Source organism: Burkholderia sp. LS-044 (assembly GCF_004803625.1).
GTDB lineage: Bacteria > Pseudomonadota > Gammaproteobacteria > Burkholderiales > Burkholderiaceae > Burkholderia > Burkholderia cepacia.
The window spans coordinates 1-53,886 of record NZ_SSWO01000030.1; the positions used below are offsets into that span (position 1 = coordinate 1).

General features: G+C 61.4%; 62 protein-coding genes and 4 pseudogenes. 55 read left to right on the top strand and 11 right to left on the bottom strand.

Annotated features, from left to right (window positions below):
* The first annotated feature begins 398 nt into the window (after positions 1–398).
* The 31 genes from E9536_RS39460 (at position 399) to E9536_RS39610 (ending at position 28,561) form a co-directional block, all read left to right on the top strand.
* Complete coding sequence (locus E9536_RS39460; RefSeq protein ID WP_136473000.1) at positions 399–2,078, top strand: PRTRC system ParB family protein; 1,680 nt, start codon at positions 399–401, stop codon at positions 2,076–2,078.
* A gap of 77 nt (positions 2,079–2,155) precedes the next feature.
* Positions 2,156–2,608 (top strand): PRTRC system protein E, encoded by a 453-nt coding sequence (locus E9536_RS39465; RefSeq protein ID WP_136473086.1) that lies wholly within the window; start codon positions 2,156–2,158, stop codon positions 2,606–2,608.
* 8 nt (positions 2,609–2,616) lie between these two features.
* Complete coding sequence (locus tag E9536_RS39470) at positions 2,617–2,835, top strand: PRTRC system protein C (protein ID WP_136473002.1); 219 nt, start codon at positions 2,617–2,619, stop codon at positions 2,833–2,835.
* Between the two features lie 99 nt (positions 2,836–2,934).
* Positions 2,935–4,080, top strand: coding sequence for a PRTRC system protein F (locus tag E9536_RS39475; protein WP_136473004.1), 1,146 nt, complete (start codon positions 2,935–2,937; stop codon positions 4,078–4,080).
* Between the two features lie 11 nt (positions 4,081–4,091).
* On the top strand, positions 4,092–4,820 hold the full coding sequence (locus tag E9536_RS39480; RefSeq protein WP_124680445.1) for a PRTRC system protein B: 729 nt from the start codon (positions 4,092–4,094) through the stop codon (positions 4,818–4,820).
* Positions 4,817–5,455: a PRTRC system protein A gene (locus E9536_RS39485; RefSeq protein ID WP_136473006.1), complete on the top strand. Its 639-nt coding sequence runs from the start codon at positions 4,817–4,819 to the stop codon at positions 5,453–5,455. Before E9536_RS39480 ends, E9536_RS39485 begins: the two co-directional genes overlap by 4 nt.
* A complete protein-coding gene (locus tag E9536_RS39490) occupies positions 5,452–6,270 on the top strand; it encodes a PRTRC system ThiF family protein (protein ID WP_136473088.1) in 819 nt (272 codons plus the stop codon). The genes E9536_RS39485 and E9536_RS39490 overlap by 4 nt, the downstream gene beginning before the upstream one ends.
* 268 nt (positions 6,271–6,538) lie before the next feature.
* Entirely contained in the window at positions 6,539–7,000 is a 462-nt protein-coding gene (locus tag E9536_RS39495) for a hypothetical protein (protein ID WP_136473008.1), read from the top strand.
* An 85-nt stretch (positions 7,001–7,085) separates the two neighbouring features.
* Positions 7,086–7,478: a hypothetical protein gene (locus E9536_RS39500; protein WP_136473010.1), complete on the top strand. Its 393-nt coding sequence runs from the start codon at positions 7,086–7,088 to the stop codon at positions 7,476–7,478.
* Positions 7,479–7,486: 8 nt separating this feature from the next.
* The gene (locus E9536_RS39505; RefSeq protein WP_027791995.1) at positions 7,487–7,960 is read left to right on the top strand and encodes a hypothetical protein; all 474 of its coding nucleotides are present in this window, start codon (positions 7,487–7,489) and stop codon (positions 7,958–7,960) included.
* Between the two features lie 214 nt (positions 7,961–8,174).
* The gene (locus E9536_RS39510) at positions 8,175–8,585 is read left to right on the top strand and encodes a hypothetical protein (protein WP_136473012.1); all 411 of its coding nucleotides are present in this window, start codon (positions 8,175–8,177) and stop codon (positions 8,583–8,585) included.
* A gap of 79 nt (positions 8,586–8,664) precedes the next feature.
* Complete coding sequence (locus E9536_RS39515; RefSeq protein WP_136473014.1) at positions 8,665–10,185, top strand: hypothetical protein; 1,521 nt, start codon at positions 8,665–8,667, stop codon at positions 10,183–10,185.
* A gap of 14 nt (positions 10,186–10,199) precedes the next feature.
* Positions 10,200–10,664, top strand: coding sequence for a hypothetical protein (locus E9536_RS39520; RefSeq protein WP_136473016.1), 465 nt, complete (start codon positions 10,200–10,202; stop codon positions 10,662–10,664).
* 256 nt (positions 10,665–10,920) lie between these two features.
* Positions 10,921–11,172: a DUF3717 domain-containing protein gene (locus E9536_RS39525; RefSeq protein WP_136473018.1), complete on the top strand. Its 252-nt coding sequence runs from the start codon at positions 10,921–10,923 to the stop codon at positions 11,170–11,172.
* 118 nt (positions 11,173–11,290) lie between these two features.
* The gene (locus E9536_RS39530; RefSeq protein ID WP_136473020.1) at positions 11,291–12,316 is read left to right on the top strand and encodes an ATP-binding protein; all 1,026 of its coding nucleotides are present in this window, start codon (positions 11,291–11,293) and stop codon (positions 12,314–12,316) included.
* A 99-nt stretch (positions 12,317–12,415) separates the two neighbouring features.
* The gene (locus E9536_RS39535) at positions 12,416–13,345 is read left to right on the top strand and encodes a hypothetical protein (protein ID WP_136473022.1); all 930 of its coding nucleotides are present in this window, start codon (positions 12,416–12,418) and stop codon (positions 13,343–13,345) included.
* A gap of 7 nt (positions 13,346–13,352) precedes the next feature.
* A complete protein-coding gene (locus E9536_RS39540; protein WP_136473024.1) occupies positions 13,353–14,591 on the top strand; it encodes a VWA-like domain-containing protein in 1,239 nt (412 codons plus the stop codon).
* A gap of 275 nt (positions 14,592–14,866) precedes the next feature.
* On the top strand, positions 14,867–15,913 hold the full coding sequence (locus tag E9536_RS39545; RefSeq protein ID WP_136473026.1) for an ATPase, T2SS/T4P/T4SS family: 1,047 nt from the start codon (positions 14,867–14,869) through the stop codon (positions 15,911–15,913).
* Positions 15,914–15,930: 17 nt separating this feature from the next.
* The gene (locus E9536_RS39550) at positions 15,931–16,311 is read left to right on the top strand and encodes a TrbC/VirB2 family protein (protein WP_060321674.1); all 381 of its coding nucleotides are present in this window, start codon (positions 15,931–15,933) and stop codon (positions 16,309–16,311) included.
* The gene (locus tag E9536_RS39555; RefSeq protein ID WP_081078227.1) at positions 16,304–16,615 is read left to right on the top strand and encodes a VirB3 family type IV secretion system protein; all 312 of its coding nucleotides are present in this window, start codon (positions 16,304–16,306) and stop codon (positions 16,613–16,615) included. Before E9536_RS39550 ends, E9536_RS39555 begins: the two co-directional genes overlap by 8 nt.
* Positions 16,612–19,089 carry a VirB4 family type IV secretion system protein gene (locus tag E9536_RS39560; protein ID WP_060321670.1) on the top strand — a complete coding sequence of 826 codons (2,478 nt, stop codon included), beginning with the start codon at positions 16,612–16,614 and terminating at the stop codon, positions 19,087–19,089. The genes E9536_RS39555 and E9536_RS39560 overlap by 4 nt, the downstream gene beginning before the upstream one ends.
* A 10-nt stretch (positions 19,090–19,099) precedes the next feature.
* Entirely contained in the window at positions 19,100–19,312 is a 213-nt protein-coding gene (locus E9536_RS39565) for a hypothetical protein (RefSeq protein WP_136473028.1), read from the top strand.
* Positions 19,313–19,323: 11 nt separating this feature from the next.
* Positions 19,324–20,064, top strand: coding sequence for a type VI secretion protein (locus E9536_RS39570; protein ID WP_136473030.1), 741 nt, complete (start codon positions 19,324–19,326; stop codon positions 20,062–20,064).
* A gap of 26 nt (positions 20,065–20,090) precedes the next feature.
* Entirely contained in the window at positions 20,091–21,071 is a 981-nt protein-coding gene (locus E9536_RS39575) for a type IV secretion system protein (protein ID WP_247873588.1), read from the top strand.
* The gene (locus E9536_RS39580; protein ID WP_136473034.1) at positions 21,071–22,390 is read left to right on the top strand and encodes a TraI domain-containing protein; all 1,320 of its coding nucleotides are present in this window, start codon (positions 21,071–21,073) and stop codon (positions 22,388–22,390) included. The genes E9536_RS39575 and E9536_RS39580 overlap by 1 nt, the downstream gene beginning before the upstream one ends.
* Positions 22,387–24,255, top strand: coding sequence for a conjugative transfer system coupling protein TraD (gene traD, locus E9536_RS39585; RefSeq protein WP_136473036.1), 1,869 nt, complete (start codon positions 22,387–22,389; stop codon positions 24,253–24,255). The genes E9536_RS39580 and traD overlap by 4 nt, the downstream gene beginning before the upstream one ends.
* Positions 24,256–24,265: 10 nt before the next feature.
* Positions 24,266–24,784: a hypothetical protein gene (locus E9536_RS39590; protein WP_060221180.1), complete on the top strand. Its 519-nt coding sequence runs from the start codon at positions 24,266–24,268 to the stop codon at positions 24,782–24,784.
* Positions 24,738–25,001 (top strand): hypothetical protein, encoded by a 264-nt coding sequence (locus tag E9536_RS39595; protein ID WP_089476876.1) that lies wholly within the window; start codon positions 24,738–24,740, stop codon positions 24,999–25,001. Before E9536_RS39590 ends, E9536_RS39595 begins: the two co-directional genes overlap by 47 nt.
* A complete protein-coding gene (locus E9536_RS39600) occupies positions 24,991–25,596 on the top strand; it encodes a DUF4400 domain-containing protein (RefSeq protein WP_136473038.1) in 606 nt (201 codons plus the stop codon). Before E9536_RS39595 ends, E9536_RS39600 begins: the two co-directional genes overlap by 11 nt.
* 347 nt (positions 25,597–25,943) lie before the next feature.
* Positions 25,944–26,837 (top strand): hypothetical protein, encoded by an 894-nt coding sequence (locus E9536_RS39605; RefSeq protein ID WP_060221174.1) that lies wholly within the window; start codon positions 25,944–25,946, stop codon positions 26,835–26,837.
* A 17-nt stretch (positions 26,838–26,854) separates the two neighbouring features.
* Positions 26,855–28,561: an ATP-dependent helicase gene (locus E9536_RS39610; RefSeq protein ID WP_136473040.1), complete on the top strand. Its 1,707-nt coding sequence runs from the start codon at positions 26,855–26,857 to the stop codon at positions 28,559–28,561.
* Positions 28,562–28,599: 38 nt separating this feature from the next.
* Here the strand turns inward: E9536_RS39610 and E9536_RS39615 are convergent, their stop codons facing one another.
* The 4 genes from E9536_RS39615 to E9536_RS39630 all read right to left on the bottom strand — a co-directional run bounded on the left by E9536_RS39615 (position 28,600) and on the right by E9536_RS39630 (position 31,260).
* Entirely contained in the window at positions 28,600–29,097 is a 498-nt protein-coding gene (locus E9536_RS39615; RefSeq protein WP_089476872.1) for a hypothetical protein, read from the bottom strand.
* A gap of 196 nt (positions 29,098–29,293) precedes the next feature.
* Positions 29,294–29,701, bottom strand: coding sequence for a polymer-forming cytoskeletal protein (locus E9536_RS39620; RefSeq protein ID WP_089476871.1), 408 nt, complete (start codon positions 29,699–29,701; stop codon positions 29,294–29,296).
* A 12-nt stretch (positions 29,702–29,713) separates the two neighbouring features.
* A complete protein-coding gene (locus tag E9536_RS41745) occupies positions 29,714–30,529 on the bottom strand; it encodes a hypothetical protein (RefSeq protein WP_168799632.1) in 816 nt (271 codons plus the stop codon).
* A gap of 122 nt (positions 30,530–30,651) precedes the next feature.
* Positions 30,652–31,260: a DUF1845 domain-containing protein gene (locus E9536_RS39630; protein WP_136473042.1), complete on the bottom strand. Its 609-nt coding sequence runs from the start codon at positions 31,258–31,260 to the stop codon at positions 30,652–30,654.
* Between the two features lie 529 nt (positions 31,261–31,789).
* Here E9536_RS39630 and E9536_RS39635 point away from each other — a divergent pair.
* The 10 genes from E9536_RS39635 (at position 31,790) to E9536_RS39680 (ending at position 41,969) form a co-directional block, all read left to right on the top strand.
* The gene (locus E9536_RS39635) at positions 31,790–32,143 is read left to right on the top strand and encodes a hypothetical protein (protein ID WP_247873590.1); all 354 of its coding nucleotides are present in this window, start codon (positions 31,790–31,792) and stop codon (positions 32,141–32,143) included.
* A complete protein-coding gene (locus tag E9536_RS39640; RefSeq protein WP_136473044.1) occupies positions 32,140–33,390 on the top strand; it encodes a hypothetical protein in 1,251 nt (416 codons plus the stop codon). Before E9536_RS39635 ends, E9536_RS39640 begins: the two co-directional genes overlap by 4 nt.
* A gap of 167 nt (positions 33,391–33,557) precedes the next feature.
* A complete protein-coding gene (locus E9536_RS39645; protein ID WP_089476867.1) occupies positions 33,558–34,043 on the top strand; it encodes an NADAR family protein in 486 nt (161 codons plus the stop codon).
* Positions 34,044–34,123: 80 nt separating this feature from the next.
* Entirely contained in the window at positions 34,124–35,479 is a 1,356-nt protein-coding gene (locus E9536_RS39650) for a metallophosphatase family protein (RefSeq protein ID WP_136473046.1), read from the top strand.
* A gap of 198 nt (positions 35,480–35,677) precedes the next feature.
* Entirely contained in the window at positions 35,678–36,202 is a 525-nt protein-coding gene (locus E9536_RS39655) for a hypothetical protein (RefSeq protein ID WP_136473048.1), read from the top strand.
* On the top strand, positions 36,190–38,511 hold the full coding sequence (locus tag E9536_RS39660) for an SMC family ATPase (RefSeq protein WP_136473050.1): 2,322 nt from the start codon (positions 36,190–36,192) through the stop codon (positions 38,509–38,511). The genes E9536_RS39655 and E9536_RS39660 overlap by 13 nt, the downstream gene beginning before the upstream one ends.
* A gap of 73 nt (positions 38,512–38,584) precedes the next feature.
* Positions 38,585–38,761, top strand: a complete 177-nt coding sequence (locus tag E9536_RS41750; RefSeq protein WP_168799633.1) for a hypothetical protein — start codon at positions 38,585–38,587, stop codon at positions 38,759–38,761.
* Positions 38,762–39,037: 276 nt separating this feature from the next.
* Positions 39,038–39,445 carry a hypothetical protein gene (locus E9536_RS39670; protein ID WP_136473054.1) on the top strand — a complete coding sequence of 136 codons (408 nt, stop codon included), beginning with the start codon at positions 39,038–39,040 and terminating at the stop codon, positions 39,443–39,445.
* Between the two features lie 86 nt (positions 39,446–39,531).
* Positions 39,532–40,095 (top strand): phospholipase D family protein, encoded by a 564-nt coding sequence (locus tag E9536_RS39675; protein WP_136473056.1) that lies wholly within the window; start codon positions 39,532–39,534, stop codon positions 40,093–40,095.
* A 71-nt stretch (positions 40,096–40,166) separates the two neighbouring features.
* Positions 40,167–41,969: a phosphoadenosine phosphosulfate reductase family protein gene (locus tag E9536_RS39680; RefSeq protein WP_136473058.1), complete on the top strand. Its 1,803-nt coding sequence runs from the start codon at positions 40,167–40,169 to the stop codon at positions 41,967–41,969.
* Positions 41,970–42,072: 103 nt separating this feature from the next.
* Here the strand turns inward: E9536_RS39680 and E9536_RS39685 are convergent, their stop codons facing one another.
* The 5 genes and pseudogenes from E9536_RS39685 to E9536_RS39705 form a co-directional block, all read right to left on the bottom strand.
* Positions 42,073–42,552, bottom strand: a complete 480-nt coding sequence (locus E9536_RS39685; protein ID WP_136473060.1) for a hypothetical protein — start codon at positions 42,550–42,552, stop codon at positions 42,073–42,075.
* A 70-nt stretch (positions 42,553–42,622) separates the two neighbouring features.
* Positions 42,623–43,552 carry a tyrosine-type recombinase/integrase gene (locus E9536_RS39690; protein WP_136473062.1) on the bottom strand — a complete coding sequence of 310 codons (930 nt, stop codon included), beginning with the start codon at positions 43,550–43,552 and terminating at the stop codon, positions 42,623–42,625.
* Positions 43,553–43,701: 149 nt separating this feature from the next.
* On the bottom strand, positions 43,702–44,247 hold the full coding sequence (locus tag E9536_RS39695; protein WP_247873591.1) for a DUF2471 family protein: 546 nt from the start codon (positions 44,245–44,247) through the stop codon (positions 43,702–43,704).
* Positions 44,195–44,471 (bottom strand): annotated as a pseudogene (locus tag E9536_RS39700) (H-NS histone family protein). The gene E9536_RS39695 and the pseudogene E9536_RS39700 overlap by 53 nt, the downstream one beginning before the upstream one ends.
* Before the next feature lie 125 nt (positions 44,472–44,596).
* Positions 44,597–46,374 (bottom strand): annotated as a pseudogene (locus E9536_RS39705) (OB-fold nucleic acid binding domain-containing protein); the annotation flags it as partial.
* Between the two features lie 51 nt (positions 46,375–46,425).
* Here E9536_RS39705 and E9536_RS39710 point away from each other — a divergent pair.
* The 10 genes from E9536_RS39710 to E9536_RS39755 all read left to right on the top strand — a co-directional run bounded on the left by E9536_RS39710 (position 46,426) and on the right by E9536_RS39755 (position 50,955).
* A protein-coding gene (locus E9536_RS39710; RefSeq protein ID WP_168799634.1) for an IS5 family transposase occupies positions 46,426–47,230 on the top strand; the annotation gives its coding sequence in 2 pieces (ribosomal slippage) (positions 46,426–46,766 and positions 46,765–47,230; 807 coding nt in all).
* 236 nt (positions 47,231–47,466) lie between these two features.
* The gene (locus tag E9536_RS42445) at positions 47,467–47,715 is read left to right on the top strand and encodes a tyrosine-type recombinase/integrase (RefSeq protein WP_247873592.1); all 249 of its coding nucleotides are present in this window, start codon (positions 47,467–47,469) and stop codon (positions 47,713–47,715) included.
* A gap of 90 nt (positions 47,716–47,805) precedes the next feature.
* Positions 47,806–48,081 (top strand): hypothetical protein, encoded by a 276-nt coding sequence (locus E9536_RS39720; RefSeq protein WP_136473066.1) that lies wholly within the window; start codon positions 47,806–47,808, stop codon positions 48,079–48,081.
* Positions 48,081–48,278: a hypothetical protein gene (locus tag E9536_RS39725; RefSeq protein WP_136473068.1), complete on the top strand. Its 198-nt coding sequence runs from the start codon at positions 48,081–48,083 to the stop codon at positions 48,276–48,278. Before E9536_RS39720 ends, E9536_RS39725 begins: the two co-directional genes overlap by 1 nt.
* A 318-nt stretch (positions 48,279–48,596) precedes the next feature.
* Positions 48,597–48,833, top strand: coding sequence for a hypothetical protein (locus tag E9536_RS39730; protein ID WP_136473070.1), 237 nt, complete (start codon positions 48,597–48,599; stop codon positions 48,831–48,833).
* 11 nt (positions 48,834–48,844) lie between these two features.
* The gene (locus E9536_RS39735) at positions 48,845–49,075 is read left to right on the top strand and encodes a hypothetical protein (protein ID WP_136473072.1); all 231 of its coding nucleotides are present in this window, start codon (positions 48,845–48,847) and stop codon (positions 49,073–49,075) included.
* Positions 49,076–49,714: 639 nt separating this feature from the next.
* Positions 49,715–50,218 carry a hypothetical protein gene (locus E9536_RS42450; RefSeq protein ID WP_247873593.1) on the top strand — a complete coding sequence of 168 codons (504 nt, stop codon included), beginning with the start codon at positions 49,715–49,717 and terminating at the stop codon, positions 50,216–50,218.
* 73 nt (positions 50,219–50,291) lie between these two features.
* Complete coding sequence (locus E9536_RS39750; protein ID WP_136473074.1) at positions 50,292–50,477, top strand: hypothetical protein; 186 nt, start codon at positions 50,292–50,294, stop codon at positions 50,475–50,477.
* A 24-nt stretch (positions 50,478–50,501) separates the two neighbouring features.
* Positions 50,502–50,678: a hypothetical protein gene (locus tag E9536_RS41755; protein ID WP_168799635.1), complete on the top strand. Its 177-nt coding sequence runs from the start codon at positions 50,502–50,504 to the stop codon at positions 50,676–50,678.
* Positions 50,679–50,697: 19 nt separating this feature from the next.
* On the top strand, positions 50,698–50,955 hold the full coding sequence (locus E9536_RS39755; protein ID WP_136473076.1) for a hypothetical protein: 258 nt from the start codon (positions 50,698–50,700) through the stop codon (positions 50,953–50,955).
* Here E9536_RS39755 and E9536_RS39760 read toward each other — a convergent pair.
* Positions 50,930–51,205 carry a hypothetical protein gene (locus E9536_RS39760; RefSeq protein ID WP_136473078.1) on the bottom strand — a complete coding sequence of 92 codons (276 nt, stop codon included), beginning with the start codon at positions 51,203–51,205 and terminating at the stop codon, positions 50,930–50,932. The two genes, E9536_RS39755 and E9536_RS39760, sit on opposite strands and share 26 nt — an antisense overlap.
* A 409-nt stretch (positions 51,206–51,614) precedes the next feature.
* On the opposite strand from E9536_RS39760, the gene E9536_RS39765 reads away from it, so the two are divergent.
* From E9536_RS39765 to E9536_RS39775, 3 genes are all read left to right on the top strand, one after another.
* Positions 51,615–51,917, top strand: coding sequence for an H-NS histone family protein (locus E9536_RS39765; protein WP_136473080.1), 303 nt, complete (start codon positions 51,615–51,617; stop codon positions 51,915–51,917).
* A 202-nt stretch (positions 51,918–52,119) separates the two neighbouring features.
* Entirely contained in the window at positions 52,120–52,494 is a 375-nt protein-coding gene (locus E9536_RS39770) for a hypothetical protein (RefSeq protein WP_136473082.1), read from the top strand.
* Between the two features lie 192 nt (positions 52,495–52,686).
* Positions 52,687–52,935, top strand: a complete 249-nt coding sequence (locus E9536_RS39775) for a hypothetical protein (protein WP_136473084.1) — start codon at positions 52,687–52,689, stop codon at positions 52,933–52,935.
* A 25-nt stretch (positions 52,936–52,960) separates the two neighbouring features.
* On the opposite strand, the pseudogene E9536_RS39780 reads toward E9536_RS39775, so the two are convergent.
* Positions 52,961–53,477 (bottom strand): annotated as a pseudogene (locus tag E9536_RS39780) (transposase); the annotation flags it as partial.
* A 103-nt stretch (positions 53,478–53,580) separates the two neighbouring features.
* On the opposite strand from E9536_RS39780, the pseudogene E9536_RS39785 reads away from it, so the two are divergent.
* A pseudogene (locus E9536_RS39785) lies at positions 53,581–53,796 on the top strand (leucine zipper domain-containing protein); the annotation flags it as partial.
* Between the last annotated feature and the right edge of the window lie 90 nt (positions 53,797–53,886).

Sequence of the window (53,886 nt, forward strand, 5' to 3'; positions counted from 1 at the left end):
GGCAGTTCAGGCAGCGGCCCGCGGGCCGCTGCCTGACGCGCTACAGTTTGCCTTTTCTTCTTCATTGGCATATCCATGACTTTTACACCTCATGATATGCCCCGCCCACGAAATCACGGATAGGTCCCGCGGTAGCGCGACATCCTCTTACACCAGGGCCCGATCGTTTGATCGGGCCTTTTTTTATTCAATCACTGCGGGTGCCGCGATCGGCAACCGGTGAAAGCTAGCTCGTTCTTTCGGGCTTTCCGCTGAGCCCCCGAAAATTCACGCGGTATCTTTTCCTCATCTACCGCGTCTTCGACGCATCGACTCAGCCGGCAGCGCCGGCATTCCTTTCCAAACCCATCGGGAACCACTCCCGATCGGGGGCAGGTTCCCTCTCCGGAGAACCTGACATGCAAGAAGCACCCCTTCAGCAACCTACGATCAAGCTCGGCCGTATCAAGCTGGGCCGGAACCCTCGCACTTACTTCGATGACGCCAAGATGGCCGAAATGAAGGCGTCGATCTCGGCTCGTGGTGTTGATACGCCGGTTATCGTCCGTCCGCTCGACGACGGATTCTTTGAACTCATCGCCGGCGGCCGTCGGTACAAGGCCGCGCTCGAAACGCGCGGCGATGACTACGACATGCCGGTGAACGTCAAAGACGTTGACGCGGTCGAGGCGGAAGAAATCGCCTTTACCGAGAATATCCAGCGTGACGACATGTCCCCCGGTGACGAGGCAGTCGAGGCGGCGCGCCTTCTCGGCCGCTGTCAGGGGGATCGCGAAGAGGCTGCCAGGCGGATCGGCTGGAGCCTTCCCACGCTCAACAGCCGTCTCGCTCTGCTGAACTGCAGTAACGACGTCCTCATCGCCTTGAACACGCGCCAGATTCTTCTCGGTCATGCAGAGCTGCTTGCCGCGCTGTCCAAAGAAAATCAGGATCGCGTACTTCCGGTGATCATCACCGAGAAGAAGTCCGTCACCGAAGTGCGAAAACTCGTCGAGAGCGCGGCATGCTCTCTATCCGCCGCTATCTTCGACAAAACCGATTGCGCGGCGTGCCCACACAACTCGGCGATGCAATCTGAGATGTTCGGCGAGTCGATCGCGACCGGGAATTGCACGAATCGGCAGTGCTACAACGGGAAGACGGACAAGCAGCTCGAGGTCACGGCCGCGGGTTTGCGTGACGAGTTCCCGACCGTGCGCATCGTGCGTGCTGGCGACAATCACACACGGGTTCAACTTGCAGTCGACGGGGCGAACGGCGTTGGCGCCGAGCAGGCGAAGGCGTGCCACGGCTGCCAGAACTACGGCGTCGCGGTCAGCGGGTTGCCGGATTCTCTCGGCAAGACCTTCCGCGGCCAGTGCTTCGACACTGTGTGCAATATGCGCAAGGTTGCGGACCGGATCACGGCTGAGAAGGCAGCGGCGAAAGCTGCGACCTCTGACGCCAAGGGTTCGGCGGTTTCGGCCAAAGCAGCTGGCAAGAGCGGATCGGGTTCCGATACGTCTGCTCCGGCGGCGGTATCCGTCGTCGCGGAATCTGACCGGGTGAAGCAATACCGTGAGGCGCTGTGGCGGAAGGCTCTGCGTCGCGACGTCGGCAAGAACGCGGCGCTCGCTCGACAGTACCTGATCGCAATCGTCCTCGCGGGCTATGCGCGTCAGATCAAGGACGACGTTTTCCGATCCGTCTACGAAAAGGTGACGGACGAGAAGGCTCCTGCGGCCGATCTCCCGAAGGCTCTGCTTCTCGCCTGCGCGACGTCGGATGAGCAAGCTGCGATGCTGGTCACCGGCATGTTTGTCGCGGCGATCGAAGGTCTCGACGTCACGTATCTCAAGCAACTCTGCAAGCACCACAACCTCGACCTGACGCAGTACTGGAAGCTCGATAAAGAGTTTCTGGATCTCGTCACCAAGGCCGAGATGATGGTGGTCGCAGACGAGCTCGGGCTGCGCGCGGCCATGGGCGACAACTTCAAGAAAGTGTTCTCGAAGTCGAAGGCGGATGTCATCACGGCGTTGCTCGCCGTCGAAGGCTTCACCTACGAGGGCAAGCTCCTGAAGGTTCTCAAGTTCTAAAGAGCGGGCGGCCCATGGCCGAGCCGCATCGACATTCTGCGCCGCCTCGAGCGGCGCATATTTTTTTGGAGATTCAAATGTTTCAAGCACTCGAACCGCTACTTCGTTCCGCGGAAAAACTCGTCTTGTCGCTGACGATGGACGGCAACAACGTCGTCGTGTTCTTGACGCCGGCAGGCGGGAAGGACGCGGTGCTGCGACAGCCGTTGATCTTGAAAGCGACGGCGGCAGAGCTCGACGAAGGCTTCGCGGCGGCGATCGGCAGCTTTACCGCTGCGCACCAGTCGCTCGGCGAACAGGTGCAGGCGACCAACGCCATTCTCGAAGCGCAGCAGCAGACGCAGGTGAAGAAGGCGCAGAAGGCACTGTCGAAATCGTCGACGCCGGCGGCCGCGCAATCGGCCGCGGCGGACGACGCCGACGATGGAGATGGCGAGGGTGCAGCCGCAACATCGGCCGCGTCGACGTCGTCGCCCGCAGCTGCCGAGCAAAAGCCGGCTGGCACGGATCTGTCTTCGTTGCTTCTGTGAGGTGAATCATGTCTATCAGCATTGCCGCAATCGTTCGTGAGTTCACCTACAACGGTATGGCGCTCTTGGACCCTGGCCCGGCATTTTCGCCGGATCAGGTTCGCGATCTGTACACCGCCCAGTACCCCGAGCTCACGACCGCCGCTGTCGACGGCCCGGAAGTGAAGGGGGATGTGATGGCCTATAAATTCGTCCGCGCAGCCGGTGCCAAGGGCGCCCATGCGTAAGGACACGTTGCTCAGGGCACTGTCCGACCCGGACAGCGCCTTCATCCAACAGGAACCACCCGAAAGGGTGGTTTTTTTACATGACGAGGAATCAAAGAAATGTTCTTCGATCCTGGAGTGCCTGATTCAAACGTCGCTGGAGGCGCCAGCGCGTCCTGGAAACAGACACGCATTGCCGCTGCCCGACGTCGACCTGCCACTGATCTTTTGACGCTTCCGCAGTTTGACCCGGCGATTCCGTCGCAGGTCAAGCTGCAGTGGCGCTCTAGTTCGGCAGAAACCGAGCTCGTGAGGAAGCATTTTCAGTATGGGCCGCTCCGGGCCGCTGATGTGCACAACCCGACGAACGCGGTGGACGCCTTTCGGCAGGCGTTATTTGCGTGGTTCCGCCGGCAGACTAAGCCATTCGGGCGACTGCAATTCGAGCCTCGCCTATTCGATCGCAATGAGGTTCGGGATGTCTTGAAAGAGATTGACGTCGAGTGGGACGACGACGATACGACGCCCCTGTTTATGACGATCGAACTGCCAAATGAGTGGGTTTATTCCCTTGAGGGTAAAGCTCAGGCTCTGCGTGAAGCCCATCCAGGGTTGCTGGCGGCGGTGACATCGGCAATCGATTGGGCGGGGGCACGCACGCTGTGGGTGCGCTGCCCAGACTGGTTCATGTACGAGTTTGCGTGCGCGTGGTGGGATGGTGACGAATCCATCTCGGATGAGGACGCAGACGAGTTTTTGCGTGACGCGTTCGACGACGACGCTGATGCTCGGCACCACTACCTTCCCTCTACGGTTCGGCCATTGATCTGTCCGGAGGACGTGCGCCCCTCGTTCTATCGCGGCGGACGATGGCACCACAACCATCTGCCATTGAAGCAGCTTGCGGCATTACGTAACCGCTCCCGCGGTTACGTTCGGCGCGCGTGCACTGAGGTGCTCAAACTTCACGCGCTGCTGAACCAGCGCCGGCGCAAGCACGACCTCTTCGACGTAGCGTATTCGGCCAACCCGGCGTATGCGGCGTGTTCGGTCGTCTGGGACCCGGACGAGTTCGTGGGTGAACTGTTGGACCGCCACTACGACTGCTGCGCAAACAGCGGCGACTCGACCGTCTACAGCGGATTTTCACGTCTCGCGGGTAACGCACAAGCAATCCGACAGCAGTATTCGGACCTCTCGCTAGCTTTTCAAATTCTTCGACACCTCGATCGCCTTCTCACGCTTGTGACGGAGATCGCCAATTAACGGAGTTGTTCATGCCTTCTATTTCATCGGGCGATTCACGCTCAAATGTAGTTTTGTCCCACGCGCTTCTGCTCTACACGAACGACCATGGGGCCACTTTTGCTACCGCCCATCCGGTCGTGATGGCCGGCCGAGATGCCAAGCCGGTGTTGGGCGCTGGTCGTCCCCTCGATCGAGCAGTGCTGATCGAGAAGTTGCGCCAACTTGCGGTGAATAGTGCACCGCGAGCGGAGTTTCTGCCCGCGACGGTGTTGAGCGTGTCGGCTGACTCGCTCACGTGGTGGTGCCCGCCGGGCCTCCGGCGCGTCTTCTTCAAATGCAGGGAGATTGGTGCTCGTTCCGCGGTTGTTCCGCATCCTGGTCTGGTGTTCCGCGCGACGAGCGATGGCTTTGCCGTCTTCGCCGTTCAATGCTCGGGGCGGCCGGCTGCCGATACGCCGATCTTCGAACCCCCGTATTTCAACACTTGGGATCGAGGAAGGATCTGCATCGGCTCTGCCGAGGTGCCAAGACGTGTCGATGTGGCGTCGATCGATGGGTGGGAAGCTGGATTCTTCGAATCTGCCTTTACTCACCCCAATGCGGGCGGTAAGCGTGTTGACTATAAGGATGGAATCTATGCGTTCTGGCGGGATATGCTCGACGGAAAGTTCGGCGAGGCATTCCCACTCAAAGCGTTGGTTCCGACGGGATGGTCCGTTGGCGAAGTTGCATGCGGTATCCGTCGGGAGGGAGCATGAATCCCATCGATACCGTGCTGCAGCAGTCATTCCCGACCGTGATGGTGCCATCGCGTGAGCAGGTCGAATCGATGATCCGGTCAGGCGAACGCCTGTTGGTCGGTTCGAACGGGGTGTTCCTCGAGGTCGTGCGACCGTGGATTCGCGTGGTTCGGCGGATCGCTATGTACCACGCGCTCACTGCGGTTCCGTACGGGGCGGTTGAGGAGGTGACGGAACTGCGTTGCGGCCCGGTTCCGCCGGCGTTGATCACAGAGTTTCATGCGACGGCGCGCGCGGCATTCCCGAACGAAGTCGGTGCGTGGATTGTTTGGAACGAGAAATCGTGCGAGTTCAGGCTGATACAGGTGCATTCACTTTCGCATGGGCCTTCGCATCTCGACTACGAGCGACCCCAACTTGTCGAGGGAGAGTCGCTGGTAGTTGACTGTCATTCTCACGGCCAGTGGAAGGCGTACTTCTCGAGCACCGATAACAAGGACGATCGGTATGACGTGAAGTTTGCGTTCGTGCTGGGCAACTGCGATCGCGATCCATCGCGTGTGCTTCGGCTGTGCGTGAAGGGGATTTTCGAGGACTTCTCTGACGTGCCTCAAGCTTGGGCCGCAGCGCTTGCAAAGGAGGTTTCATGCTGAGCGAGCCGCTTCAACATCGCATACCGGCGGAGCTGCTGCGTCGCCCGTGGAGTGTCGTCGTCGTGGGTGCGGGCGGGACGGGCAGTGCATTTCTACCCAGTCTCGCGCGCCTGCATCACGCGATGATCGAACTCGGCCATCCGGGCGGGATTGAGTGCACGGTGTATGACGACGACACGGTGAGCGAGTCGAACGTCGGGCGGCAGGGGTTCTATCCGAACGATGTCGGGCTATACAAGGCGCTCCTGATGGTCAACCGGCTCAACAACCTGATGGGGACGAACTGGGAGGCCGAGCCGCGTCGTGTGGATTCGAAGGGGTGCCTGGACGCGGACATCGTGGTCGGTTGTGTCGATTCACGGCGCGCGCGGCAGGCCATCGTTCAGGCCTCAAAGCGAGGTCGGGTTCACTACTACCTCGATTGCGGCAACGAAACGGACCGCGGCCAAGTCATTCTTGGCGAATTCGGCAGGGATCGGCGCGACAGGTTGCCCCACGTGGGCGATCTGTTTCCGGACCTGCTGGTCGCAAAGAACGACAAGGGAGACGATACGCCATCCTGTTCGATGGCCGACGCGCTGCGCAAGCAGTCGTTGGTCATCAACCAGGCGATTTCGGTGCAGGCGTTCAACCTGCTCTGGACGTTGTTCCGCACTGGGTCGCTGTCCTATTCGGGCGTGTTCGTCAATCTCGCAACGGGAAGAACGAATCCGATTCCGATCGATCCGGCCGCGTGGGCGCGATTCGGCTACGAGCCGGCGGCCACGAGCACCGCCAAGGCGGGAAAGCCCAAGAAGTCGGAGATTCCTTGGTAGCTTTCCGCAATTTCTTGAACCAGCGCCTCCCGAGCAATCGGGCAGGCGCTTTTTTTCGTCCAGAGGAAAGCGGGGCGGTTTTCCCGACGATTCCGGCCGCTGCTGGTGGCGCGCGAGCCTACACTGATCCTGTTTCTCGCGCGTCTGCGCATCGACCCCTTCGCATCGGCTCTGCCCGTGCGTATTTCTCTCGCCGACCATCTGTTGGCTTCCCTGTCAGGGCAATTTCCCTGACGGGCGATTGCCCTCTTTTTTTGAGGCAATCGTCATGTTCAAGCTTCTCATCTCCGTTCTGCTCCTCGCTTCGTTGACCGGGTGCGCTTCGTACGACTTCGGTTCCCCCGACGTCTACCAGCGCTACGACGTTCAGCGCGCGGGAGAAATCGAGGCGGCCACGGTCGTCAGCGTGCGCGGTGTCACGATCAGCAGCGAGTCCGACCGTTCCGGGCTTGCATCGTTGTTGAGCGCGGGCGTTAGCGCATTTCTCGGTTCGCGCACGATCGGCGGTGGCAACGGCCGATATATCGCTGGCGCGCTCGCCGGCGCCGGCGCTGCCTACGTGTCGCAGAGGCTGTCGGAATCGCTCGCGCGTCACGCCGGATTTGAGGTTGTCGTGCGCACGGTGTCCGGACGCACGTTGGTAGTCGTTCAGTCCGACGAGCAGCGCTTCGCCCCTGGCGATCGCGTGATGCTCGTCAGCAGTTCTTCCGGCATGCGCATCACGCGCTGAGCCGTTCAATCGCCGGCCTGGCCGGATTCTTCCTGGATAGCGAGGTTCCCGTTAGGGGCCTCGCTTTTTTCTTTTCGAGGGCAAGATGTTCAAGGTACCGAAAGTTCTGTACGCGGATCGACGCGCAGCGGGCGGCGCGTCCGATGCTGCGCTGACCCACTATGCGACGCGAATGCTGCGTCATGTTGCGCGCGATCTGCGGTTGCGCGCGGGTGAGCACGAGGTGGTGGCCGAACCGGCGAAGGCAGGCCGCGGCTGCCGTGTGACGCTGCGCACCTGCCGGATGATGCTCGAAGTTGCGGATTCGGCGTCGCGTCAGCATGTCGCAGTGTCGTTCCGCACGCGACGGGGGCACCGCGACCTGTCGGGCGGCGGCGACAACATCGTGCCGCTCGCCCAACTCGACACGGACGAGGGCTACCAGGCGTTGCTTGGCGGCCTGCGGCTCGTGGACGGTCTCGATAGCGACCGGCGATAGGAGGCGCGATGGAATTCGTTGATGTCCGTGTCGAATTTCCTTCGGGCTTATCGGTGGTTGATCGCGGATCCTACGATCCGGATGAACAGATCGTTTTCATCTCAGTCCCTATGCGTGAGTTGCTGGTCGCGGTCAAGGAAATGGAGCCTCCTCCGGCGATCACGGCTAGCTGGGATGGGTTTGAGGCGATGCTAGTTCAGGCGACGTCCGATAGCTTCGATGTGGTGTCGGTGACCGAGCTTGTGCCAAAGCCGCGCTCGAGACTGGGCGCGCGGCTGGTTCGTGCATCCTGGTCGAAGGACCAGCGGCAGCAGTTCGGACGGTTCTGCCATACGCTGACGGTCTCGTCGATCGTCGGTGTTGTCGGCTACGTGCATGCTATCTCGGAGTTCTCGATCTGGGCGGCGATGAACGTCGCTGCGCTGGTCGTGATCGGTGTGGTAACTTATGTCGTTGGCATGGATTCCATGAACGGAGAATGAATATGTACTTCGGTCCTGTTGCACTGCTTCTGACGCTGGTGTTCTGCGGCTACGGCATCGTCGCATGTGAACGCGGTCGTAAGGCGGAGCGCGACCAACGTCGTTCTCTGCGTCACCACACGCATTAAATCGAACTGACGGTCGCCCATCTGGGCGGCCGCCTTCCTATCTAGGGCTACACCTTTCGGTGTGGCCCTTTTTATTTGAGGTTTCCATGTCTGAAGTGCTGGAGCGACCGGCATCGCGGTCGCAGGATGCGTTCCAACTCGAAGGTAAGACGGTCGAAGAGGTCGCTCGATACATCGAGGACTCACTTCGTGCTACCGAGCTCGAGCCGGAATGGGTGACCGTTGCCAATCGCGCGATGTATGCGAACGAGGCTGTTTTTGGCAGGAAGCCATTTTCCAAATGGCCGGTCGCTGATGAGCATAAGCGGCGTTGTTCCGTGTCGATCGAGCGTGGTCAGTCGGAAGGGTGGATCGTGCGTCTCGACACTGTCTGGCGCGATGCAGATTTGGGCTTCGGCCACTGGCGAACGCAACCGCTCATTCGCATCAAGACGCTGACGCGTTCCCATTCCTGGGCCGTCGCAGCGGTCGTGTCGAACCTGCTCGATATCGACTGACGCATCACCCTCTCTTTCTCCCAATTCGGGGCAACTGCCCGGATGGGGTGGTTGCCCCTTTTTGCAAGGACAACCACTGATGTACACGATCCATACGCCCGACGCATCAATCCACGTCGATACGCTTGCACACGTATTCCACGTGTTTTTTCACGACGCAACGCTGTCCGCCTACGAAACGACCGAGATTTCGCTCACGCGCGGTGGCGTCGAAATGCCGATCCTCCGCTACAACGGGATCTTGACCGTACGACAACCTGGCACGGCTGAAGCGATCTTCACCTCGCTTTTCGAAGAAATCCGCGACCGCTGGTTTAGCCGGGACGGGCGGCAACTGCAGCCTTGGCAAGTCACGCGCAGGCGCTGGGAGATCTTCCAGTTCGTCTTCGAGCTGGCGACGAAGCCGGCGTGGATGCTGTCCGGCGCGCAGCTCGAGGCTGAAGTCGAGGCCGTGCGTGGCGCCGGTCGGCGCTTCCACCTGCCGGATGTCTGTGAGCGCGTCGCAAACGCGCTGTTCGGCTTCACCTCGCAAGGGCCGCGTCTCTCGCTCTCGGGCGGGGTAAACGGCCGGCACGAGGTTCATGTCGCCTATGCGCTGTTTCTGGATCACCCGATTCCTGATTCGGTGCTGGCGGACTATCGTGGCGACGCTAAGCGCTTCGAGTACGACCTGCAGTGGTTCCCCGTTCTCCTGGACGTGCCAGTTCTGCGCAACACGCTCCCGTACGACGTCATGCAGTCCGCGGTGGTGATCTACAGTCACGAGAAAAGGCGGATCGACGCCGAGCTCGGTGCCGGTATCGTCGCCGCCCTGCAGTCCGCGCCGGCCGGTATCTCCTACGTGGAGGTTGACGACCGGCTGTTCGCCGCTGGCCTCGTCGGCAAGCCGGATCTTCCCGAGCGGTACCAGCGTCCGGTGGACGTCGGCTCCGCGATGTCGCCCGTAGCCGAGCGCCTGCGTGATCTGATCGGGGACGCCGTCCTGAAAAAGTCGCTGGACAGGCTTGGAGCCGACCGACAGAAAGGCCGGATCTCGCTGCGGCAGTACAACCTGCAGGTCGAGATGGCGAAGCTGGAGCGAGGCCGCATGACGTTCGAAGGGGCCAACCGATTTGCCGCCGATGTTGAGGCGCGTAACGTTGGCGCTTTGCTGTCAGTTTTGGACCACGCGGCCGGCTGGAACGACCAGAGCAAGCGTGTATTGCGCGAGCAATTCGGTGTTTCATTGCGCGGCCTGAACTCGACGCGCCGGCGGCGTGCGATCTTCGCGTTCTGCGGCTATGACGAGGCGGCACAAGCCGAGTGGGAGGCAAAGCAGGACGCCGCTCGCGCGCACCGTCGCGCCGAAGAGACCGCCAATGACGCGAAGAAACAGGCAGGCTTCGCCCGGTACCGCACGCACGGCAACGTGCTGATCACGGGCGTCGAGCACGTTGATCAGGCGATCGCCGACGGCTACTCGGAGATCCGAAGCTTTCGCCATGGTGCGGCGACGCGATACGCGTTGGCGAAGCCGGGTTCGACCGACGAGCGCACGCTCCACGCGAAGAACGGCACGCTGGACTATGCGCGGTCGCGGCTCACGCGGCTCGCAGCCTGATCGAGAGGTGAAACATGCGCTTTGATCGAAAGGTGCGTTACGAAGACTACGTGTGGACGCGTCGTAAGGAACTGGCATTCCTCAACCGGCACAAGCGTGTTGCCAAGAAGCTGGAGCGAGACTGTCCCCTGTTCGCAGATCAACTCGCGCCGGCTCCAGAAACGGACGTCGATGCCGAGAAAGCCCGGCGGGTGAAGCAGGCTCGCGAAGACGAGCAAGTGATGCGCGATCTGGATGCGCGACATTGGCGTGCTGGTCGGGCGTCATATTTTGCGTGTGATCCCGAAACCCGCGCTCGCATCATGGCCGAGTGGAGGGGATGGCGTGGTCCGGCAAAGCCTACCTACTTCATCTACGTCGTTGAGAAGCACAACGGTATGGGTGAAGAGCGCCGCCGCCGGAATCGGGAGGAGAATGCCGCGCTTCGTGCAAGGCTTGCCCCGTTGTTGAATTCCCAAGGCGATCTGCTTGGGACATGAAGGCTGGGCATTCAGTCGATTTAGAACAACCGGCGCCACGTGCGCCGGTTTTTTTTCGTCCATTCGGAACGGGATGGTCTCTAAGCCCCGTGAATTTGTCGATCTTTCCGGCCTGCACGCAGGATGGCGGCTCCTACACTGGTTTTACTCACCGCGTCACCGACGCATCGAATCCGCCGCAATGCGGCCACTTCCAGCCCCAGGGAATCACGTCCCGCCGGGCGTCTTTCACGGGGCGACACTTCTGAGGTCACCCGTGAACCAATCTGAAACTTCCAATCCATTGCCTCCTGATGCCGTGTCGATCGTCGAGATCGAGGTGGCAATCAACGTGTGGCGCAACCGCTCGCCGGCGCCGACCGGGTCCGACGAGTTGATCGTTCTCTGTGCCGAGGCCCGGGTTCTCGCCGACGTCTACGGTGTCATGATCGTGAACCGCGCGACGTGCATCCCGCGATCATCGCTGACGTCGACGCAGGCCGCAGCGCTCATCGGCGCTCATTCGTAGGCATCAACTCGCGTCTCAGGACGCATGGAATCGCCGCGTCGCGGCATCTTCAATCGCCCTGCAGGGTCACGTCCCTGCCGGGCGCGATTCCCGTGGGGCTCTTTCATTCAAGGCCCCCATGAAACTCTCTCCCGCACGCCTCACCCAGCTGCTCGCCACCTACATCCCGAAGCGCCTTCCGGTGCTGATTACTGGTCGGCCTGGGATTGGCAAATCCGACATCGTCGAAGCTGCCACCGCGGAGGCGGAGCACGACCTTCTCATCAGCCACCCGGTTGTCGAAGATCCGACCGACTCGAAGGGTTTGCCGTTTCCGTCGGCCGACGGCAGGCATGCTCGATTCTTGCCTTTCGGCGACCTCGAACGCGCGCTTTCGGCGACGCGGCCGCTGGTCTGGTTTCTCGACGACCTCGGGCAGGCGTCGCCGGCGGTGCAGGCGGCCAAGATGCAACTGCTGCTCGCACGCCGCATCGGTGAGCACCAGTTGCCCGACTGCGTCACGTTCGTCGCGGCGACGAATCGGCGCAGCGACAACGCGGGTGTCACCGGGATCCTCGATCCGCTGATCTCGCGCTTCGCGGCGGTCGTCGAGCTCGAAGCCAAGGTCGACGACTGGACGGCCTGGGCGGTACGGCAGAACGTTCCGCCCGAGCTGATCGCGTTCCTGCGCTTCCGACCGGACCTGCTCTGGGAGGCCCGCAGCAGCCGCGATATCGTCGCGTCGGCAAGTCCCCGGAAATGGGGCTTTCTCGCGAAGACGATGCCAGCCGTTCCGGCCGATTTGCTGAACGACGCAATCAAGGCGACGGTCGGCGAAGGTGCCGGCGCTGAGCTGATCAGCTTTCTTTCAATCTACCGCGAGCTACCGTCGGTCGACGCAATCCTGTTGGACCCGAGCCGGGGAGTCATCCCGGACGAGCCCAGCATCCTGTACGCGGTCACTGCGGCGCTCGCGCACAAGGCGAGCGATGGCAACTTCGAGCGCGTTCTGCAGTACGCGGAACGCCTCGTTGACGCCGAGCGTCGTGAGTTCACGGCGGTGCTGGTGCGTGACTCGATCGCGCGTAAGCCCGATCTGCAAAGCCACCACGCGTTCATTCGCGCACAAGGTGGGGAGATCGGCAAGATCATTCTCGGCGCGTAACCACCTTCAAACCAAGTAGTGCCTTTTCCTATTGCCACGGCCGATTCCGGTCCGTGGCTTTTTTTTGTCTCGAAATCTTGTGTCTATCTGGAGCCATTCATGAACATCACCGATCTGCAGTCCAAGGTCATGCTGTCGTCCGTCGCGATTTCCACGTGGGTCGCCCGTCGCTATGACGGGAAGGTCACCGAAGAGGTCGAGAAAAGCCATCACACGCGCGGCATCGGGCGCTTCAACAAGCGCTTGCTGCCGGAGTACGCGCCGAGCTACGCCGAAGTGGTGTCGATCGGCAATCGGATCCGCTCGCACTACTACAGTCGGACGCTGAAGTACGACCAGCTGGGCGTGCGGCTGCTGCCGACCATGGTCTATATGGAGCTGGCCGAGCGGCTGCGCGCGATGAAAGACGAGTTCGATCTCGCGGTGTCGATCTTCCTGACGAACTACCTCGACCTGAAGGAACAGGCGAGGGCCGAGATGAACACCCTATACAACGAGGCGGACTACCCGACTCTGGCCGAGCTGAAGGGCAAGTTCGGCGTCAAGCTGTCCGTACTGCCGTTTCCGGACGCCAGCCAGTTCGGTGTCGATTTGCCGAGCGATGTCCTGACCACGTTGCGCACGGAGATCGACGAGCACGCGATGGCATCGATCCAGACCGCGAACAACGACCTGGTTGGCCGATTGTACGAGGCGGTGTCGACGATGGCATCTCGCCTGTACGCGACTGGCAATGTCCGTCTTGACGTCGCGAATCATGTGCGCGAGTTGTGCGACCTGCTGCCGAAGCTGAATTTCAGCGACGACCCGAAGCTCGCGCACATCCTCGCGGAGGCGAAGCAGCATCTCGCCGCGCACAACGGGGCGGATCTGAAGGAGTCGCGGGTGCTCCGGTCGCAGGTTGCCAGCAAGGCAAGCGAGATCGAAGGGCTGATGGCGGCTTTCATGGGCGGCGCGCCGGCGGCGCCGTTGACTGACCAGATTCCGGATCAGTCGGCGACGACCCTGTCGTTGTTGGTTGCTGCGTGAGGCCGCTATGGACGCACGTATAGCAAAACAGCGGACCGCTCTCGTCCTCGATCACCCGTTCGTCGGCGCGTTGTCCCTACGCCTCGAGGTGCGAGAAGATCCGTCCTGCGATGCGTTCTGGACGGACGGTGAGACGTTGGGCTACAACCCGGCCTATGCATCAGGGCTTTCCGACCTGGAGGTGCGTGGCGTACTTGCCAAGGGGGTGTGGCACGTCGCGAACGGACATTGTTGGCGACGGGGGTATCGTGATCCAGCAGGATGGGACGAGGCGTGCACTTTTGCGGTTGCGTCGATTGTTCTTGGCGCAGGGTTGCGTTTGCCACCCAGTGTCGTAGTTGATCCGCGTTTCGTCGGGCGCTCGGCTGAAGAGATCTACGGCATGCGGTTGCATGAGCGGCAGCAGGAGCGTCGCAAAAGTCGTAGTTCGTCCAATACTGGGGAATCTCGTAGCGCCGACAGCGGGCAGCCACCGGCTGTAGCGGCCGGTGACGGTCTACCGCAGTCGTCAGGCGCCTCGGAGATGCAATCAAGCGCCGATGACCACCCGTCCAATACACCGCAAACGTGCTGCGAGGTTCGGCAGCACACCGGGCCCGACAAGGCGGCGAAGGAAGCTGAGTGGAAGGTGGCCGTGCTGCAGGCGGCCAAGGCAGCGCAGGCTTGCGGCAAATTCGGCGGGTCGCTGCAAGCCGCCGTCGCGCAGGCCGTCGCTGCGGTCGTCGACTGGCGTTCGCTCCTGCATCGCTTTGCGCAGGACGCGGCGCCGACCGACTATACGTGGGCGCAGCCGAATCGTCGTTACCTCCACCTCGGGATGTATCTGCCGTCGCTGAACGAGCCGGCGGTGGGCGACGCGGTGTTTGTACGCGATGCCAGCGGCTCAGTCTGGGATGAAACGCAGGCGCAATTTGCGGCCGAAATTCTGGCCGTCGCCGATGCGGTCCGCCCGCGGCGCCTGATCGTGATGGATTGCGACGTGCGCGTGACCCAGGTTCAGGTATTCGAGCGCGGCGAGCCGGTCGAGCTGGCGCCGCTGAAGGGCGGTGGCGGCACCTCGTTCATCGATCCGTTTCGACGGATCAAGGGCGAGGAGATCGAACCGGCGTTTCTCGTGTACCTGACCGACATGGAAGGTACGTTCCCGTCCGAGGAGCCGGCTTACCCGGTTCTATGGGCGTCGACGACACCGCTGATGCGTGCCCGGCGCGCGCCGTTCGGCGAGACGATCGAAGTCGTCTGCTGAGCGGCTGCAATGGCGCGCTATTTCCTGAAACACACCCGGTCCTCGTGACCGGGTTTTTTTTCGTCCTTCGCAAATGCATGCCATCGGCGCGGACGTTAGAAAGGGGAGAAAGCTATACGTTTTTCTGGAGCATTTCGGGTTTGCCCCCTCAACCAGTTGCGCCAGAGTCCGCGCTTTGAGAGCGTTACGACGCGGTCCGCCCGGAGCGCGAAAGCTGCTCAATTTAGCCATTCTTTCGGGTGATTGGCGGATGTGCCAGCTTGAACAATAGCTGCATGTCTGAAATTGCCGAAAGTCCCTTCCTGAAGGTCGCACGACTCGAAGAGAACGCCGTGAGGCTGTTCTTCGAGTCGTTGAAGCTGATCGAAGAACCGCTAACTAGCCAGAATGTCGCCGAAGTGTTGATCAACAACGCGGGCAACATCTGGGTCGAAGAGCGGGGCGTGATGCATCGCCTGGACGCCCAGTTCAATCCGATGACATTGACCGGCGCTATCCATTCGCTCGCGGCCTCCGTCGAGAAGTCGGCGCTGAGGGGAACCGCGCAGGGGATCATCAACGCAGGGCACGACAACCTCCGGATCGCCGCAGTAATGAAGCCGACGGCCATCGACGGAGATGCGCTCGCGATACGTCGGCATCGTGAAACGAATCTGGTGTTGGGCGACTACACCCGGCTGGGAGCGTTCTCCCGTGTGCACGCGCGACGCGAGTCAGAGCGGGCAATTTTCCCCGCGGGCGCTGAGAACGAGGTGCTGGAAGAAGCATTCGTCCAAATGGTGAGGAGCCGCGCCAACGTCTTGGTAGCGGGCGGAACCTCTACCGGCAAAACGACGTTCCTCAACGCACTCAACGGCGCGATTCCGACTGACGAGCGTGTCATCACGATCGAAGACACGAAGGAACTGAAGTTAACGGTTCCGAACCTCGTTCGCTTGCTCTCGAACCTTGATAAGGGAGTGACCGCGCAGGTGCTCGTCGCGCTTTGCCTGCGGTTCCGGCCCGACCGAATCATCGTCGGCGAAGTGCGCGGCGGGGAAGCGTACGACTTCATCCAGGCGCTGAGCACTGGCCACGACGGCGGCATGGGTTCGATTCACTCGAACGATGCGCGCGGCGGGCTGACTCGTCTCGAGAGCCTCGCAATGTTGGGAGTCCCGCCCGGAAGCCGGTGGGAGCTCTCCGACATGCGCAAGGCGATCGCCGATTGCTTCCACTACGTCATCCACCTTCGTCGCACGGGCGAGCTGCGCCACGTCTCCGAAGTACTGGCGATAAAAGGTTTCAAAGACGGGGACTACGTCCTCGAACGCGTTTTCTAACCACACGGGGTTTTCCGATGAAGAAGCACATTCAAACGTTGTGTTCGCTGGTCCGTAAGAAAGTGACGGAGACCAGTCACTATCTGTTCGGTCGTGGCAACCGGCTCTCGACTTTGATCGCACTACTGCTCACGTTTGCTGCGCCGGCCGCGAGGGCGGTCGATCTCGGGGACCTTGGTAACGCGGCCAACTTCATCTGCCTGATTCAGGCCTACGTCAGTGGGCCGTGGCTGTTCGGAATCGGCATTGTGATGATCATCGTCGGCGCGGTCATGATCTCGAACTCCGAAAGCAACTTCGGGAAGTTCCTCTCGACCATTGTCGTGGGTTTGGGCGTTGCGTCGTGTGCGCTCCCTATCGTAAAGAACCAGCTGAAGATCAACTACACCTGTGCGTGAACGGAAGAAAGTCAGCCGGTCGCTGTCGTTGCCGCGCCAGATGGGCGGCGCCGATCGCGGCCTCGCGATCGCCAACGGCACGCTGACGACGCTGCTTTGCTACAGCAGCATGTCACCGACCTATCTTGTCGTCGGGATCGTAGTGCATTGGGTCCTGCGCTGGCTGTCTTCAAGCGATCCGTGGTGGAAGGAGGTGCTGGTCGTCTACAACCGGTATCCGGACGTGCACGAGCCACTGCATACCTCCGATGTTGCCGCCCGATTTCGGCGGCCGTATGGATTTGATCAGGAGCTTCCGCTGTGAGCGCGAAACCGAAGCGTCGAGCGATTCAGGAAATCGCTCCGTGGGCGACGATGGTTACCCCGGAAACCGTTCTCGACAAAGATGGGTCGTTGTTAGCGCTTTACACGTTCGAAGGCGTGGACGCGGACAGCCCGAACACTGACGAGATTTCGGCCGCCCGCGACAACCTCGACCACGCTTGCAAGAACTTCGATCATCGAATCACCGCATGGTGGCGTATGTCGCATCGCCGCGTTCGGGGCGAGATCGGTGGACGCTTCGAGTCGGCGATGGATCAGCACGTTGACGCAATCAACCAGAAGAGCGTGGGGAGCGGAAGGTACTTCCGAAACACCCACTCGCTCGCGCTCGCCTACACGCCCGAGACGGGGATCAACAAGCTTTTCGAGAAGATCGCTTATCACATCACGGTGGGGGGCAAGTCGGTACCGGTTGCCTTGCTCGAGACCATCAAGGATATGGTGTTCGCGCGCAGTGCGTTCGTGTTCGACATGGAGCGAATCACGTCGGATATCAAGCGCTTCGAAGGCATACTGGACGCGTTCAAAGGGGGCGTGGCACGCCTTAAGATGAAGCGGCTTCAACTGCAGAACGCGCTGGGCTTTCTGCACCAGACGGCCAACCCGTCAGTTCCGCCGCGACGCGTACGTTACCCCGTGACGATGCTCGATACGCACTTGACGGAAAGCTTCGTGACGTACGGTGCGGAACACATCATGTTCGAGTCCGCTTACGGCACACGGTACGGCAAGATCATCGCAGTGAAAGAGTGGATGGGCTTTCAAGAGGCCGCGCTCGATGTTCTCGCGGACGTCGATTCAGAGTTCGATGTGTGCGTGATGTTTCGATTCCTGTCGACCAGCAAGGCGCAGGTGTACATCGAGAAGATGCGCAAGTTCTACAAGGTGGCCGCGTTCAGTCCGGTCAAGGTGCTGAAGAGCTTCTTCTCGAAAGATGAGAAGAAGGAAAGCATGGAGAACGAGAAGGGGCGCGAGATCCTCGCCGAGGAGGCGGAGAACGCACTGGCGCGCCTGATCGCTGACGGCCAGCAGTACGGCTTCGTCAATATCTCAGTAGTCGTCTACGGAGATACGATCGACGAGTGCGATGACAACGCGCGCGAGATCGTCGGTCGCATTGGCAACGCTGGCTTCGGCGTGCTGGTCGAGAAGCGGAACCTCCCCGCAGCATGGGCATCGACGCTTCCCGGGAGGTGGGACCAGCAGAAGCGGCTGCAATTCGTTGAGACGCCGGTGGTCTCGGACATTGCGCCCGTGCGTGGCGTTGCGGAAGGGAGCGACGTCAACCAATGGCTCACGCAGCAGCTCGGACAGAGGGTCGGCCCGCTGACGCTTCTACCGACGCGCCATCGGACCTTGCAGCGCGTCACGTTGCACGATCCAAGCGGAAAGTCTCACACGCTGATCGTTGGCCCGATCGGCGCCGGCAAGACCATCTTCCTCAATTTTCTCGTCTCGCAAACCGGGCGGTTCCAACCGCGCCGCATCAAGTTCGACAAGAACCGGTCGACGCGCATCCCGACCGTGTTTGCTGGCGGCAAGTTCGTCGATGCGACCGGCAAGTTTGCGGCGGCGACACAGGTCAATCCGCTATCCCTGCTGGCCGATCCTCGGCACTACACGTACGTGTCGGACTGGGTCCAGATGGCAATCGAAGGTGACGGCGAGGACTTTATCTGCACTCCGCAACAGCAGCGCACGATTTATGAGCGGGTCGTCACGCTGGCGCAAGGGTATGGCCGGGAGTTCTGGACGCTGACGTTTCTGACCACGCTGTTGCCCGTCGAGTTGCGCGAGCGCCTGCAAATCTGGACGAACGGGGAGAAGAACGGTCGATTCTTCGATCACGTCGAAGACGCGTTCTCTCTTTCGGACGATCTGGCGATCGAGATGGGCGAACTGTTCGAAAGCTACCCGGTCGCGGCGGCGCTGTTCATGGACTATGCCTTCTACCGCATCTCGCAATGGCTGGATGGAAAGCGCGTCACGATCATTGAGGTTGAGGAGTGCGGCTTCTTTTTCCGGTACCCGCGCTTCTATGCACGTCTGGAAATGTGGGCTGTGACGATCCGCGGGCTGAACGGCACGCTCGTCATGGCGACTCAATCGCTGAGCCAGCTTGAACGCGTCCCGAACTTCGAAATCTTGAAGGAGAACATCCAGAACTTCTTCTTCCTGCCGAACCGGGACGCCCGGAACAACAAGCGCCTCTACCGCGATGTGTTTGGGCTGACCGACGACCAGATCGACATGATCAGCGAGGGGGTTCCCAACCGCGATTACCTATGGGTCACCCCGGATCACTCGCGGATGCTGCAGGCCAAATTCCCGAAGGAAGCACTCGCGATCTTGCGCGCGGACGGCGCGGCCCAGCGCACTCTGGACAAGCACCTGGCCACGGGCTCCCCGAACTGGGCCGAAGACTATCTGCAGGAAATGGCAACCGTCGACTGACAGGAACCGAATGAAGCTCAATCCGACTCTCAACGTGCAGTCGTTGTACCGCGATCTCTTCGCGCTCACTGCAGACGAAATCAACCAGGTCGCCATCGGGACGCCTGTACACGTGCGTCTGGTGGCGCCGCCGGGCGGCCGGCTTCGATCGTCCCGGCAACAGCCGCAAGACGCATCTACGACGCTGTGCGACGCTCGTACGGCACTTCGATCCCTCGACTGAAAGGTCCCACGATGAAACTCTTGCCGACCCTTCGCGCCGCGGCGTTCGCGGTTTCCCTCTTCGTCGCCCAGCACGCGTCGGCGCTCGAGGTGTTCGACCCGATCAACTACGTGCAGAACGTGATCTCGGCGGCCAAGGCCGTCAAGGGCGAGATCTACCAGAACACCAACATCCTGTACCAGTACCAGATGATGGTGAACGATCTGCTCCAGGCAAAGAACCTGAACCCGACCGCGTGGAAGGCTGCGTATGACCAGATCACGGGCGATATCAACAAGGTGAAGGGGCTGGTCGGCACGCTGCAAGGGCTCTACGGCGACCTGAAGAAGGGCGGTGAATGGGTCACTCAGGTGCAGGGGTTAGTCACGCGGTCAGGCAAGTCGAACGCGCAGTGGTTTGCGGACATGAACACGTTGGTTCAACAGAATGACAAGGTCGCGCGGACCCTGTTCCAGATGGGCTCGAACATCATGCAGCACACCGACGAGATGGCAAAGCGTCGTCAGGAACTGCAATCTGAGCTGTCGATGTCGCCGACCCAACAGGCGACGGCCGAGATCACGACGCACTACCTCGATATCGTGACGAGCCAGAACGCGGACATCCTGCAGCTGAATGCGGCGAAGGCTCAGAAGGACGCCCAGAAGGACGCGCAACAGGCCGAGGACGACAAGGAAAAGGCTGCGGACGCGGAGAAGTTCATTTCCAAGCAACAGGCCGAGCGAGCCGGGTACGGGGTCACCGAGCAATGAGTGCCCGCGCAATTCGCATATGGCTCATGCGTGGCTTGATCCTTCTAGCGCTCGCACTGCCCACCGTGGCGAACGCGGGGGCCTGGGACAAGATCAAGGACATGATGCCATCGGGTTGGAGTTCGAGCTACGTCAAGGGCGAGGTCGCGAAGGGTGCGACCGCGGCGATCGAAGAGATCACGAAGCTGCTGAAGGACCTAATCGATCTCGCGGTCGAGCTGAGCAAGACGCTCGACAAGTACTCGGACAAGATGGCCGGCGGCCTGGCCGTGATCACTTTCGTGTTGGCGTGGATTCGGTTCGCGGCGACTCGGGATCCGGTCGCGGCATGGGGAAGCGTATTCGAAGACCTCGCGATCCTCGGCATCTTTGCGGCGGTGTACGTGTCGTACGGGAAGTGGGCACCGGGCTTCTACAAGTGGTTCAACGAAATGGCGATCGCGGTCTCCGGGACGGACGCGGAGTCATTGCCGATGGCGATGGTGAAGTCTGCGGGCGCGATTTTCGACGCGTTGATTGAAGCGTTGAAGGCGGAGCACTGGTGGAACTATATGGCGCTGCTGATCAACCTTTTGCCGTTGCTAATTTCCTGGGCGTTGCTGATGGTCGCTGCGTTGGTCTTCCTGTTCTTCATCTCGCTTGGGACGATCCAGATGGCGGTCGCGATCGTCTTGGGAAAAATCGCGTTTGCGCTCGGCATGTCCGAGTTTTCGAGAGGTTATTTCAAGAGCTGGCTGGATTTCACGATCAGTGCGGGGATGTACATGGTCGTTGCGGCGATTCTTCAGCGGTTGATGACGGCGACATTGGCGACGTCGTTCAGTAACACGATCTCGAAAGGCCTCACGACGCCGTATGCCGGATCCTTGACGCTGGATCTTTCGATCTTCGTGTTGATCCTCGCATTCGAGATTCCGAAGTTCGCTTCGATGTTTGGCGGCGGTGCGAATGCCAGCGGCGGGGCGATCAAGGGTCTGACGAAGCTTGCAACGAAGGGCATGGCTTGATGACGGACGCACGCCTTTTCGAGCCGGCCGACGCCGGAGACCTTATTGGCCGCAACGAACGCCGTATCGATCTCATCGCACAGTGCGCGAACGAGACGTCACGCGCCGAGTTCGATCGAAGGTGGATGGTGCTGATCCGGCGGTGTGCAGACTGGTTTTCGTCCGTCCCCTTCAGCCCGGAGCTGTACCGCGAGCCGGCCGGCGCTTTCCGTTGGACAGTCGAAACCGCGTTCTACGCGATGCGGCTGTCGGGCGGGCTGAAGTTTGGCACGAACCTACCGTCGGAGCGTCGTCGTAGGATAGAACCGCAATACAACTACGGCGTGTTTCTCGCGGCGATCTGCTCGGGTCTAGATGAGCCGTATCGTCATTTCGACGTCGAGCGTGCGACGGACCGCCAGGTCTGGAACCCGTCCGTCCACGGTGCAGTCGGGCCGTGGCTGGCCGGCGCGAGCTACCGTGTGACGCGTCGCGCTACGCCGCTTCCCATCGAACGGATGCGGACCGGCATGCTGGCGCATGCGCTGGTCGGCAGCGAATTGCTCGGCGGACTCGATACCGAAGTTCAGGCCGAGATATTCGGAGCTATCAACCCGACGCAGAGCTCGATGGGCGTCGAGTCGCTGACCCACAAAGTGGTGCGGCAAGCGGTTGCGACGGCTGCTGATTTCGATCGGAAGGCGCAGCGGGCGGTTTTCGAGCCGGTGACGTTTGCAGTTCCCTCTGCTATCCACGTGGCGGCGGAACTGGAGCCGAAGGTCGAGGCGGCGTCGACGGTGGCCACGCCAAAACCCACGCCGGCACCGGCGCAGCCGGCGACAGCAGATCTCGCGCCGGCGCCCGTTGTTGGCGGCGGTAGCACGCCGTCGGTTCCCGGATCGCTGCGGACTCCCGCCGCCGATAGCACGACGACGCCGGCAGTGCCGGTTGCGCACGGGGCACCGAAGGGCCTAGATGCCCGGCAGATGGCGCTCGAGCTTCCGCCGCCGGCCGCGGCGGTTAATCCGGTAGAGATTCGCCGCGAGCCGGCCGCCGCCGCGCCGAACGGCAATCACTTCGATGAGGTGCTGAAAGGCGCACCACGCATGATCGTGGACTTCTTTTCGGCGCTGCAGCAGGACGTCTCGACGGCGAAAGCGAAGGTGCGCTGGACGGATCAGGGACTCGTCCTATCGAAGCGGACGATCGGCAGCTATGGCGTCGCGAGCGACACCCTGATCGAGCACATGCGGCGCCGGAGCCTGCTGCTCGCCAATGAGCCCACGGAGGTCACGTTGGCGCCGCGCATCGGCGACCTGATTCAGGAGCGTAGAGCATGAACGGCTACATCAATCATTTCCGGCCGATCTTCGAGGTGCGGGCGGTGATCGGTTGGCTGATGGCGATCACGGTGTTGTTGATTTCGGGCATGCCGTATGGTTGGGTGTTTCTGCTTTTCGCGCTCGCCCTGTTTGTCGTCCGGTCTGGCCAGGTGTGGCGAGCACTCAAGTTTCGTATGGCCTTGTCGACGAAATGGCTGACGACTCTTGCGGTGCCCACGCTGTTGGCGATACAGACTCGCATGCGGGCGGAGGCCAATGCGATGTATCTCGGCACCGGCTTCGAGTGGACGCAGAAGCATTGCCAGATGGCTCACGACATCCTGCGGATGCCGACTACGGACATCCCTGGGTTGCCTAAGTGGCTGCCGAAAACCAAGGTGGGGCGCGACTTCGAACGGATGATCGAGAATCTGTTCGCACCAAAGCACAGTATCCGCGACCTGGAGCCGCAAGGGGTCTCGTGGATCCATGGTCTTGAGGCAAAGAAGGGCTATGTGCCGTTCCACTACCGTGCGATGAACGGCCATACAGCGGTGGGTGGCACTACCGGTTCCGGGAAGACCCGGACATACGAAGTGATATCGACGCAGGTGATCCACGGCGGTGACGTGCTGATCAACGTCGACCCGAAAAATGATAAGGACTGGAAGAAGCGCGCTGAGCGCGAAGCGCAACGAACGGGCCGGAAGTTCCTGTATTTCAATCAGGCCAAGCCGTCTGAATCGGTTCGGCTTGAACCGCTGGATAGCTGGTCACAGCCATCCGAGATTCCGAGCCGCATCGCACAGCTGATGGAGGAAGGTCCGTTCCGCGATTTCGCGTTTCTGTTCATCAGTCGCTCCGTGAACGGTGAACTGTACATTGGCGACAAGCCGAACTTGCGCTCGATCCTCAAGTACGCTCAGCTCGGGATCGACCCGCTGCTGGAGAAGGCACTCAAGCGTTTCTTCGCCGAAAGCGGACTGACCGATTGGGAAGAGCTGGTCACGGCGGACACCGTCAAGATCGCGAACAAGCCGGGCTCCACGCGCGTCGACGCGATGATCTCGCTGTATCAGGCTCGGTTTGGTGCGAACGATCGCGGACACGAAGCGATCGATGGGCTGATCGCGACGCACGTTCACGATCGCGAGCACTACATGCGAATCATCGCGTCCGCATTGCCCCTGCTGCAGATGCTCGCCACAGGCGAAACCGGGTTGATGCTCGCGCCGAAGGTTGACGACTTCGAGGACGAACGCGAAATCTGGACGATCGAGAAGGTTATTCGTCAGAAGGCGATCTTGCATATCGGCATGGACTCGCTATCGAACAGCATCGTTGCCAAGGCCGTAGCGTCAATGCTTCTGGCCGATATGTCGGCGGTGTGCGGGGCGATTTACAACTTCTACGAGAAGCCGCCTGAGGTGGTGCTGATCATTGACGAGGTCGCCGAGGCTATCAACGAACAGGTGATCCAGATCCTGAACAAGGGTCGTGGCGCCGGCTTCAAGGCGTTTGTGGCGTTCCAGACGCGCGCCGACCTCGAGGCGAAGTTGGGGAATGCCGCAAAAATGCTGCAGGTTTTGGGGAACCTGAACAACCAGATCATCTTACGCTTGGAAGATACCGACACGGCTGAGTGGTTCTCGAAAAAGGTGGGGGATACCGCGATTCGAAACCTGATTGTCTCCAGCAGTACGAGCAAGGCGAGCGAGGGCCATGTCGGCGAGTTCACCGGATCGGTGACGCGGTCGCAGCAGCTGGAGGCGGTGCCGTTGATCCCGACTCGCCTGATCCAGAGCCTGCCGAACCTGCAGTACTTCATGCGGATTTCCGGCGGCGCGGTGTACCAGGGACGTATTCCAATTCTTACAGGCTAAACAACCAAGCATGTCTGCCGTATTCAAAAAAATCATTCGCGAGCACAAGCTCTCTGCTCACCTGACCCCGGTGTTCACCCTTGCTCCTGAGCTGGAGCTGGTGTGCACGCGTGTCGCGGAGTTCGTCGGTGAGCACTTCATCGGGAAGGCGGAGCCCCTCGTCAAGGAGATGTTCGTGGACGGCCTTGCTGCGTTCAAGCGCGTGCGAAAAACCGGCGATCCGCACGTCGCATTCATGCAAGGGCTGTTCGGGTCTGCCCATATGCTGTACGCGCGGCGCTTTGTCGTGCGCGATGGCGAGCGCTGCCACGTCTGGTCGCCTATGTTCGAGCCGGTGACCGTGTTCGAGTCGCGCCACAAGCATGCACCGGAAATGGTCGACGAGCGCTGCCCGGAGAACATCAGCCAGCGATCGGCGGCGTTCCAGCTTGCGGCACGCGCGCTGACGGGTGAAACCTTCCGACTGTACTTCGAGGAATACGATGTCGCTCACGCATATTCTGATTCGGATACTGACGCGCGTCGATGACCATACCGTGCATCGCGCGATCACAACTGCAGCGGCGCAGGACGACCCGGCAGCACCGCCGCCGCAGGAGTTCCAGCAGGGCCGGAACGCGATGGCGTATGCACTGGCGATGTTCATCGATCGCCGGCCGGCCAGATTCTATGTCGGCCTCGCCGGCCTGATCGTCCTGCCGATCTATCTCCTCGGTGGTCTCTTGGGAGATCTGTATGGCTGGTAGCCGCTTTGTCGGCCACATCAAGATGTGGTTCTTCTTTGTGCCGCTGCTCTCGATTGCGCTCATGCCGGCGCTACCTGACCCGTCGTTGTTCGCGATCCCGGATGCCGAAGCAGAATCGGTTGTGGCCAGCCTTGGAGAGGCGCGAACCGCGGATGCGATCGATGCGACGAATCGAGCGTTCAAGCGGTACTTCGTCGAGACGGGGCTGGTACAGGCGTCAATGGAGTCGACGAACGATTCGCAGATCGAGGACGGCGGGGTGGCGAATTTCGCGAGTCGGTGGGTCCACAATTTCTGGCGACTGGTGTACCGGATGGTCTATCGGCTCAACGTGATGAAGTACTGGCTGCTCGGTGCGCTCGTCTTCGGTATCGCGATGTTCATCGATGGGACAGTCCGGCGCAAGGTGCGGGCCGCGGCGGCAGGCTACGTCAGCCCGCTGTCATTTCATCTCGCCGGGCACGGGATCTTGCTGGTATTCGGTGTGACTTTCACGGTGTTGATCGCGCCGGTGCCGCTCCTTGCACCGTATTGGCTGGCGATCGCTGGTTGTCTCGGCGCGTTGCTCTGGAAAGCGGCGTCTTCGTACCAGTAGCCTGGGAAAGCTCCAGTTTTTCGTACAGCTTTTTGTCGAAAGTCCCACAACCGGTTGGGCGTCCAGTACCGGGAAAAGGCTGTCGAAATACCTGACGATTCGCACCGAACTGGGCGGCCCGGTCGCGCCACAATGAGTCATGGTTTACGGTCCTCAGAAGGCTCGACTCCCCGTAGAGCTTTCAGCCTTGCCCCCTCTCCCCCGGAGGGGGCTTTTTTTCGCCCAGCGTGCCGCAGCGGCCCCGAAAGGCGCGCGAAATCGTTCACGTTTTGGGCGTCTGTCGCCGCATAGGCCCGCAAGAATAGACGCAAGCCGCACGTGCGGTTAGTCAACCAGATAGGATCCACATGAGCACGATCAACGAAGAAGCGCACGTCGGCACCGATACTGCGGACGCAGCACCTGGCCACGTAGCCGTACTTCCGCCGGCGGGCGACGATGCATCAGCAGTCACGGGTAGCCTGGTAGTGGGCGACACCCGGCAGACGACGGACGGCGCGGACGATGGTGAAGTCGAGCGTGAGCTCGACGAGATGGAGAATTCGGCCAACGTGTTGCAGCGCGAAGGGCTGATCAGCAGCGACGAAGCGAAGCTCAAGCTCGAGGAGGTGGCACGCACCCGCACGCTGTTCCGCGACCTGTCGCCCGCAGAGCGCGCGCGAATCATCCAACGCCGTCGCGAGATCGGTCGCGAGCTGATGAACAAGCAGCTGTCGGGCGCCGCGGTCGTGACCGCGCGGGTCACGATGAAACACACGCGTCTTCGGCCGCTGTTCGAGCAGTGGTGGCCGTACCTGAACCGGATGACGATCAACATGCAGCGCTTCGGTCGCGCGACGTACGGCGCGAACGAGCAGGGAATCGTCAGCACGTGGTTCGAGAAGCAGCTCGACCAGCTCGAAGGCTATGTAAACGAACAGCTCGACGTTGCGCATGGCTTCCGCGTGAAGACCGAAACGGAAATGCGCGATCGCGGCGAAACGGTATTCGCACCGACCGTGACGAAGCCTTCGCTCGATATCGAAGTCGAAGCGTACTCGCGGTTCTCGATGCGCCTGCTCTCCGTGATCCTGAAGTTCGACCAGGTGATGGACCACTTCGACTTCCTCGTCTGGAACGGGATTCGTGACCAGTCCGACGTCGACGACGAGACCGCGCGCTTCCTGCGCAAGTTCCACCCGGTCGGCCTGCGCGGCTACACGACCCACCTGAAGCTGATGAACACCGTTCGCGGTAACTGATCGGGAAGACCGGTGCCATGCTCGACGAGTTGAATCCCCAACAGCGCGAGGTGGCACTTCTGCGCCGCCACTGCCTCGCGATCGCGTGCCCGGGCGCGGGCAAGACCAAGATGAGCGCGACGAAGGCCGCGTTCTTGCTGAAGGATCCGACGGCGGTGGTCGGGGCCGTCACCTTCAGCAAGGATGCGGCCGTCGAGCTTCGCGAGCGCATTCTCGCGCTGGCACCGCCCGATGCCAAGCGTCGGCTGATCGCCGGCACCTTCCATTCGCTAGCATACAAGCAGCTTCAACGACCCGGTCGCGGCCGGCCGGATATTGCATCGGAAGGCGATCGCCTCGGGATGCTTGGGCGCGTGCTTGCAGAGCTCGGGTTCGACTGGAAGGTTGAAGAGGCAGTACCGATCGTCGAGCGGATCAAGACGAACTTCGGTCGAGCCGATGAGGGTTCGGCCGAGGCCACGCTCTACGCCGCCTACCAGGACGCGCTCGAGCGCAACGGCAAGATCGACTTCCAGGACATGTTGCGCCTCGCCGTCGAGCGGATGCAGAGTGAGGACATCAAGCCGTATCGGTTCACCGATCTGCTCGTCGACGAATTCCAGGATACGGACCCGCTGCAGTTCAGGTGGGTCGAGCTGCACGCGCGCGCGGGCACGCACGTCACGGTCGTGGGCGACGACGACCAGAGCATCTACGGGTTCCGGGCCGCACTAGGCTTTCGCGGCATGGAAAGCTTCGCGAGCACGTTCGCGGCGCAACGCGTGGTGCTGGGTAGCAACTATCGCTGTCGCGCGGAGATCCTGGCGGCCGCCGACCGGGTGATCCAGAACAACGTCGATCGGATGCCGAAGGTCCTTCATGCGGACCGCGGCGCCGGCGGCGTGGTCACGGCGAGACGGTTCGACGATGAGTATGGCGACGCGGTGGCCGCCGTCGAAATGCTCCAACCGCGGTTGGCCGCTGGCGCGAGCTGCGCGATCCTTGCGCGTACCAACCGGATCCTCGATCCGATCGAATCCGTGTGTCGATCACACGGTGTGCCGTACTACCGCGCGTCGGGCGGATCGGTGCTCAACAAACCTCAGGCTGCGCTGATGTGCAACCTGCTGCAGGTGGTCGAAGGCCACAAGCAGAACGGTATCGACGCCGTCCTGGGCTACATGGGCATGAGCTCCTACGACCTCGGCGCGCTGCACAAGCGCATGGGCGCCGCCTTCGTCCAGATGCAAAAGCAGGAGCTCGTCGGCCTCGGGCTGCGCGAGGAGACGGCGACTGCGTACCGAGCCTTCATGAAGCGGCTGGGCGAGTGGCAGGCGCTCTGCGGGCGATCGTTCCACTCGCTCGCGTTGGAAGGCGTCTACGAGTGGATGATGACCTACGCCAAGGGCGATGTCGCGACCCGGGCGATCCAGTGCATCTACGACGTGGTGAGCCGCCTGAACGGTTCGTTTACCGAGCGCATCGAGTTCCTGAAGCGCGACAACGACAAGCCGGGCGCCGGAGTCCTGGTGCTCACGACGATGCACAGCTCGAAGGGGCTCGAGTACGACCACGTCTGGATCAGTCGATCGGAGGAGGGCGTGGTGCCCGACGAAAAGAGCCCGGAATCGGAGGAGCGGCGCCTTTTCTACGTCGCGATGACGCGCGCTCGGGACAGTCTGACCATTTCTTCGATCAAGAAGAACGCAGTGTCGCGATTTGTTATCGAATCCGGTATTGAATAAAAGATCGGCCGCGCAAGGCGGCCGACGCTCTGTCGAAGTTATTGATCGAGAGCGGTGAACCGAAGCTCGTAGTGACCGCCGGGGAACGGAACCACGGTCGTTCCCTTCCGAGCGAGTTTTGCTGTCACCCGGGTGAGTGGCATTCCACGAGCTTCAACGACTTGGGACTTGCACGGGCCGTTCTCGACCTCCTTGATCCCCACGAGCACCGTGTCTTCCGCTTCGATCGTCAAGCTGAGCGCTCCGTCTGCGTCCGAGTCGGGGGACAGTGATAGAGCGCGCCCGACAGTTCGCTGATTCGAAGTCAGAGTCGTGGTCGGGCCGTTCACCGTGCATGTAGCATATCCGACGCTCTGTCCGTTGGTCATCGCGAAAGGGATGAGGCGACCCGACGGGTCAGTGAAATAGTGCGTGCTGGCTACCAGTGTCTGACCGTCTTTTTGCCAAGCGATGTTGAAGCCGTTCAAAAGCTGGTCGTCGGCAGCTGCATGTGCCGTGACGAGCGCAAGGGCGATTGCGGCGAGAGTTTTTTTCAACGGGTCGTCCTCGATTGGATGTAGTGGTTTTAGGATGCAGTCCGCGAGTTTCTTTATCGGCTAGCATTTACGGCAGTAATGATCGCATCTTCTTTCCGAAGTACCCAAGTGGGCTCGGTGGCATCAGTGAAGGCAAGCGGATTGAGAGCCATGCCACTGCGCCGGGCATACGCGGCCACGCATTTGCTCGAATTGTTCAGGAGGTAGGGAGAAACGCTGCGTTTGAGGTGTCGGCGACCGGTGTCACGGTGGTCTGCGCTTCGATGACCAGCTCGGGCGGTACGCGCTTGAGCTGACCGTTGAGCGCAGCGTGCGCCCCGAGTCTGATTGTTCCGCAGTAGAACACGTTCCCGAGCACGCGCCCATTGATTTCGAGCACCTCGCGCGCGTGGACGTCGCCTTCCACGGTCCCATCGATTCGGACAATTTCACCCTGAACCTTGCCCTTGACGATGCCGCCGGCCCCGACGTGGAGCAGGCCGTCGGTGGAAATGATGTCGCCGTTTGCGAGAGCGAATACGCTCAGGCCGTGGTCGAGGATCATGTTGCCTTCGACGACCAGGCCGGGCATGAGGACCGTCACGTTGTTCGGTTTCGCTTTCATGGTGTGCCTCTTTCAGAAAAGTGGAACGTCGCCGGTCTTGGCGGGCGGCGAAGATTTCGGGGAGTGTTCGGTCTTCGTGGGTTCGTTATGCGGCGTGGATGCCGTCGCCTCTGTGGTGGCCGGCTCCTGGCGCTGGCGAGTAGGGGCGCGGTGGATCCGGTGGCGCGCGACTTTCGGTTGTTCTGCGGGCTGCACCGTGGGCTGTGCTGCGAGGGGTGCCGGCGACGTTGCGGGCGGCGGTGGCGAAGCGGTTTGAGCGGTAGCGACCTGTTGCTGGCCGGCGGCTTGGTTCGAGGTCGCGCGCGCGGCTCGGATCGGTGACGCGGCAGCGTTTTCCAGGTCGGTCGCGGAGGAGGGCGTCGCGGCGGTTGCCGGCGCCGTCGACCCTCCGGACTCGTTGGTCCGCAGCGCTTGTGCGTCGATGCGTGACGTGGCCGCCGGCGTGCGATCGGCTGGCTCGGCAAAGTCCGAACCGGTGAGCGGCCGTCGGACCCCGGGCGGCGTCGAGGCTGCGGCGGGCGCGGGCGGCGTGGTCGCAGTATGTGTGGTCGACCGCTCAACGTGTACGACCGCCTGCGGCGGATGGAGCGCGTGCCAGAGCTTCGCCGCGCTGACGCCCGTGAGTCCCGCCCCCGCTACGACAGCAAGGAAGATCGCTGCCGGCCGGCCGAGTTTTCGACCGGTAGAAGAGAGTCGAGCGGTGACGCGCTCGCGCGTCGATTCCTGTCGGTCAGGAGCAGGGAGCGCCCGGACGTGGCTGTTGATGTCGATGACGACCGGTTGCGACGAGTATTGGGCATGTAGCGCCTGGATCTCTCGAATGTCCAAGATTTACTCCGTAGGTGATCGGGACGTCGCGACGCCGTTCGAAAGCGCGACGGGCTCGAAACGAGCTTATTCACCGGCCGGCAATGTCAAGTCGGTCGGATCGTGCTGCAGGTGATTCCGGGTCAGTCGCGTGCGGTGCCGTCGGCGTCGTATCGGTCGTTGTCCGGGATGCACGCGGTTCTCACGTGCAGGATCCGGCCTTCGGCGTTTTTGAGGATGTTGGCCCGATCCTGCGGCGTGATCTTCTCCGCGAGCTGGGCCTCCATCGACGCGACGAACAGGCGGTCGTATTGGGTCAGGCACCTGACCAGCAGGCCGGCCAGCGGCCGCGTCACCTTCAGTTCGATCTGCTCGTACGGGAAAGTGAGCGCGCGCGCGTTGTGCCGTTCGACCCACGCGGTGGCTTTCCGCATCCAGTCAGCGGTTTCCCGCAGGGCGGTCTGGACGGCCAGTACCTTGCCGCCGCGGGCAACGGCGATCTTGGCCGCGCAGAAGTTGTAGTCGCTCCGGATGAACGTGCGTGCGAAGACAGAGCTGTAGTGCAGGATCGTGACCGCGTCGGAATCCGGCACGATCCTGTCGATACGGCTGTCGCTCGTCAGGCGCTGGATTGGCTTCAATCCGGTCGACGTGGCAATGCGCACCGGCGACGCGTCGGTGGGCGGGGCGTTTTGCGTGGGCGTGTCAGATTGCCCGCGCCCTTCGTGCGGTGGTTCGAGAACGGCAGACATGATTTTTTCGGGTGGTCTCTCTCATCGATGATTCTGAGCGAGCCACCGGATGCACGTACCGGCAAAAGCGAGCCTGTTTTCGTGAGCTTTTCGGGGAGCGCATCCCGGAATTACCGCGATACTGACTCTATTTCTCGCGTCCCTGACGCATCGACCTTGACTTCGCTGGCCGAAGTCCATCTTTTGTACAAGCCGTGCCTATGGGCATGCTCCGACTGGTTGGCAACCAGTGTGGAATTCATTTCTGATGAGCGCCTCGCCCGCGCTCCCCATTTCAGTCATAAAACTCGTTGCTGGCCGCATTCATTTGCGCCGCGACGTCGTTCGACCCCGGACGACGGGTGTCTCTCTCCAGGCCTCTGTCTGGGTAGAACGACTGTAGTCGACTGAGCCGTGAACCTGCGTCGGAATGGCACTTCCGAAAATGGGCTGTAGCGCAGCGTGACCATGCTGTGCGAGGACGACCTAACGTCCTCTATATGAGCCGACCGGCTCCCTGAGCACCACGTCCCCGGAAGGGACGTGGTGCTTGGGTCAATTCACCGAATCCACGAAGCGCGTTCCTCTGCCGAGGAACGCGCTTTTTTTTCGTCATTTTTCTGTCCCGGAGGTACCTGTGCTTCCCAATCGTCTCAATTCCCGGATTGCCGACGTGATCAGTCAAACGATCGCCGAGGAAAGGTCGGCCACCGACACGACGTCACCCGCCTGGCGGGAGCGTTGCGAAGTGGCCCAGGTCGCGATGTTCACCGACTCCGATCGCCGGATTTTTCTGTCCAGTATCGCCCACCGCCGCGGAGAGGCGGCTGCCAACGCGCTCGAGCAATCGGCGGATGCGTTGCGCACCCAGGCGATCTTCAAACTTGCAAGGAAACCATCATGAATGCAGTTGTCAGTTTGGCAGGTGGCCCCGTACGGAGCGTCGTCGAAGAGCGGGCGATGCGCCCGCCCGTGATCGGGAAGATCCGGCCCGGCATCAAGGTACTGACGTCGTCAGCCCGGGGCAATCCGGACGCGGTTGCGCTGTACGAAGCGATGGTGGCCGCCGGCGACTCGTTCGAGACGATCGGCAAGGCGATCGAGTCCCGTTGTCGACTCAGGAATGCGCTGGCGCCGCGTAACACCGACTACTTCACCTGCCGGCGCTCGGACTTCAACAATCCGGCAGTCGCTGACGAGATCCTTCGGCTCTACGGCGAGGACCGTGGGCAAGGCGTCAGGCTCTACCGCTTCCCGGTACTGTTCGCCTTCAACGACTGGATGCAGAACATCCCCAACCAGATGGCGGCGTGGGGCACGAGTGGCCGCAAATACTTCTCGGAGTATGGGCATGACGGGCTCCGTTACTGCAAGACGTACGCGAAGGTCGAGCGGGATCCGCACGCGACGCGCGCGGTTCGCCAATTCGGCGGCCGCGACGTGATCTTCCGTCAGGATGACGCGATTCCCGACGGAGTCTGCAACCCCGAGCAATGCCCGCAGTACCAGGGCCGGCAGTGCAACCTCGGCGCGCAGTTCATCTTCGCGATTCCTGACATCAAGGGTCTGGGCTTGATCGAGCTCCCGACGAACTCGATTTACGTGCTGCAGAAAGCGTACGCGGCGATGAAAACGGTCCAGCTGGCCCGCGGCAAGCTGACGGGTACGAAGTTCTGGATCTCGAAGCGGGAATTCGACATCACGCGTATCAACGAAGCGGGCGACGCGGTGCGTCAAATGCAGATGCTGACCGTGCTCGACGCGGACATCGACATCGGCGCGCTGCTCGACGGCGCTGAGGACGTGCCGTTGGCGATCGAGGATTCGGAAACGCTCACGCGAAGCGATCCCGGCGGCACGGTGATCCAGCTGCACCCGGCAGACGGCGAGAGCGAACCAGAGGAAGGCCCGCCGGAGACCATGGAAGAGAAGCGTCACCGCATGCAGGACCTGCTGCAGCGTCTTCGCTTCGTTGAGGACGAGCAACGCAAGTCGTTTCGCGTCTACGGTCACTCCCGATTCGGACGTGGCTGGACGGAGCGGCCCGCCGATCTCGACAAGATGATCGCGCGGCTGACAATCGCGCTCACGGATCCGCATTCCCTTGATCGCGAGATCGGTGAGGCGGTCGATTCCTTCCGCAACGCGTAACTGATCCCCCTTTCGCCGGCCCTTCGGGGCCGGTCTCTTTTTCTACATCGCGCACCTGAGAGTCCTTCAGCAAATCCATTTGCTCAAGTGCTTTCGACCGCGTGCCTCACGCATCGAAATCGTCCGCGCAAGCGGCCATCTCTTGACCCATCCCTCTGGAGGATCCCATGCGCCGGATCGGCAACATCACGGCGTTTTTCGGCGCCGCTGACGTGTTCAGCAATTGGCACCCGTGCAGCTTCACGTTCCACGAAGTCACCTTCAACTGTGTCGAACAATTCATGATGTACGCGAAGGCCATGCTGTTCGATGACCACGCGACAGCGGAAGCAATCCTGTCGTCGACATCGCCACGCGAGCAGAAGCGGCTTGGACGTTCGGTACGCGGGTTCGACGAGGCCCGTTGGCTAGCGGCGCGCGAGAAGATCATGTTCGTAGGCTGCCGCGAGAAGTTTCGACAAAACGAGGCTCTCGCGAACGCGCTGCGCGCGACCGGGACGTCGGTTCTGGTCGAGGCGAGCCCGTATGACCGGATCTGGGGCGTCGGGCTCGGCGAACAGGATCCCCGCATCGCTGATCCGTCCGCCTGGCAGGGGTTGAACCTGCTCGGCAAGGCGCTCATGCACGTGCGGGACGCGCTTTCTCGATCGTAACTTTCCTTTTTGCGCCGCATTCCGGCGCGAATCTATCTCTGGCTGCCTGCGGGTGGCCATTTCTTTTTCTGGAGGCGTTGATGAAGATCGCGCATTTTTCTGACTTGCATTACGCGCCTGAACACCTCGACGAGGCGGACCGGTGCTTCTCGTATGCGGTAGGTGACGCGATAGCACGCGAGGCCGAGGTGGCGGTGATCAGCGGTGACTCGACCGACCATCGGCTCGATGCCCATGCGCCGGCGCTGAACTCACTCGCGACTCAGGTGCACCGACTTGCGCAAGCGATGCCGGTGCTGATGCTGCAGGGCACGTTCTCGCACGAGCCGCCCGGGACACTCGACAACTTCGCGCTGATGGGCGCGCGGTATCCGGTGGCCATTGCGGACCGCGTCTGTCAGGTTGCTCTCTACGATGGAAACTTCTGGTTCTCGCGTGGGCCGGTCTTCGACGAGGACGAAGTGCGACATCATCTGTACAGCGAGCCCGAAGCGATCTTTACGTGTCTTCCGACGATGAACAAAGCGGAGCTGGCGCTGCGCGTCGGGTCGCTGGCGGCATCGACTGATCTCGCGGATACCCTCGCGGGGTTCCTCGCTGCGGCCGGCCGGATCAATGCGGCATTCCGAGCGGCAGGCGTCCCGACGATCGGAGTGTCGCACGGCACGGTGAACGGTTGTCAGACGGAACACGGCGTCACGATGGCAGGATTCGATCACGAGTTCAGCCTGAGCGCGCTGTTTGGCGCGGAGTGCTCGGCGTTCATGCTGGGTCACATCCACAAGCACCAGACGTGGGAGCGCGAGGGGCGGCTCGTGGGGTATCCGGGTTCGATCGGGCGGTTCCACTACGGTGAGCTCGGCGACAAGGGCTACCTTTCGTGGGAAGTTTCGGCGAACGACGCCCATGCGGCGCTGGTTTCGACGCCATCTCGTGAAATGGTCTCCGTTGCTTTTGACGGGCCGCCTGACACGAACGAGCTCGAAGCGCTCGCGGCTGCGTCCGCCGGGAAGTTCGTGCGTATTCGCTGGCAGATCGACGAAGAGCATAAGCAGCTGGTCGACCGCAAGGCGATCGAAGCAATGTTCTCGACGGCCGCCGGCGTGAAGCTCGAGCCGCGCGTGCTTCCTGTCATGCGTAGCCGGGCAGAGGGGATCAGCACGGCGCCGACGGTCGACGCGAAGCTGTCCCGATGGTGCGAGCTGGCCGACGTCGATGCTGTTCCGCTGGTTGACCGGCTGCAGCTGCTCGAGACCGGGGAGCCGGACGCGATCGCGCAAGCAATCCTGGCGCGTTTAGCCAGTGCTGACGAGCCCGCTGGTGGTCAGCCAGTCACGCCGATCGTCGAGTCGGCGTTGCCGCTGGCCACAATGGCGACTATCGCGCCGGCCGCTGACGAACAATCCTGGCTCATCGACGATTTGTTTGCGGCGTAGCTTGGCCCACGGACGGTTTGCATTCCGTCATTTTCGAACACTAGCCGTGTTCCGATAGCCCGTGTGGCTATCGAAACGAGGTTCACCCCGCGCCCATTGGCGCATCGAACGCAGCATCGCTGCATCCAGTTTCTTTCTACCCTGACGGGGCGTGTTCCCCGTCAGGGGCGCACTCCGTCTTCATTCCGGAGTGTGCTCATGTTTGGTCTCTATCCTGCTGGCGTCCGTTGGGCGCAAACCTATACGGCGTCCACCGACGCCAAATCGCTGCAGAAGCTTCTCGTCGATCACGGCGGGTGCACGGCAGCACTCTTTCACCAACCGTTCGGCGTCCAGCGGGGCGCGGTCATTGCACAGCGCGACGGCATGTTGGTGTTGGCCCACGTGGTCGACGCCGACGATGCCGAGATCGTGGTCACGCCAGGCGTCGAGCTGCAAAACCTGCTGTGGTCCTTCGACGCTGGTTACTCGGGTCAGTGGTCCGGCCGCGAGCTGCAGATTCTCACCGGTTGTTCCAACTGGGATTCGATGCTCAAGCAGACTTCGGACGCGTTCAGCCGCCTCTGTGGGACGGTGCAGGCCGCCGTTGACGGTACGTTGGGGAAGCCGGCATCCCAGCCCGAACCGACGCTTCCGGTCGATAACGACGATATCCCGTTCTTCCTGCCTGACGAGTATCTGCAGCCCATCTCTCTTTCGGAGATCCAGTCATGCGACCACTGAAACTGTTGCTCGAAGGGTTCCATGGCGTGCGGGACGGGATGAAACGCGACAGCGTCGAACTCGACCTGGAGTCACTGCCCAATGGGTTGATCGCGTTGACGGGGCCGAACGGCGCCGGCAAGACGACGATCATGGACAACCTCCATCCGTACCGGATCATGCCGTCGCGCGCGTCGAAGCTCTCGGTCGATGCGTTCTCGTACTGGGATCACACCAGCGGGGTGCAGGCGCGCAAGGAGTTTGAATGGGAGCACGATGGCTTGCACTATCGGTCGACCTTCGCGTTCCGCAAGCCCGGCAAAACCGGCAAGGCGGACTACTTCCTGTTCTATCGCTCGACCGATGGCGAGTGGCGGCCGGTATCGCTGCCGGATGGCACGGTCTCGGACGGCAAGGGTGAAACCTACGATCGATGTGTTGACGCGATCTGCGGTTCGCTCGAGTCGTTTTTCACGAGCGTGTTTTCGGCGCAGAACCGCCGGCCGCTCGCGTCGTACGGAGCGAGCGAGATCAAGGCGTTGCTCGCTGACCTGCTGAAGATCGATCACCTCCGTGCGTTGTCGACGAAGGCTGCAGAGGTCGCGAAGGTGCTGGCCCGGGAACTCGGTGTGGTGCAGCAAGCCATCACGGCATTTTCTGGAAAGCGTGAGCGGGTCGATCAGACGCGCAAGGCGATCGCGATTGACGTTTCGGGGATCGCTGCCGCGCGCGAGCGGCGCACGACTGTCCAGGCTGAGATCGCGACGCTGACGCAGCAGCACGCCGTGTTGGTTGCCAAGCAAGGCGAGAACGCGGCTGCGGCGGCGCGACTCGGGGAACTGGGGGCGCGTCGCAACGAGCTGCGGACTTCGCTTGATGCCGTGGAGCGTAACGGGCAGGCGGAGCAGCAACGGTTGTTGCAGCGCGCGACGACGATTCGTAACACGATCGCCGGCCATGCGGCCGTTGTTCGGCAGCGTGAGTCCATTCTTGGCGCCGCAGCGGATCGCGACGATGCACAGCTTCGGCTCGGCAAGGCCGAAGCACTGATCGAACCTTTGCAGCGCGCGATCGACGAGCTCGACGCGAAGCGACTGCGGGCGGCAACGGTCGGATCGACGCTTTCCAGCCTGCAATCGGAGGGCACCACCAAGGCTGACCTGATCAAGACCCTGACCGAGCAATCGGCGGTCATCGGTTCGGTGCCGTGTGCGGGGATGGACATTCACGTGACGTGCCCGTTGCTCGCGCAAGCGAGGAGTGCGGCACAGCAGGTGGACGTCCAGACCATCTCGTTGAATGACCTTCGGACCCGGTACCGCGGCCATAAGGCGGAACTGGATCAACTGGCGCCGGCTGTTGAGGCGTTGTCTGCGAAGCGCGCCGAACTGCAGCGCGTCAATTCGGAAATCGCGGCGGCCCGGCAGGCGCTGCAACGTGCAACGGAACTTGCCGCACGAAAGCCACTGCTCGATGCAGCTGAAACCGGGATGCAACAGGGCCAGGCGGAACTTGCGTCGCTCGAAGTTGAGCGAGGCGAGGCGTCGAAGCGTCGGGAGACCGAGACGGCGCGGATAAACGGCTTGTTGCGGGAGGTCGAGGCGGAGGTGTCGCGTCTGGCTTCTGTCGATGTCGCGCAAGCGATTACAGATGTCGATCGCCAGTTGGCCGCCCGACGCGAGACCTGCACGGGGCTGGATGCCAGGATCGAAGCATTGGTCAGGAGTCAGGCTACGGGAGAAACGACGCTGGTGACGCTCGAGCGCGAGCTTGAGGGCTTCTCAGCGACGCAGGCACTCGCCGAGCGCATCTCGGACGAGATCGCGAAGTGGAAGCTGTTGGCGAAAGGCCTGGGCAATGACGGCGTGATCGCGCTGACGATCGACGACGCAGGCCCGGCACTGACGCAGAGGGTGAACGACCTGCTGCTTGCCTGCTACGGCACGCGGTTCACGGTCGAGATCCAGACGCAGCGCACGTTGGCCAATGGTGACACGCGCGAGGGATTTGAAATCCTCGTGCACGACGCCGAATGCGACAGCAGCAAAGCGGTTGGCGTGATGTCTGGTGGTCAGAAGGTGTGGATCAACGAATGCCTGACACGGGGCGTCGCCCTGTACATCGCAGGTAACGCGGGACAACCGTACGAGACGCTGTTTAGCGACGAATCGGATGGTCCGCTTGATCCCGATCGCAAGGTGCAGTTCATGCGTATGAAGCGCGAGGTGCTGCGTCAGGGTGGGTATGCGCGGGAGTTTTTCATCTCGCAAACGCCCGACCTGATTGCGGAGGCTGATGCGGTCATCGACGTGGCCGCACTTGCGAGGTAGTGCAGCACACATTTTTAACCCTGGTGGGGAACGTTCCCCACAGGGGCGTTCCTCGCTTTTTTTGAGGAACGCTATGAAACTGAAGTCCAATTCTGCTGAGCTGGTTCGAACCTTGACGGTCTCGATCCGGCCGAAGCCCATTCGCATCGGTACGGAGCACGTGTACGAGCTGAACGGCTCGCGACTGCGCGACGTGCTGGTGAACGGGCGCTGGGTGACGGTGGCCACGACGGCCGTCGTCGTGTCCTGATTCGTCGACGGAGGAGCGTTTGATGAACGGGATGACGAACCTGGTGATGCTGTTGATCGCGATGCACGGCGGTTCGGAGCCGCCTGCGCCGGCCCTACGCTACGCGGTGGCTTCGCACGCCGCGAATAGGCGGCCGGCTAATAAAACGGACGCGGTCATCTGCAGAGATGGCCAAGTCCACACTTTTCTCGCAGGGCACCCCAAGCCCTGCATCTAGCCCTTGTCCGGCGGCCCCGCTCTCCCACGAGAGTGGGGCCATTTTTTTGAGGAACCTATATGCCGCTCCTGAATGTTGATCTTGTTCAGCTCGCGTCGAGTGTCGTGCCTGAAAGCGCGCGAGGTCCGTTCGACGGGATGTCGGTTCGGGCGCGTCTGGCGACGCTCGCGATCGTTGCCGATCAAGCTGGGAACACGTCAGTGCGCGATGTTGCACTGAATGCACTGACGGTGATCGACGCCCCGGCCTATGTCGGGCTTTCGGCGGTCCGGATCGCGCTCGAATCCAGTTGCGCGCTACTGCGTGTTCCAGCCGATCGATTTGGCTTTCTCGTTGCGGTTGTCAGTTCCGCTGTTCCGCAGAAGGAGGGGTACGCGGAGTTCGCCAAGTGGCCGCGGAAGGACAGCGAACGGTGGCTCTTGACCGTCGCCGCGCGTGATGTGGCGAAGGCATTGGCGAACCGCTAATGCATCCCTCTCATCGTTTCGATGGCGCATCTCAACGCCACGCTTGCGAATGGAGCGGGGCTTTTCATATTCGTTTTGAGATACCTATGAAGAAGCAAATCGGTTGGGCTGTACTGGTGGCGTGGCTGTGCTGTTTCGTCGCGATCGCGCTGGTCGGCCGCGCGCAGGCGGAGGTCCCGCCTCGGGTTGAAATTGCGTTCTCGCCGGATGGCGGCGCCGAAGCGCTGGTGCTGCGGACGATTGGCGAAGCTCGCCAGTCCATCCGTGTGCTGGCTTACTCGTTCACCGCTCCGGCAGTGACGCGTGCGCTCATCACCGCAAAGCGCCGCGGCGTTGACGTCGCGGTGAGCGTCGACGCGCGCAGCAACCTCGAAGAGGATCGAAGCGGCCGAGCACGGGCGGCGCTCGGTGCTCTCGCTTACGCCGGGATCCCCGTTCGTGTTGTGAGCGCCTTTCCGGCGCAGCACTCGAAGTATGTCGTTGTCGACGGCATGACCGTCGAGACCGGAAGCTACAACTATTCGCAGCAAGCGGCCCGGTACAACGCGGAGAACGTCGTCGTGTTGCGGGGTGACACTCGTGTTGCCGATGCGTACCTGAAGAACTGGGAAGCGGTGTCCGCGCGCGGCGAGTTGTATCGCGCGCCCTGATTGTTATCTTCTTCTCAACCCACGCGGGACAGATCCCGCGTGGGGCTGTTCCTGCGCTACTGGAGCAGCACATGTTTTCGGAAATTCTGGTGAAGATGGAGTCCGCGATCGACTCGCTCGTCGTGCTGATTCGGAAGGGGTACACGGTCTCCAACGCGCTGAGCGGCGGCAAGGACTCGACTTGCACCGCGATCCTCATGCTCGAGGCGGTGCGACGCGCCGGTGCAGCGGTGTCGCGCGAGCACTTCGTGACGAGTGCGGATACGACAATCGAAAACCCGAGTATGCACTGGCACCTTCAGGCCATGCTGGATGAGATCCGCGACGCCTATGCGGACGCTGGCACGCCGGTATCGGTGCACGTAGCGAAGCCATCTTTGGCGTCGCAGTTTGTCGTCGCAACGATCGGGCGCGGAACGCTTCCCCGCACCCCGGAAAACGGGGTGAAGAACGGGAAGCGGATACGTGCGTGCGCGGCTGACTGGAAGGTCGACCCGCAAAACCGGTTGCGCGTCGCGCTCGAGCGCTCGGCGGCTGCCGGCGGCAGTGGCGAAGTTGCCACCATACTCGGCAACAGGTTCGACGAAAGCGGCAGTCGTGCAGCGGCCATGACGGCGCGCAGCGAGAACGCGTTGAGACCCGTCCGAAACGCGGACGGGCTGCTCACGTTCTCTCCGATCGCTGAATGGTCCACCGACTGCGTCTGGGCGATGCTCTCGCTCTTCGCGGACGATGCCGATCGGCCCTTTCCGTCGCCGATTTCCGCTGCGTCGATTCGACGCTTGTCGGATCTCTATCGGGCGGGAAACGAGGGAACATGCGGCGTGATTCTCGGGGAGGGCGGCGCGCGCGCCGCGTGCGGCTCCCGATTCGGGTGCGCGTTCTGTTGCGTGTCGGGCGAGCGAGATCGCTCGATGGAGTCGATGGTGAAGGAGCCGGAGCACCAGCATCTGGAAGGGCTAAATCGCTTCAGGAACTATCTGGTCGCGATGCAGTGGGATCTTGGTCGACGAGAACTGGTCGGCCGAAAGCTGAGCGACGCTGGGTACCTGGCGGTCAAGCCCGACGTCCTATCCTATCGGGAGCGGCTCCGATTGCTGCAGTACCTGCTGACCCTCGACGTGCTTGAGGTCGAGCGCGCGGAGCGGCATGAGGGGGCCTTGGCGACGGGCGAAATACCTGATACGCCGGACAACCGGGCGCTCTGCGATGTGCAGTTCGAGATGATCACGCCGGCGCAGCTGGTGGCGATCGATTTTTATCTCTCCATGCACCACTACGCGCCTCACGCGTTTCCAGCGCTTTCGGTCTGGTTTGACGTGCATCGCCTCGGCCGACGCTACCATGTTCCGGTGCTCGCCCCGTTGCCAAAGACTGACATCCCGCATCACGGATGGTTCTACGTCGGTGCGTACGATGCCGAGGCGCCTGCAGATGGGCTTCGCGACTACACCGCAGAGCAGTGGAACCGCTATCTGCATCCGGATCGGCCCAGCCACTACGCGCGCACGAAGGGAGGAGAGCAGATCGTCTATTTCGAAGAGGGTGACCAATTCGAGGTGGACAATGAGGCAGCCTGCGCGTTCGTGACCTGCAGCTTCGACGCAGGCTGGTCCGTGAAAGCCCAGCAACACGCTGGGATGGAGTCGGCCCGATTCTGGCTGAACGAAGGCATTTTGCGGCTGCCGGCGGGGATGGCGGGGCGTTATCAGGAGATGGCGAAGCGCGGCCAGTACTTCGCCCATCTCGCCGAGCGATTTAACCTTACGCCGGCGGAGCTGGATCGATTTCTGGTCGACCGCGCGATCTCGAACGCGGAACACCTTACGATGCTGAATCTGGCGCCTGTCGACCTGTTTTCTCAGGTTGCCTGAGGTCAAGCGCTCTTGCAAAAAACCCGGCACTCACGTGTCGGGCTTTTTTTTTCGCGCGGCGCACAAATGTATCAGACGATTGCGGCGCCGTAGGGGAAGATTGCTACGCCGCCTCAGAGCGGTTCAGCAGTGCCGCAAGGTTGGTATCCGGCGGCGTTGGCGCGGAGTGCGCCGTCTGAATCCGGGCGCGGCCGATCACAAGGTTCCGTGAATCGATCGAGATGCGCTCGATATGGCGGCCGCGTGCAGCGCGCTCGGGGGTCTGCTGGTACGGGTGACCACGTTGAATGTAGTCTTCCAGATCTGGCTCGGGGAAGATGACGTGGTGCACGTCACCCTCCGTCAATGCGACGCAGAGCATCGAGAACGGGACCCCGGTCAACTCGCGGTCTGCGATTCGATTCAGGATCGCGTCACGCGTTTGGTGATCGGCGGCCAGGTTGCCCGGTCGGCCGCTGTGATGATTGATCTGGAGGATGACTTGCGTCTGGTTGTCCGGCGATTTGATGAACCTGTATCGACAAGAAGCAATTTCGCCGTTCGCGAAGTAAATGAGGTCGGTGTAGCACGTTACGTAGTCCATACGAATATTCCGATAGGAAAGACGCCAGCGAAAGTGCTGGCTTCTTCAGGCTATCGAGGCGGTTCAGAAGTCAAGCTGCGGTGTGAGCTTGCGGTGAAGGTGGGAGTGTTGCGCGAATCCTGACCACCGTCCGCTGGCTGGTGAGGCCCAGCGCTCGCATGACGTCGTCGTTGCTCTTGCCGGCAAGCAGCAAGCGCCTCGCGAACGTGTTGCGCAGGGTGCGCGGACTCATATCGGGGAGCCGAATGTCGATCGCGAGGAGTTCGTCACGAACGATGCGGCCGAGCATCTCGTCGGTCATCGGCCCGCCTGCACGGGGGGACGGGAACAGCAGTGGGCTGTCGGTGGCCGCAGACAGGTTTCGCCATCGCGTGAGCGCCGGTACCGCGAACTCGGCTACGTTGACCCGGCGTGATTCGCGCGGGCCGCGCTTCGGGATTTGAAGGTGCGGCCGCGCCGGCGACAGGTCGAGGTCGACGGCGGTGGCCTGCCGGATTTCCTGCGCGGTGATGCCGGTTGAGAGCAATAGACCAACGATGGCCCGATTACGCAACGCGCGATCGTCGAGCCCGTCGACGGCTCGGATCGACGCCTGCAGTCGTTGATCGGCGGCCTCGAGCAGATACACCGGGACCGGTTCGTCTTCCGGCCATGTCTGCGTCAGCGTATAGGCGGCCGCTGGATTGGTCTTGCGCACACCGACGTCGACCAGGTGTCGGCCGAGCCTGTCGAGAAGCTTCTCGTAGCGCAGGCGCGTCGTAGTGCCGGGTTTGCACCGGCGGTCGAGATCAGCGAAGAACGATTCGAGGTGGTCGGGCCCGAAGGTTGCCAGCGACAGTTGCGCGGTGGCGAGGTGACGCATAAAGCGTTCGAACATCGCTTCGTGCTGGACGATCGACCGCGGCGAGAACGCGCGCCGATCGGCGCCGGCGGCTTCCGTGCGCTGCCACTGCTGATAGGCCTCGGTCGGTGCCGACAGCCAGAGAGTCGGTTCGTCCATTCGATCTTATATACTGAATATTGGTCACCCCAAGCATAACGCGAATCTACGATTCGCGTCCCTTGCCTCCAGACGGGAGGGGCGACCGTCCACCCTCGTTGGCGCGCCGGAGCCAGCCATCACTGTGTTCAGCGAACAGAAGGCGTCGTTCACGCCGCGTCCCGCCCGTCCCCGGTGGGGAACACACCGACCAGAAGCTTTCGGATACACCGATAGACTATTGGTATCGACGGATCCGTATGGCTCCAGTCGATGAGACCGCTGAAATCGACGCCCGGCATCGTAGCCGGTCCGATCCGAGGCAGCGCGGCGACAATCGCTGGATCGTTACGGCTCTGAAACGCCAAATCGGAATACGCCTGCTCTTCGATCTCAAGCAAAAATGGCCAGCTTATCGCGTGAGCGAGGCCCGCGCTGATGTAGCGCTCGGACAGCGAGGTCGCGACGCGTCGCAAGTCTTCGGTGGCGAGGACGAGCGCGTGCGCGTACCGGACAGGGTCAACTTCCGAATCAGGGTGACCACTGGTTAGGACAAGATTCATAGCAAGCAACAACGAGAGGGAACAGCAGTCTGCCACGCCAAATTCTCGGTCGGCAGACCGCAGGAGTGCAACGTGAATGTAGCGAGAGTTGGGCCGCAGTTCAAGAGTGGGCACCATGCCGGTCGATTTCGAAGGGCACACGGTCTTTGCCATCGATCCATGCTGGCGGGCGGCCGCGGCCACTCCATGTTGCACCGGTTTCGGGATCGCGATACTTGGGCTCGGGCCGGCGGCGCGAGCTCTTCCGACGAACACTGTAGATTTCGCGTGAGCTGACGGACGTTGGACAGGGCAGTTTCCCGTGCCGCACCTTTTGCGGCATCGATCTCCGCTTCGAGGGCGGTCCGTTTCGCGAGAAGCTCCTGGTAGGTCGACATGGTCACTCCGATCGTGGTTGGGAAAGTGATATCGACCAACTTATCGATGGAATCGCGAAGTCAAGTTTGCGTCTCGATGAACGTCGAACCTTCGACGCGAGCGAGTCTATTGGTGCGAGAATCATTTAGCAGAACTCTCTTGCGGTTGTTGGAAGCGTCCCGAGCAATTCGGTACGGTCGACCAGTTTGCTCGCGATAAGATGCCGAACTTTACCTTCCGCCTGCCACACGCCGTAGACGGCGAGCAGCGCGGCGCCGAGCGCCTCCTTCCGAAACTTCTCCAGCAGGCCGGGCCAGAGGATCACATTGATCTGTCCCGTTTCGTCCTCGAGCGTCATAAACAGTACGCCGTTGGCCGTGCCCGGCCGTTGGCGCACCGTGACCAGCCCGCATGCGCGCGCGAGCTGCCCGCTGCGCAGTATCGCGAGCTGCTCGGTCGACTGAAGACGATCGAGCGCCAGCCGATCGCGCAGCAGCGCCAGCGGGTGCCGGCCGAGCGTGAAGCCCATCGCGTTGTAGTCGGTCACGATCTCCTTGCCTTCGGAAGCCTTCGGAAGCCTTCGGAAGCCTTCGGAAGCCTTCGGAAGCCTTCGGAAGCCTGCGGCAGCCTTCGGAAGCCTGCGGCAGCGCCGGCACCGCGTCGTCGCGCTCGGTGCCGCGCAGCAGATCCCGATCGGGCACGGCGGCGGCTGCCAGCCAGAGCGCGGCACGCCGGTTACCGCCGGCGAGCGAGCGCAGTGCGTTCGCGCGCGCGAGCACCTGCAGGTCGTGCCGATCGAGCTGCGCCCGCCGCGCTAGGTCCGCGACGTCGACGAACGGTCGTACCGCGCGCGCGAGCTCAATGCGCCCCGCCACGTCTTCGCGCATACCGCGCAGCAGCGAGAAACCGAGCCGCACGGGTGCCGATGTCGTCGGCCCTTCGATTGTGGAGTCCCACGTGCTTACGTTCACGTCGACGGGTAGCACCTGGACGCCGCGCCGGCGCGCGTCCTGCAGCAGTTGCGACGGCGTGTAGAAGCCCATCGGCTGGCTGTTCAGCAGCGCGGCGAGGAATACGGCCGACTCGTGCCGGCGCAACCACGCGCTCGAGTAGACGAGCAGGGCGAAGCTGGCCGCGTGGCTTTCCGGGAAGCCGTAGTCGCCGAAGCCCTTGATCTGCGCGAAGATCGCTTCGGCGAACTCGTGATCGTAGCCGCGCGCGAGCATGCCGCTGACCAGCCGTTCGTGATACGGCTCCAGGCCCCCTTGCGCTTCCAGGCCGCAATTGCACGCCGCAGCTGGTCGGCTTCCCCGGCCGAGAAGCCGGCTGCCAGCATCGCCACCTGCATCACCTGCTCCTGGAAGATCGGCACGCCGAGCGTGCGCTTCAGCGCCTTCTCGACATCGGGCGACGGGTACGTTACCGGCTCGAGTCCCTGACGCCGGCGCAGGAACGGATGGACCATGCCGCCCTGGACCGGGCCCGGCCGGACGATCGCCACTTCGATCACCAGGTCGTAGAAACATTGCGGCCGTAGGCGGGGCAGCATCGACATCTGCGCACGCGACTCGACCTGAAACACGTCCATGCTGTCGCCGTCTCAGAGCATGTCGTAGGTGGCCTTGTCTTCGGCCGGGATGTCCTGCAGCTCGAATGTCTCGCCGCACTTCTCCGAGATCATGTCGAGCGCGCGGCGCACCATCGACAGCATGCCTAGCGAGAGCGTGTCGATCTTGAGGGTGCCGAGCGCCTCTACATCGTCCTTGTCCCACTGAATGATCGTGGATCGTCCATCGCGGCGTTCTCGACCGGTACGAGCCGCGTGAGCTTGCCGCGGCTGATCACGAAGCCGCCCGAATGTTGCGACAAGTGACGCGGGTAGCCGAGCAGCTGCGCCGCGAACGCGGCCCACTGCTGATTTAGAGCCGCTAACACAACCTGGACATGAGGTCGTGATCGCCATATCCTCGCGGTATGGCGAGATGCAAAACTTGCAAAGAGTTGCGGGCGGTGCTGGAACCGCCGATTCCGGTTTTCACGCCGTCGCCCAAAGGCGGCCGACGTCGTACGGTCGATGACCGTGCGGCCCTGAACGGCATCCTGTATGTTCTGCAGACCGGTATCCCGTGGGAAGAATTGCCGCAGGAGATCGGCTTCGGCAGCGGCATGACAAGCTGGCGACGTCTACGAGCCTGGCAGGCCGCAGGCGTGTGGGAGCGGCTGCATTTGGCGATGCTTCGCCGGTTGCGTGAGCACGACCAGATTGATTGGAATGCGCGAGCCTCGATGGCGCCAGTGTTTCCAGCTCCCGGAGGGCCAGGAAGCTGGCCCCAACCCGACAGATCGGGGAAAGCTCGGATCGAAACGGCACATCATCGTAGACGCACGTGGCATCCCTCTCACCATCACGGTCACGGGCGCCAACCGTCACGACTCGATGGCATTCGAACCCACGCTGAATGCCATCCCGGCAGTGCCGGGCTTGAGCGGCCAGCCTCGCAAACGTCCGGGCAAGTTGCATGCAGACAAGGGCTATGACTTCGCACGCTGCCGGCGTTATCTGACGCAGCTCGGCATCAAGGCTCGTATCGCCCGCCGCGGCGTGGAAAGCAGCGAGCGGCTCGGACGGCATCGATGGGTCGTCGAACTCACATATGCCTGGTTTGCGGGTTTCGGCAAACTTCGTATTCGCTTCGAGCGCCGACTCGATATTCATGTCGCGCTTCTCGTCCTCGCCGCAACCGTCATCTGCACACGCTTCGTGGAAGACTTGTGTTAGCGACTCTTAATCCTTGCACACCCGCGCGCCGTAGAGGCATTCGACCAGTAGTTGAGTGGCGGTATCGCCGCGGCGATGGTGTGTCGTTGGACCGAAGAGAGTATCGCGGCCTGATGCCACGAAGCCGACTTATTCTCACGCAGAAGGGTGGGCCATTCGAGCTGAGCGTGAAGCGTTGAGTCAGCCTTGGCGGCGAGTCAGTGGAGTACTGGGCTGCCAACAGCCTCCAGAGCTACGTGACTGGCCTGTACCGTGCCGCAGGACTCGGAACCGGCTACAGCAGCCACACTGGCCGACGGACATTCGCCAGTCGCCTGATTGCGCAAGGACACTCGCTTGAGACTGTCCAGCTTCTGTTGGGTCATTCGCATATCGACCATGCGGCCCCATATATTGAGGTTTCGGATCGCGAGCTGCGAGCCGCTGTTGCTGCGGTTCTGGACGACTGCTCGACTGCTAAAGCCCTTCCGCACGACAGCCGATAAAAGGGGGGCCTCACCAAAAAGCTGCTTGATTTCGCCGCGAGATGGTTTACTATGTACATACCATGGTCATGTACATAGAAGGGGAGTGAAATGGCAGGGGCTACCGAACGGATCGTTGTGCAGGTAACGACGATCCAAAAACGAGCCATCGCTCAGACCGCGAAGCGTCTCGGACTCAATGTCAGTGAGCTTATGCGGCAGGCTGCGCAGGGCTTCACGCCGTCTGACGACGAGCAAGAAATTTTGGCTCTGGTCGAGCGTGTGAGCGCGTCCACGAAGGAAGCAAACGACGCGCTCGATGACGCTCTCGCATTCATTGTGGAGTCGAATAAGCGCATTGATGCAATGGCAAGGAGCAAGCGGTAATGGGTGTGACGGACAAGGTGTGGGATGCGCTCACTACCGTTATCAAGATGAACGATAAGGTTGTTTCACTGGCCGGTACGGTCAAAGAACAACAAATAAAGATCGAGAGCCTGACGGAGCGTGTGATTCGATTGGAGGCGACACTTGAACTCTTGATGCGATCGGGTGGCGAAAGCAAGAAATTGCCCCGCTCATAAACAGGAAAAAGCGCAATAAGATCGCCAATCGAGACTGTAATCAACGCTTCGGTCCGCTGCGTCAAGTGCGGAGCATAGGGCGTCGGCACGTGTAACTGTGGGCGGCTGTTCGATGCGGAGCGTCTCGGCGAGGTCATTGCCGGCGAAATGGTCGAGGCCCTGCTCGCAGATGGACAATCACGCGACCACTCCCCAGCATTCGCGAAGCGGTTCGGTGCGCGGCTTGCCGGAGACATTGAAGGTGTGGACGGCGAGATGCGGTTGGCATACGCCGAGGGGCTCATGCGGTGCTTGCATGAAGTCTTCAACGACGACTAGATGAAAAAATACATGAGCAAACGAATCTGGAACCACAAGTACGTTGCTGGCAATCCCGAAATGTTTACCAAGGTGATACACGCTGCGGACAATCCGCGTACGCGCGCAGTTGCATTGGAAGACGCCGAAAAAGTCGCGAATAACGGGGGGCGCGGTTGGGTGGAGCATCACCGGACGGGCGAGAGGATCTTCGAGAGCGAGCGCGAAAAGTTGCACCGCGCCGCTGCAACCGTTTGAAGGAAAAGCGAATGAGCGAGATTCTTACCGAGGTGGAGCGTGATGCGATTCGGGCCGTCGCGCGGGGTGATAAGACGGTCCTGGCCGCGGCGCGTGAAGCTTTCGATCGTGCGGTGCCGCGACATGGCGTCGATTTATGCGTCGAGCTCCAGTTCATGGCTGAAGTGCTCGCGCCCGTGCCAGATCTGACGTTGCGCTCGCAATATCGAGCGGCGGTGCTCACGGTGCTCAAACAGTCTTGAACAGGAAAACTGTCGATGAAGACGTGTGGCATGAACAAGCTCAATAAGCCCTGCGCATCGTGTCCGTGGCGAGTGGACGCGACGGCGGGCGATATCCCGAACTTTGACATCACGCTTGCGGAGAATTTGGCTGCGACGTGCCCGGACGAACGTAGTATGGGGCCGGACTTCGGCGCGAGCATTTTGCCTGTCACCAGTCGAAGCCAGGTGAAGAGTTCGCGTGCGCGGGCTGGCTCGCCACGGTCGGGCATCGCCATCCAAGCGTGCGGCTCGCGGTCTCGTTGAAACGCCTCGATCCCTCCGCGTTGCAACCCGGTGCCGACTGGCCCGAGCTGCACGAGCACTACCATCGAGTTTTGAACAAGCTGCGCGCGAGGTGCGCAGAGGGATAACGGAAACTGGCTAGGTCGTGATCAAAATGAACAGTACTTTTGCGAAGTGGACCTCGTCAGTGGAGAGCGAGGCGCGTCGGGCCCTTGGGCGAGCAGAGAGTGACGTAAGCTGGTTGCTCGGTTCACGGGAGGATATGCGCGAATGTTTCGACGACGGCATGAGTCCAGAGGAATACGTAAAGGCACAGATCGAGCAACCCGACTAACGGGACGGAAAACGTTGACGAAGTTGCGCCCGGAGGCTGCCATGAAGCGAGTGAAGCGGTTTGCGGAATATGAGGGCTGGAAGATCGAGGCGTCACCAACCATTCTTGCGAATCAGCGGCTCTTCGTTTCAGGCGTTATCGTTTCGCGAGGCGACGAGCGCTTCATTTTCAACGACCTTGGCAACCGCGTGTATCGAGCACAGGCCTACGAACGTGGCATCGAGTGGGCGAAGCGATGGATCGACAATAACTATCGGTACAGCGCAGTCCGCCAACACGGCCAGGAAAACATTTCGGGAGGGGGCATGGCTGAGGCGTTATTTTTCACTTGCGACGTTTGCGGTCGCCGGTATCAGCACGGCCAGCACCGCTATGAAGGCCACGCCCTCAAGCTCTACGGCGAAATATTCGCATGCGATCCCTGCTGGAACGGGAACCACGATGGATGGGCCCCACATCTCGAGCGACGTCTGCTGGAACATTTGGCGCGTCAGGATCTTCCCGAGCCGGTGCGCAATAGTCAGCGGCGTTTACCGCGAGACTGATTGGCAAACACACCAATGACGAGCGACGAGAAAACGTCTTCTCGACTTGTAGGTTCGAGAGTGGACGGCAGAGATGAAGCGGCTGGCGAACCAAATCGCCGCCGCGAAAGGTATGCCGAGCGCGATCGTGATGATCACGCTCCGCGACGAGGACTACGCGGACGTTGTGCCCGAGTTGATCGCCGAAGACGCAATGCGGGTCTTGAATCATGGTTGGCCGGAAGGCTTCGAAGTCGAAGTTCTCAACCAGTCCGCGTGACCAACTTGAGCTAGGAAGAGTGCCATGTCCAACCTGACCGTTGCCGACGCACTGCGGCTCGCGATCAACGCACTCCGGGACGTCGCGGAATCGCGAAAGTTGCCTTGTGGTGTTGAGCTGGACGCAGCGACCGCTGAGCTACACGCGGACGCGGCTGCCGTACTGGATGAATCGCTCGAGCAGCTGCACGGGCACGAATAGGAAAACGCGAGGCGCGTAAATGACGAAGAAATACGATGAGAAGCAGTTGCTCGAGCAACAGGTGCGCGAATGGACGGCGGAACTGACGCGCTTGGCGGGTCAGATCGCCGCGGTAAAGGGCGTTCCGAGCGCGATCGTGATGATCACCCCGCGTGACGAGGGCTATGAAGATGTTGTGCCCGAGCTGATCGCCGAGGACGCCTTGCATGTCCATACATACGGATGGCCCGAAGGTTTCGATATCGAAGTGCTCAACCAAGCAGGCTGGGAAAACTAATTGGCGTTTGAGGACGGGTATATCCGAGCGGACTCAACGGGTTCCAAGCGCCAAATGCCAAGCAAACAGTGCGCGACATTGACCAAATCCTGTCGCTCGCAGAAGAAGCTGTCAGGTTGGCACCTTGGCGTCCGCCCGACGCATAGGAAAACGTGCCGGAATGACAGCTATGTTCAATTACTCCGCATTCATCGACGAACTTCGTGCGCTTGTCGAGCGCGGCAATGGTTTTCGCGTGGACGAGCGTCATCGCGACAGCGAGAGTTTCCGGAGATGGGGACTGCGGGCGTACAAAAAAGCTCCATGAGCACAATTGGGATCACGCGACGATCCCCACCTGTCCAATGAATCGTTGGGACCTCAATTGTGGAACAGCACATGCTTCGACACATCGAAAGGTGCCTCGAAAAATTTTCACCGTGGTCATACCTTGCTTTTCTGCTGGCGTCCATCGGCGGCATTCTTCTCGCGAGAACCGGCGTCATCTCGTGGCTGGCAGGCGTGGCGCTCAACATCGCTCTGTTTGGATTCGCTATTCACGGCATTCTCATGACCACAAGCTGGTCGAGATGTAGGCACCATTGGTTCTGCGCACCATCAATAGATGGCATAATTCGACGTACCGCGCTTTGTGGTCAACGACTCAGGGAGATACATTTATGGCAACGAAAACCTACAAGGACCTGAAGGATCAGCTTGCGAAGCTGCAAGAGGAAGCCGAGGCGGCACGTATCGCTGAATTGGAAGCGGTCGTTGCTGACATACGTGTAAAAGTGGCCGAGTACGGCATCACGGTTGAGCAGATCTTTGGTCGTCAACGCACAAGCAAGAGCAAGACGGTTTCTGCACCGGTTGCTGCCAAGTACCAGAACCCCAAGACTGGCGAGACGTGGAGCGGGCGTGGTCGTGCTCCCGCATGGATCAAGGACGCGAAGAATCGCGATCGCTTCTTGATCGGATGAACATAGGGAGCTGCGGCTCCCTTTTTTCTTGGAGTGCGTTCCCAACAGGCCAACTGTCTGCACAGATGAAAACGCTCGGAGGTGGCCATGCTCGATTCTGATGGCTGGAAGGCTAGAGTGGTCGGAGACGCGCTTACATTGTGCCCTGCATGCGAATCGACGAACGTTACGATGGGCGCATGTTCGATAGGCAGCATTAACAGTGCATCAGGAGTATGTGTGCGAAGACTGTAAGTATGAGTTCACGGCGCTATTTGCCTCGGCTGGCTGCTATGCGGGGCATCCTGATTTAATGAAAAATGCCATGGGACATCCGCCACATTTGGCCACTCTGGTTGAGGAACTGTTCAGACATGTGGGGGAAAGTGAAGCTGTCATTCGTACTGGCGACTGCACGAGCGGTTACCTCGATCGCTGCGTAAAGTGCCATGAGAATGTTGTACGTTGGTCGGGAGAGCACCCTGAAGACCTGCCGGTGCGAGGCTTGCTGATGGATCAAAGCCAGGTGCAGAGCGGCTTTATTGAATTCCTCGCGCACTCGCTTGTAGATGCCGCTGGCTGTGGCCTGAGGACGTGACGCTCGGTGCGGACGATCCGGACTATCGATTCCTGCGCGATGAGCGGCCGGAAGACGAATTTCTAAAGCTCGCGATCGCGTGGCCGAAGTTATGGCATGTAGTAGATTAGGCATCTTTATGATGCATTTCTGCTGGCCGTAGATAGGGCGGTCGTTTCGACTCAAAAGACTAACGATGCGGAAAACGACATCATGAGTGAGAGGATTGGCGAGAAGCAGGTTCTTGACAGACATGTTCAAGAGTGGATAAAGGAACTGAAACGGTTGGCGAATCAAATTGCCGTCGCGAAGGGTGTCCCGAGTGCAATCGTGATGATCACTCCACGCGACTGGGAGTACACGGACGTTGTGCCCGAGTTGATCGCCGACGATGCATTCCGGGTCCATCGAGACGGTTGGCCCGAGGGTTTCGAAGTCGAAATCCTTAACCAAGTGGGCTAGGAAACGCAATGAACGAAATGTCCTAGCGACCTTGCGTCTTGAGTTCGCTGAACACCTTGAGCCAGAACTTGGTGCCATCGGTCTGCGCGATCCAGAGGCCATGCACGTCGTGCTGGCCGTCGGCCCGAATGCCCAAGGCCAGATAGACGGCCTTGTTGCTGACCACGCCGACGTCGCGGATCTTGACCCGCAGCGCGTCGAAGAACTCGACTGGATACATTGGCTCAAGCGGACAGCTCTACCAGCTCAGCGCCTCGGCCATTACCTCGTCGGTGACCGAGCTGATGAAATCGGGCGACACTTCAGTGCCGTAGTGTTCGGCCGGCCAGAAATGCCTGAATCTCGCGCACGCTCATGCCGCGGGCGTACATCGCGATGATACGTCCGTCGAAGGCGGTGAAACGGAACTCGTGCTTGGGAATCAGCATCGGTTCGAAGCTGCCGTTACGGTCGCGGTGGACGTCGACCTGGACCGGGCCGCGATCGGTGATGACCGTCTTGCCGCTGGCGCCATTGCGCCGGTTGGCCTGACCGGGCGGTTTGGACTAGCTGTGAAGCTTCAATAGGTTGTATAGATGGTTCATCCGGACTGAGTCTGGGAGACTGGAAGTCGCCAAACACCCAACCTTCCAGGAACCCAGCCGGATGAACACCCATAAGAATGCCCGACTCACTTTCGCACGTCGACTTGAGATGGTTCAGGAGATCACCGAATCCGGTTCGAGCGTGTCGCAAGCGGCGGCCGATCACGGCGTGACAGCACCGACTGTGCGCAAATGGCTTGGACGCTACCTAGCCGGCGGTGCGGTTGCGCTGGCTGACGCTGTCAACCTCGGACGTAATTTCCCCAGAAGTGTCGAAGTAAAATTCCCCACCCTGTTCGGACGGTGATCAACCGGCGACGTGATCGAATGGGTTCCTTCGGGGGCGGCCCGGGCGCCGGCGAGCCGG

Coding starts and splice junctions, on each gene's coding strand:
- E9536_RS39460 (WP_136473000.1), top strand. CDS start 399: ATGCAAGAAGCACCCCTTCAGCAACCTACGATCAAGCTCGGCCGTATC.
- E9536_RS39465 (WP_136473086.1), top strand. CDS start 2,156: ATGTTTCAAGCACTCGAACCGCTACTTCGTTCCGCGGAAAAACTCGTC.
- E9536_RS39470 (WP_136473002.1), top strand. CDS start 2,617: ATGTCTATCAGCATTGCCGCAATCGTTCGTGAGTTCACCTACAACGGT.
- E9536_RS39475 (WP_136473004.1), top strand. CDS start 2,935: ATGTTCTTCGATCCTGGAGTGCCTGATTCAAACGTCGCTGGAGGCGCC.
- E9536_RS39480 (WP_124680445.1), top strand. CDS start 4,092: ATGCCTTCTATTTCATCGGGCGATTCACGCTCAAATGTAGTTTTGTCC.
- E9536_RS39485 (WP_136473006.1), top strand. CDS start 4,817: ATGAATCCCATCGATACCGTGCTGCAGCAGTCATTCCCGACCGTGATG.
- E9536_RS39495 (WP_136473008.1), top strand. CDS start 6,539: ATGTTCAAGCTTCTCATCTCCGTTCTGCTCCTCGCTTCGTTGACCGGG.
- E9536_RS39500 (WP_136473010.1), top strand. CDS start 7,086: ATGTTCAAGGTACCGAAAGTTCTGTACGCGGATCGACGCGCAGCGGGC.
- E9536_RS39505 (WP_027791995.1), top strand. CDS start 7,487: ATGGAATTCGTTGATGTCCGTGTCGAATTTCCTTCGGGCTTATCGGTG.
- E9536_RS39510 (WP_136473012.1), top strand. CDS start 8,175: ATGTCTGAAGTGCTGGAGCGACCGGCATCGCGGTCGCAGGATGCGTTC.
- E9536_RS39515 (WP_136473014.1), top strand. CDS start 8,665: ATGTACACGATCCATACGCCCGACGCATCAATCCACGTCGATACGCTT.
- E9536_RS39520 (WP_136473016.1), top strand. CDS start 10,200: ATGCGCTTTGATCGAAAGGTGCGTTACGAAGACTACGTGTGGACGCGT.
- E9536_RS39530 (WP_136473020.1), top strand. CDS start 11,291: ATGAAACTCTCTCCCGCACGCCTCACCCAGCTGCTCGCCACCTACATC.
- E9536_RS39535 (WP_136473022.1), top strand. CDS start 12,416: ATGAACATCACCGATCTGCAGTCCAAGGTCATGCTGTCGTCCGTCGCG.
- E9536_RS39540 (WP_136473024.1), top strand. CDS start 13,353: ATGGACGCACGTATAGCAAAACAGCGGACCGCTCTCGTCCTCGATCAC.
- E9536_RS39545 (WP_136473026.1), top strand. CDS start 14,867: ATGTCTGAAATTGCCGAAAGTCCCTTCCTGAAGGTCGCACGACTCGAA.
- E9536_RS39550 (WP_060321674.1), top strand. CDS start 15,931: ATGAAGAAGCACATTCAAACGTTGTGTTCGCTGGTCCGTAAGAAAGTG.
- E9536_RS39565 (WP_136473028.1), top strand. CDS start 19,100: ATGAAGCTCAATCCGACTCTCAACGTGCAGTCGTTGTACCGCGATCTC.
- E9536_RS39570 (WP_136473030.1), top strand. CDS start 19,324: ATGAAACTCTTGCCGACCCTTCGCGCCGCGGCGTTCGCGGTTTCCCTC.
- E9536_RS39575 (WP_247873588.1), top strand. CDS start 20,091: ATGCGTGGCTTGATCCTTCTAGCGCTCGCACTGCCCACCGTGGCGAAC.
- E9536_RS39580 (WP_136473034.1), top strand. CDS start 21,071: ATGACGGACGCACGCCTTTTCGAGCCGGCCGACGCCGGAGACCTTATT.
- traD (WP_136473036.1), top strand. CDS start 22,387: ATGAACGGCTACATCAATCATTTCCGGCCGATCTTCGAGGTGCGGGCG.
- E9536_RS39590 (WP_060221180.1), top strand. CDS start 24,266: ATGTCTGCCGTATTCAAAAAAATCATTCGCGAGCACAAGCTCTCTGCT.
- E9536_RS39595 (WP_089476876.1), top strand. CDS start 24,738: ATGTCGCTCACGCATATTCTGATTCGGATACTGACGCGCGTCGATGAC.
- E9536_RS39600 (WP_136473038.1), top strand. CDS start 24,991: ATGGCTGGTAGCCGCTTTGTCGGCCACATCAAGATGTGGTTCTTCTTT.
- E9536_RS39605 (WP_060221174.1), top strand. CDS start 25,944: ATGAGCACGATCAACGAAGAAGCGCACGTCGGCACCGATACTGCGGAC.
- E9536_RS39610 (WP_136473040.1), top strand. CDS start 26,855: ATGCTCGACGAGTTGAATCCCCAACAGCGCGAGGTGGCACTTCTGCGC.
- E9536_RS39620 (WP_089476871.1), bottom strand. CDS start 29,701: ATGAAAGCGAAACCGAACAACGTGACGGTCCTCATGCCCGGCCTGGTC.
- E9536_RS39630 (WP_136473042.1), bottom strand. CDS start 31,260: ATGTCTGCCGTTCTCGAACCACCGCACGAAGGGCGCGGGCAATCTGAC.
- E9536_RS39640 (WP_136473044.1), top strand. CDS start 32,140: ATGAATGCAGTTGTCAGTTTGGCAGGTGGCCCCGTACGGAGCGTCGTC.
- E9536_RS39645 (WP_089476867.1), top strand. CDS start 33,558: ATGCGCCGGATCGGCAACATCACGGCGTTTTTCGGCGCCGCTGACGTG.
- E9536_RS39650 (WP_136473046.1), top strand. CDS start 34,124: ATGAAGATCGCGCATTTTTCTGACTTGCATTACGCGCCTGAACACCTC.
- E9536_RS39655 (WP_136473048.1), top strand. CDS start 35,678: ATGTTTGGTCTCTATCCTGCTGGCGTCCGTTGGGCGCAAACCTATACG.
- E9536_RS39660 (WP_136473050.1), top strand. CDS start 36,190: ATGCGACCACTGAAACTGTTGCTCGAAGGGTTCCATGGCGTGCGGGAC.
- E9536_RS41750 (WP_168799633.1), top strand. CDS start 38,585: ATGAAACTGAAGTCCAATTCTGCTGAGCTGGTTCGAACCTTGACGGTC.
- E9536_RS39670 (WP_136473054.1), top strand. CDS start 39,038: ATGCCGCTCCTGAATGTTGATCTTGTTCAGCTCGCGTCGAGTGTCGTG.
- E9536_RS39675 (WP_136473056.1), top strand. CDS start 39,532: ATGAAGAAGCAAATCGGTTGGGCTGTACTGGTGGCGTGGCTGTGCTGT.
- E9536_RS39680 (WP_136473058.1), top strand. CDS start 40,167: ATGTTTTCGGAAATTCTGGTGAAGATGGAGTCCGCGATCGACTCGCTC.
- E9536_RS39685 (WP_136473060.1), bottom strand. CDS start 42,552: ATGGACTACGTAACGTGCTACACCGACCTCATTTACTTCGCGAACGGC.
- E9536_RS39690 (WP_136473062.1), bottom strand. CDS start 43,552: ATGGACGAACCGACTCTCTGGCTGTCGGCACCGACCGAGGCCTATCAG.
- E9536_RS39695 (WP_247873591.1), bottom strand. CDS start 44,247: ATGGCAAAGACCGTGTGCCCTTCGAAATCGACCGGCATGGTGCCCACT.
- E9536_RS39720 (WP_136473066.1), top strand. CDS start 47,806: ATGGCAGGGGCTACCGAACGGATCGTTGTGCAGGTAACGACGATCCAA.
- E9536_RS39725 (WP_136473068.1), top strand. CDS start 48,081: ATGGGTGTGACGGACAAGGTGTGGGATGCGCTCACTACCGTTATCAAG.
- E9536_RS39730 (WP_136473070.1), top strand. CDS start 48,597: ATGAAAAAATACATGAGCAAACGAATCTGGAACCACAAGTACGTTGCT.
- E9536_RS39735 (WP_136473072.1), top strand. CDS start 48,845: ATGAGCGAGATTCTTACCGAGGTGGAGCGTGATGCGATTCGGGCCGTC.
- E9536_RS42450 (WP_247873593.1), top strand. CDS start 49,715: ATGAAGCGAGTGAAGCGGTTTGCGGAATATGAGGGCTGGAAGATCGAG.
- E9536_RS39750 (WP_136473074.1), top strand. CDS start 50,292: ATGAAGCGGCTGGCGAACCAAATCGCCGCCGCGAAAGGTATGCCGAGC.
- E9536_RS41755 (WP_168799635.1), top strand. CDS start 50,502: ATGTCCAACCTGACCGTTGCCGACGCACTGCGGCTCGCGATCAACGCA.
- E9536_RS39755 (WP_136473076.1), top strand. CDS start 50,698: ATGACGAAGAAATACGATGAGAAGCAGTTGCTCGAGCAACAGGTGCGC.
- E9536_RS39760 (WP_136473078.1), bottom strand. CDS start 51,205: ATGACGCTCGTCCACGCGAAAACCATTGCCGCGCTCGACAAGCGCACG.
- E9536_RS39765 (WP_136473080.1), top strand. CDS start 51,615: ATGGCAACGAAAACCTACAAGGACCTGAAGGATCAGCTTGCGAAGCTG.
- E9536_RS39775 (WP_136473084.1), top strand. CDS start 52,687: ATGAGTGAGAGGATTGGCGAGAAGCAGGTTCTTGACAGACATGTTCAA.